A 57671-nucleotide genomic window follows, 5' to 3' on the forward strand; every position below is an offset into this window, starting at 1 on the left:
GAAAAGCACCGTCCTCCGCTTTTCGATCAGGTGAGACCCCACAGGCGAAGCCGAGGAGGCTCACCGCCCGCCCCGCGGAAAGCGAGCATCCTGGAGAGGAAAACCACCTCTTGTTCAATAGCAACAAAATTTGCGAAAACAGCCTTTTAAAAAAGAGCGCCTGGTTGCTTGTCTTATATAAGTTTGGATTGATTAGGAGGCTACTGATTCAGATATAGTAACACTGTCCTAAGTTTTCAAGTCTTCGGACGGAATGTCGCCACAGCTGCCGAATTGTCGGCTTTTTTCTTACTGAACTAACTAGGTAGAGAATAAAGGAGTATTAAATATTTTAACGAATACTTACTTATATAAATGCTTATAATAAAACTCTTTTTCTATAAAACAGTGAAAATCAAAGGAGCTGATAAGGTTGACACCGGAAACTAAAATTAAGGAACAAACTATTTTTCATCACATTGGAAATAAAATCAAAACAGAAGATAGAGAGATTAATATAATTACTAAGTTAGAAGAACCGCTAATAGTAATTTTAGGAAACGTTTTGAGCGACGAAGAATGCGATGAGCTAATTATGCTGTCCAAAGACAAAATGCAGCGTTCAAAAATTGGAACAACACGCGATGTCAATCAGATTAGAACAAGCAGTGGTATGTTTTTTCAAGAAAATGAAAACAACACTATTATGAAAATCGAAAAAAGAATATCGTCTATTATGAATATACCCGTTGAACATGGTGACGGTATTCAAATACTTAAATATACTCCTGGTCAAGAGTATAAAGCTCATTTTGATTTTTTTTCACCAATAAGTGGAGCAAGTATCAATAATAGAATTAGCACACTCGTAATCTACTTAAATGATGTGGAGCAAGGCGGAGAAACTTTTTTTCCTAAACTAAACTTTTCAGTATTCCCTCAAAAGGGTATGGCGGTATATTTTGAATACTTCTATACCGATACAGAATTAAACGAGCAAACATTACATGGTGGAGCACCAGTTATTACCGGGGAAAAATGGGTTGCAACACAGTGGATGAGGAGACAACGAGTAAGATAAACATAAAAGTTCTTTTACATTTAGCTCTGTTAATGATTGCTTAGATAACTAACGGGAGCCAGCAGGAGAATGCGTGTCGCTGTAACAGCTTGTTTTTCAGGAGACAAATAACATAATTATTGAGGTAATGAGTAGTGGGGATCCATTTTAAAATTGTTGGCAATAAAAAACGAGCAGTTGAATTTGAGGATAGAATCGACGGTTATTTACGGGGAATACATGGTGAGACAGAATTCTCCTATCTCCTACAATTGGATCCTTATGAATACAAATTGCTTACTGAGCCAGAAATCCAAAACTTATTAAAAGTTTGTGATTTCCTCATTCAAACATACAGCAAAGATGATTGGTATCATAATAGGGTTAGAAAGTTTGGCTATGGACTAAGGGATCTTTGCTTAATAGCATTGGCAAACAAAGACCATATGGAGGCTTTAGGCGACTAAGATTACTTACAAGTTTCCTTACAAGTAACGTTGCTTGTTCACTAAAGGGTGCGTTCGTATTATAGGGGGAGCCAGTTTTTACTGGCTGCTCTTTTTTCATACGATTAATCAATATTTATGGATGTTAGTCGATTTATAATGGGCTGTTTACACAGCTTTTTTTGTTTTTGATATCGAAGGTTAGTTGAAAAGGCAGGAATTAAGAGTTTTAAAGTGAATGGTGACAGGGAAATTAACAAATAAAGGATTAAAGTTGTCATCCTAGATACACCGAAATGATGGGAAATGAACAGAAAGGAAAGTAGCTATGACTGATTTGACTATGAAAGATGTGATGGCTTCCTATTCTGAAGATGCCCTAGATTTAGCAAGCCAGATGGGGATTTCTCTTGATTACTCGGAGCATAGCATAAAGATCCTAGATGAAATTTTAGAAGAATATCATCGAGGCTTACCAAGGGGAATAAAAGAACTCTTTGTTAGAAGCCCTACTGAAGAGGATATTATCCAAATGAGTAAAATTTGGGGAGGCTATTTAGGAGAAGTGATTAGACTCAATATAGGCGGGGAATGGGGGATAAGCGAGAATTTTATGGAGTCAATCTGTTTAACAATAAATGACACAGAAATTTATCCACCAGCAAAAGTAAATAAAAGAATCATTAATGGAAAAGAGGACGGAATATTTATTTACTACCAGGTTATAAAGGAAGGTAACTATGTATAGGTTATTATAGATTGGGAGGTTTTGTAACTAAACCAGCTAATAGTTTGTCAACATTTTTTCATTTAAGTAGATTTTTATAGAGGGGGTTGACGATGATTCATACATAACCTCTTTCCTCAACATCATGGACAACGGGGGTATGGTATGCCTTGTAGATTCCGGTACGAGTGGAGGTTCTGCCCCTGTTATGTTTTCTATTTTCTTTAGGAAGTAATGAAGGGACTGAAGTCCTTCCATCGTATGTGTACTTTAAAACTATTTTTATATGGGCTCTTCTTTTCTAAGAAAGCCTGAACCTGACTTTCTCCTTTCACTACATCCAGGCCAACCACTGGATTATCTCCTCCAATTATTAATTTACCGGTACCCCTAGTATCATAGGTTCGCTTGTTATACGAGATCCAGGTCCCAACCAGCCAAATTATGTTTAAACAAGTAGGGGGCCAACTGTTTAGCGGGCGGGATCAAGTCCCACGGGTGCGGACGTTCTACCCCGGCTAGTGCTATATTAAAACCATATAAAAAAGGGTCAAACAGAAATATCTGGCTGACCTTATCATACGAACGGTGCGTTATTTTAACTATGATTAGTCCGCCAGACAAGTGTCTAAGGAATGTGGCACTAGATCATCTGTAATGAGAAGAACACAGAGCAAGATGTTCTGTGTTCTTTTTACACGGTTTTGAAATTGGACCGGTAATAATATGTTATTCCGTTTGAGTCAAAAGTTTCAAAAGCGTAAGCCTATATATAATTGTCTCTAATAAAATGGTGCGTTAGTGTATAAGGCTTTTGCTGCTTCGGCAGCTTTTTTCTGCTGCTCAACTAGAGTGACAGGTTAATTTAAGAGGAAGAATGTAATACCCACTATAAATTCAAGACGGGCAATGATAATCTGATAAAAAGGAATTTATGAGGAGCCACCAAGGGTGAAAACATTAAAACAAGCCTTTATTTTTTCAATATTAATACATATTTTATTTTTGATTGGGCTTTGATTCTTACTATAAATATTTGCTTTTTAAACTTTACAAAGACACGGGTATGAACAGTTTATGGATAAGTTATGAGGGGTTTTTTTCGGATAAAATAAGGATTGAACTCTTATGTTGGCTGCCAATAACTATAATTCTATTTACGTTATTATTTATTGGTATTAAATCTTTATGGAAATTGGTAAAAAGAAAAGGTTAAACTCCATAAGATGTTCTCTTGTCACTAACAGGTATGTTAGTTCAAGAACATATAGCTGCTTAGGCATCTATTTTGTGTTGTTCTTTAAACTGGACTGGTAAGTGAAATATGGATTTGACGACTTAGGAAACGGTCCTAGGTTTATAATTAGAGGTTTAAATATTAGGGATGCGTATTGAAATTATTTATGAGTTAAAAAATTTGAAAGGAACTTGTTGGGTGATTTGATGTTGGTATTGGTTGGAGTGTATCTCACATTAATAGGTCTGGTAACGCTTGTATCCTTAATGATTTATGCATACAAAGAATTTAAGAAAGAAAAAAACAAAAAATCAAAAGCGTTATTTTAATTGTAGGCATAAGTGAAATTTTAACTCTCAGTAGTCTAAGCGGTTTTGCTTTCATGTTAACGCTTGTGGCTATTTTTGTTGGTCATATACTCATAATAGGATCATTTAGTCATTGACTTATCGGAATGCACTTAAACTATAGGTGTGAGTTGAAGAGTGGGTGATACGGCAGCCTTTTTTGTACCAAACCCTTGTTATAGACTTATCAGGTGTAGCTCTGATGATGGATATGGAGTACAGATAAGGGGCATATAATACAAAAATTATTCACTTATTGTATAATGTTCATAGTTGGAAGCTTGAAGCTTTTGGTGAGGAGTGATGGATTTTCATGGAAAATAGTAAGGATGAAAAATTGTATCGTCATATCGTTGAATCGTCCACGGAGGCAATTATTATTCAACAAGATGGGATGTTTAAGTATATAAACCCTGCAGGAGTAGATTTTTTACGGGCCGCTTCCAGTGAGGAAGTTATAGGTAAATCTGTATTCGATATTATACCTGAGGAGTATAGAGAGCTGACAGTAAGACACTCAGCATCGCTCCTTGATCAAAATAAACCAACTGGAATTATCGAAAAACAATTAAAACGGTTTGATGGGTCACTATGTGATGTAGAAACAAATTGTACTCCTGTTTTGTATGAGGGTAAAAAAGCGATTCAATCTGTTGTCAGAGATATTACAAAGCGTAAAGAAACCGAAAGAACACTTGAAAAAGTATCCAAAGAAATTAACACACTGTCAGCTCCAGTGGTCCCTATATTGGAAGGGGTCGCTGTGTTACCCCTAGTAGGTTCTATTAATTCTGAAAGAGCGAATTATATTTTAGAATATGTGCCTTTAAAAGTACAGGAACAGAATGTCCATACTTTGATTAGCGACTTTTCTGGCATCTATGAACTTGATGAAATGGTAATCCAATGTCTCTTTGAAACTAGTGCCGTACTAGGTTTGCTTGGTGTTCGTTCTATTGTAACGGGAATAAGACCCCAAATTGCCCAAAGTGTTGTACAGCTCGGAGCCGATTTATCCCTAATACAGATATTTGGAACTTTAAAACAGGCAGTACGAGAATTGGTGCTAAACGATAGCTTCGTAAGTGTTTGAATATAGGATATCCACTATATTCCGTGAGATATTGTGATCCTTCTTCACTACAGATTTGTTCTAGTGAGTAAGAGCCGTCATGAGACGGCTTTTTCTTATTCTGCTAACAGGGCAGGTAAAAATGGACAATGCCCTTCCGATTATAGAAGGGCATCTTTTTTTAAATGTTAGGGCTAGTAATTTCAACCAGGTTTGAATATTAAGTATCTTCACTGGATCATCAGGAGGTGACACCATTTTTTCAATTGGATGCTACGCTCTGGCGGTACAACAGTCACTTATGTTGCTGCTGTTTCTGTAACGGCCTTTACCATCTGAAAAGGTTGCAGTAGCCGTTTTTAAGCTGAAGTTGGAGAACCAAATTCCCACTTTCCACCTTATGGCTTCAGAACCACCTTAATGCAGTTATCGGTCCTAGTATCAAAATATTCATAGCCTTTTTCTGCCTGATCCAGCGGCAGAACATGTGTGACCACATCGCCGATATCGACTTTCCCCTGGGAAACTAGATCGTAGATAAATGGCATATATGAATGACAGGAGCTTGACCTGTTCTTAGATTCACCTTCCGCTGGAAGATATCTCCGAGCGGGAATGCATTATAACGTCCTCCATAAACACCTGTAACCTGAATCGTGCCGCCTTTTCTAACCGCCTGGCTTGCAATGACCAATGCACTCATCGTAAGCCCTGAAGCTTCAAGCCTGAACCGAAATATTCCATCGGTGTCATTTTTCCGTCCATTCCTACGGCATCAATGACAACGTCGGCTAAGCCCTTTGTTATTTCCTTTAGGTATTCTCCTGTATTTTCATGCTGTTCGAAGTTTACGATTTCAACCTTGTTCGTCCTTTTGGCGTGCTCCAGGCGATAGTTGATGTAATCCACAGCGATGACTCTTTTTGCCCCCTTGAACCAGGCCCATTTTTGCGCAAGAAGTCCAACCGGGCCGCAGCCAAGGATTACGACAGTGTCATCGGATTTTACACCTGCGTTATCCACTGACCAAAAGGCCGTTGAAGCAGCGTCAGCAAGCAGCACCAATTGTTCATCTGCAACTTCACTATTTTTCGGGATTTTAAAAGGAGTAAAATTAGCATAAGGAACCCGAAGGTATTCCGCCTGACCTCCTGGATATCCACCCGTCAGGTCAGAGTACCCGAAAAACCCTCCCATGTCACCATTATCATTTGAATTTTCGCATTGGCTCTCCAAATGATTTTGACAGTAGAAACATTCTCCGCATGCCACATTAAATGGGATGATTACGCGGTCGCCTTTTTTTAATTTGGTCACATCTGGACCGACTTCTTCGACAATCCCCATTGGCTCATGACCGATAATATAATCCTCCGGAAAATTCGAAATCATTCCATGTATTAAATGAAGATCCGAGCCGCAGATCGCTGAGGTGGAAATTTTCACAATAATATCGTCTTTTTTCTCAATCTTCGGATCCGGGACTTCTTTTACCCTGACATCCTTAATGCCTTTAAAGGTAACAGCTTTCATTTCTTTTCATCCTCCCTATTATTCATCACTATCTATTTGTGCCATCATACCAAGACGAGAGGTATCCCCAGGGAACAGATTCAAGCCGCCTATCATTAAAGCTCCCTTTATAGACTTAAGATCCATCTTGTATTGATCCTGCATGTTGTATGGATGTTTCTGGCAATTAATTGATGTATATTTTGGCAGTATGTTTATTATTTTATGAATCATTACTCAAGGAAAGACTGTATAAAATCTAATATTTATACATATTTGTTAAGTTATCCTTACTGTACTCCCATAAAAATAAAAACTGAAAAAAGGCATACAAAAATAGACCCAGAAAAACCAGTTTTTAAAAAAAGGCTGGGCCTCATAAAAGTTAGATATAAAATTGGTGGTACATGGCTTGAATTCAGACCCTTCCCATTGGAATAAAAATAAATGAAGCTGGAGCAACAACCAGAATTAGGATTAATCTTCCATGAGTGCTACCCATCAAGGGTGCGACAGTCGGTGGTACACCGTGGTCATTGGAGTCAGACTAAGGCACCATAGTTCAAAGACCTTCTTCTCCAGCACTAAACAGTATAGTCTGCACAGCCTATTTTCATTCTCTGTGGTGAATCGCAGATCTGTGCGATTCATGTATGGCTAACGGGTGCGTTAGGCGATTAAGAGGGCTGCTTCGGCAGCTTTTTAATATTATCAAAAAGTATATAAGAATTACCGAGGATCATTGATAATGGTTCTTTTTTATGGGCTTTTAATAGGGTAACAAGGATATAATGCGTAAATAAAAACAAATCATCGAAAAATATCTGTATTTTTAGTCAAACGTATTTTATAATTACTGTGATTTACATAAATAGGTAAAAAATAGGGACTTTCGGAGGGTGTTTTAGGATGTTTTGGTTCACGTGTATTTTTATTGTAGCAGGAATCATTTTTCCCATTATCGATCATTTTTGGGACAAGAAGATTAAGAAAGACTTAGCCAATCATAACAAAATGACAACTTATTCATTAGTAATGCTCTACCAATGGGGAATGGTTGGGATTATTTTTCTTACGTTCAAAATTAAAGAAATTTCATTTAAAGAACTGGGGCTTGTGTCCACATTTTCAAATATATCCAGCTTTCTTTATTTTGCAGCAGGTATACTAACAGCTACAGTAATGTTATTTGTTGTTTATCTAGCAATCCCCTTCGGAAGAAAGAAAATTATTAAGCAATTTGAAGCGATTGAGCTATTAATTCCTGTAGGAATAAAGCAACGGTTGGTGTATGCTTGTGTTGCTGTAACGGCGGGATTTTGTGAGGAAGTGATTTATAGAGGTTTTATGTTTCATTACTTCAAACAGCTTGATTTGGGTCTATCCGCAATGGCAATGGCCATTATCACCAGCATTTTTTTCGGACTGGCTCACGGTTATCAAGGATGGAAGAACGTAATCTTTACTGGTATACTTGGATTCGCTCTGGCTAGACTTTACATAAGCAATGGAAGTCTATGGGTCCCTATTATTCTCCATATCATTATTGATATCAAATTTGCTGTGTTGCCAAACATAAAGAAGATTTTTGAAAACAAAAATAAAGCTGCGGCATAAATAACACATAGAACCAAAAGACGCGAGGACCTTATTTCTCGCGTTTTTCATTGCATATATGATAAACTCATATAATTTTCAACCTCGCTTTCACGCAAAGCTCATCACTCGGAGGTTAGTATCTATTAGTGTTGCTGCAGCTTCAACCTTATTTCACTTCCATTAGCCTTAGTAAGACGTGGCTGTGGCGGTAACGGTATTGGAATATAGTGGTGAGGTAGATAAAAAATCGATACTTTCTAGTGCTTGCTCATTTGGGTCATGGTAGTAGAAGAATGTTAATTTGTTGATTTTGCAATTTCTAATCTACATAAGTATCATCTTCCTAACTGGTGATTTAGTTGAAGAAGACATTTGTAATTAATGGGTTCCAAAAAATCAATAAAAAAGAAAAATGACGTGTCAAAGCTATTGTCAGATTACAAGCCATTTTAGTATCATTTACATGAGATGCACCTCAAAACGGAACAGTTTATTAAGAATCTTACAGGTGTAATTGTTCAGTAAATGCATTCGCTTTTTTCTTATTCAAGTAATGGAGAGTTTACTTTTATAAGCAGGAAAGCTATAAATTGGAATTTAACTTTATAGTTGGTTGTAATATCTGAGGATATTGGAGTGTGTTTTTGTGGAAAAAGGAATGATTATTGTTCTAAATGGTGTATCAAGTTCAGGAAAATCAACTTTAGCAAAGGAAATAACAAAGTTACTTCCTGACTTTTTTGCTTTTAGCGTAGATGATTATGATTTGATCATAGAAAAAATGGAAGATAGAGATAACCAGCGGCTAATACCCGTTGAAACAGAATATTTTTATTATAGAAACGTGGCAATGTTCTCAGATCGAGGAATTAATTTAATTCTTGATCAAATTCTCCATGACCCCATAACTTTACAAACTTTTTATAAAACTCTTAACACTCACCCTATACTTCTTGTTGGGGTTCATTGTCCTGCTGAGGAGCTAAAACGTAGAGAACATTTCAGAGGAGACCGCCAAATTGGGCAGGCAATTTCTCAGCTCAATTTTGTACATCAGCAAGAAATTTACGATGTTGAGATTAATACATACACCCTTTCAATGATGGAATGTGCAAAAGAAATTGTGGATCGATTGCAAACACCATTATTAGGATTTAAAAAGTCGCTTGAGAAATTTGAATCTTCAAGGAGTAAAAACAAATAATAATTGTTAAATTCCTCTTATTTAAAAGTCGATTTTCTTTGTGATTGTAAAATGATTTACTAAACTATGGGTGCGTTAGGTAAATACGTATGGCTGCTTCGGCAGACATTTTAAAGATAAGTAAAACGGTTGATGTCATCCGTAAATATATTTCGATAAGGATATGGACGATTAAATAATAATTATGTCTAAACAAAGATTAATTATAGTTCACATATGGGCATTCCAGAGCAATTTAGCTTTACTAGAATTCCAAAAAATAAGTAAATATGAAATATTGGGACAATCCGTCGATGGAAAAGTAATCAAGGCTATCGAAAACCTTGCTTATACATTTATGAAAGTTAAATCCGCTGCCTACTGAGATTAGTAAAGAAATAGGTGCAAAGCTATAACATTTGCAACAGCAGCCAGCTCGAACTTTTGCTCTCCTGAGTTAGGAGAGCTTTTTTATGCCAGGCACACTCGTATAAGGATGTATTTTAACACTATCCCACCAACTGAAAAGAAAACCCTTTGCTTGGACAAGCAGAATGAACTATGAATAAAAACCTTATCACTAAGGAAATCTATAAGGAAAAGGAGGCATTTGCGATGTCAAAAGACCGACAAGAACAAAAACTAAGAGAGTCTGAACGCGTAGAATCAGATCGGGACCAAAGTATTCACTATCCAGGTGCTACAAGTCTGCAAAGCCCTGAGGAAGCACGGGACCTCAATAAAGGATAAAGAAAACAAGGCTGAATGATGTAATCAGCCTTTTTTTATGGCTCAGTAAAATTAAATAGTTGATTTTTACTGAATGTTTTATTTGGCTATAATCGTTTTATCAAAGTATTTCGAGGAGTAATTTTAGTTATAATCCGTGTTCTTATTGAGCTAACGGGTGCGTTCGTATTTTAGGGGTAACCAGTTTTTACTGGTTGCTCTTTTTTAAACATTCTTTTCCAGAACGGAAGTATTTAGTCATTAGCCCATACAATTTTCTTCGATTTACATAGTTTATAATAACAAAGTTCGAAAGGGGGAATACATGTGAGTGATGCAGGATATGGTTTTGGAGGCGGATTCGCCTTACTTGTTGTTTTGTTTATTTTACTAATTATTATCGGTGCTACTTATTGCGGCTATGGATATTAAATAATGGATTAATCATTCGTTCAAGAAAGGGGGGTTAATTATGGGCTATGGATATGGTTACGGACATGGGTGTGGCTATGGCTATGGATATGGTTCCGGCTGCGGAAAAATCTTCGCTTTAGTTGTAGTATTATTTATCCTTTTAGTTATTATTGGATGCGTATGTTGGAATTGAGTATTGGTTTACAAGGTCCTTCCGGGGACCTTTTTTTCATTTTCGAATAAAGTTAAAGCACAGAATATACTTATAGACATATTCTATTGTAAGCCGTATCATATCGTATCGCATCGCCCATACATGTATGACCTCCTGGAAGAAGTTGGGGCGCAGCCCTTCTTCTTCATACATATGTTTAGGTGTACATTTTTATGAATCATATGATATATAACAACAACTCCGTTTTATCCGCATCTAACACTGTGGATAGACTCCTAATTGCCTCTTTTTGAGAGGCAATCTTTTTTTGTATACGAGCCCTTCCCACCAGCATGGCGTGTACATATTATAAAGGAGAATGTTGGAAAAGGAGTGAATGTTATGGGCTACGAAGGAAGAGGCTACGGTGCTACATTTGCGTTAGTCGTTGTTTTATTTATCCTTTTGGTTATCATTGGAGCTGTTTATGCTTATTAGGCACTAACAGGTTCAGGATTTCGTTTGTTTATGTAATAAAGGAAACCCAGTTGAATGGTATGACATAGATCAATATAATAGGTTGTTTAAGAAGGCTTCCTTTTAAAAAGGAAGCCTTTCTTACTTTTTCTTTTAGAAGTGTAAATAACATGGGAGCATCGACTTAAACCTGCATCCTTTGTTTATTATTAAATATTCTTAAAAACCATATGATCGCTAACTCAACTAAATCCTGATGTGGTATTCTTAGTCTTTAGCGAACTTTTCAAAGTCCTCTAAAACGGTCGACAAGTCAGAGGCAATTGCTTTTGGAGATGGTGAAAATGATATTGATATGTTGGAACTTGTAGGTCTCAGTATAGCAATGGGTAACGGAAGTGAAAAATTAAAAAGTGTTGCGAATTTTGTTCCAAAAAAAATCCAGTGAATATGGTATTCATTATGCATTAAAAAAGTACGAAATTCTTTAAATACATTTAGACCAGTGTGACTTAGACGACTGATAAATTTGAGGAGAATAGTTTTCTTATTAAGCTACCATGAAAATCAAATTCTTCCACTTTAGAAAAATGGCGATACTGACGCAGCTTAGTCAGTTTTTTAAAGAACGAGAGCGTCTTATCAGCCAATTGTTTTTTTAAATACCTAGGATGCTTCCTAAATGGTTACGGTGAATCCCAGGTTCTCAAGTCTCCGGACTGAATGCCTAACAATAGAAGCCTGTCTCTGTTTGTCAAAAGTAATCTTCTCCTAGGTCAACGTACATTTCTTTTCTGTAAGAAGGTAATACGCGATTCGTAACATCGCGTGGGCGACCACAATGGCTGCACGTTTCTTACCTTTTCGACCGGCTGTCCGTCTGTAGAAGGCACCCGGGTAATTTTTCGACCCCTGACTGATTGAGCTGCTTCTGTTAATGCTGAACGAAGATACTTATTGCCTTTTTTGGCTCTCGCAGATTTCCTTTTTCCAGCACTTTCATTGTGGCCTGGTATTACTATAAAACAAGTGAAATGCTAGAGGAGGAACTAAAAGCGGCTGAAAATGAAGGAACCCGAGCAGAGGTAGTTCGTTCACTTGAAAACGATTTATTTGAATTGTATAAAGATCCAGACTTGACGATTAAACCTCCTCAGCTAGAAAAGCGTGGCGGAGCTTACTACAGCGATGCTGCCTGCAGTCTAATTTCATCTATCTACAATGACAAGTGTGATTTTCAGCCTGTAAACACGATAAACAATGGAGCTATTGACAGCATCCCAAGTGACTCCGCAGTAGAAATCAACTGTAAGATTACCAAAGATGGTCCTATCCCAATCCCTATCGGTGATCTTCCAGTATCAGTTAGGGGTGTTGTACAACAAATCAAATCTTTTGAACGTGTTGCTGCAGAAGCGGCAGTCACTGGTGATTATAATAAAGCACTCGTAGCAATGACCATTAATCCCCTGGTTCCCTCAGATGCAATAGCGAAACAAATTTTGGACGAAATGCTGGAAGCACACAAAACATATTTACCTCAATTCTTGCGTTCAGTAAACGTATAATCGAACAAAAGTTCGATCAGTGAGAACGCCGAAACCAGAAATTGGGCGGATCAGCACAATATTTGAACTTCAGATGTAGAAGGTGCCTGTGTCCTAAATGAAAACCTGTTTAGAACTAAAATCGTAATTCATTAAAAGAGAAAAGACATAACAATAACCGTTTCTTTAAGGGAAACGGCTTGGTTCAGTTCAAGTTTGTGAACTAATGTACTTAATCTAAGGGTGCGTTAGTTCAAGAAAAAAGGGCTACTGTGGCAGCCTTTTTTGTGGCTCAAAATGTAAATTCAATACAGGATTTCATTTCCTATAATTTCTAAAAGTATTTTTGGAATAAAGCTAAAATTCATACATTATACGGGTATAATTACTATTAGACACCAAGAAAAGGTGAGTGAACCATCGTGCGAACCTTACGGCAGATTAACGCAGTTTATGAACATATTATTCAGTCTAATTTAAATGAACGAATTAAGGAAATGAAATTAGCCTCGCTAATGAGGGAAATGGAGAGGGATTACCATATTCCTTTGGTTATATATGAAGATTGGAAGAAAGAAAATGAGCAAGTTATGGCTTTATATAGAAAGATAGCAAAAAGACGAGGTCTTTAACAGTTTTTTGTTAGTGGTTTTAACTTCAATACCTTCTTGTTCACCTCAAGGGTGCGTTAGTTCAAGAAACTGGTAGCTTTAGCAATTTGGGGTCTTAATAAGGAACAATCTGCTTGAATAGAAGAAAAATAATAATTAAAAAAGGAACGCTCTTGGAAGGCGTTCCTTTTACTTGGTTAATATGAATCTGTCATGTAAGGTACTAGAAGAGAAGATGGGTTGAAAGTACTAATATTTTGAAGATGGAACGGAATGTTAAATTCTTCATATAAGTTTGGGAGACCTTTTACGGCGAAAAATTGAGAGGCAATGGTCTTAAGGATACGGGAATATCAAGAGGCATTATAGAATCGCGTTGAGCTTGTTTCAAACAGTTGTACATAGCTTTACCGCCAACTGAATTAGCTGAGTGAATAGTTATACGTTTAGCGAATAGTCTTTCTTTAACCATCTTTTCTACTAACATAAAACCATTCCTGGTTTTATTTAACAAATCGTGATCTAAAGAGAGATGTTCAATATCAAAAGTTCGTAATAGGTCTATACACTCGTCAATAGTCTCGACTAACACATAACCGCCTGGTGCTTTCCGATAGTCATCCAGGAAAACGCTAATTTTGTCCATTTCTTAATCTCCTTCCCTTATACAAGGGGTGACTAAGAAAAGTCGCATAATCCCTATATAAAATAATTTTATGTCTCAAGTCTAACACAATAATGTATAGATAAATCATGTTCGACTAAACGTCTAATAAGTCGACAAACATTTAACAAATAATTAAGGTAAAGAGCTTGCTCCTATGCTAAATAATGCGAAGTAACTCAGTTCGGTGTGAAATATGTATGTTTATAGGTAAGTGGGAATCAAGTTTAAGGAGAATCGAGCTTTAGGGATTATAACGGATTAGGTCTGATTTGGTATTTATCGAAATTTGTTAAGGGGGAAGAGTAAGGCAGTTGGTTTGAGAAATTCATTATATGTCCTCTTCTGTATGTGATCAATGTTCCTACACCTTATTACCTATTCAGAAAAAAATTATTGTAATGAGGTAAAGGTGCAATTTCGTTCTTAAACTACCATGAAAATTAAATTCTGCAGTTATAGAAAAATGGTCATACTTGAATAGACGCAGCTCAGTCAGTTTTTTAAAAATGGAGAGCGTCTTATCAGTCATTTGTTTTTTTTAGGATTAGGATGCTTCCGAAATGGTGACGGTGTATCCCAGGTTCTCAAGTCTCCGAACAGAATGCCTAACAATGGAGGCTTGTCTCTGCTTGTCAAAGTAATCTTCTCCTAGGTCAACGTACATTTCTTTTCGCGTAAGCAGGTAATATGCGATTCGTAACATCGCATGTGCTACCACAATAGCTGCACGCTTCTTACCTTTTCGGCCGGCTGTCCGTCTGTAAAGTGCACCCAGGTAATTTTTCGAACCCATGACTGATTGAGCTGCTTCTGTTAAAGCTGAACGTAGATACTTATTACCTTTTTTAGCTCTAGCGGACTTTTTTTTACCAGCACTTTCATTGTGGCCCGGAACAAGGGCAGCCCAGGAACATAAGTGTGCTGCACTAGGGAACTGCGTTCCTACATCAGGTCCAATTCAGCTAGTATCTGTTCGGCCATCCTTTTAGCTATTCCAGGAATAGAATCAAGCCGTTCGATATCTTCCTGATAGAAACTCACCCTTTTTTCAATCTCACTATCCAGCGTTTCAATTTGGTCAGTAAGGAAATCAATATGCGTTAAAATGGTTTTTAACATCAGCCGTTGGTGAGGGTTACATATCCTTTGAGTGCCAGCACCAGTTCGTCTTTCTTCCGTTTCATTGTCCGTCGAGCTAAGTTTGATAGTTTTACAGGATCGTCCTCGCCATCTGCGATGGCACGAAGCATGTCCTCGCAGAAACACCCATGATATCGGAAACCACTGACCCGAGTTTAATATTCGCCCATTCAAGTACCTTTTGGATCCGGTTGTGCTGCCGAGCACGTTCCTCGATAATGCTTCGGCGATAACGAACAAGTTCCCTTAGTTCCCGCTGAGTTCGGTTGGGGATGAAGCTGGCTTTTAACAATCCATGCCTCAACAGCTGGGCTATCCATTCTGCATCCTTTACATCGGTCTTTTGACCCGGCAGGGACTTCATGTGCTGGGCATTGACGACAAGGAATTCTATCTCCTCAGCTTCCAATAGGTTAACCACAGGCTTCCAGTAAACGCTGGTGCTTTCCATCGCAACGTGGCTGCATCCATGTTCCTTAATCCAATCGATTAACTCTAGAAGAAAAACCGTTTTAGTGGAAAACGTTCGAACCTCCTTTCCTTTAGATGTCATGATGCAGGCTGTAATATTGTCTTTATGGACATCCAACCCGCAAGCTCTTTCAATGATTACATCCACTGAACTCTTCCTTTCGAGGCTAGTTAGAATGGAGGCTGGTGCAGCAACCAGAATTAGGATTAATCTACCATGAGTGCTTCCCGTAAGGGGAGCGACAGTCGGTGGTGCACCGTGGTCGTTGGGGTCAGACTAAAGGATGGGCTCTATGGCACCATAGTTGATCGACATTTCTCATCCAGCCTAGGAACAGTATGGACAGTGCGGTGACATTTTCATTCTCTGTGGTGAATCGTCGTTTTTTGCGATTCATGGATGGCTAAAGGGCACGTTAGTTGAACAAAGATGGCTGCTGCGGCACTCTTTTTGTTATTCAGCTTACGGACAGGTTAGTTGAAATATGAGCTTAGAAAACTAGAGATAAAAAGTTTATTTAGAAGATAGAAACATATAAGGGAAAATATTTGAGCCGAGTAAAAACAAAGGAGGGTTGTAATGAATGGTGACCCCATAGAATTTGTATTAACTTGGGTGGCTTACATTAGCCTTGCATTTCTTGTTTGTAGAGTGCTGTGGGAACTATTCGCTTTTATTTGGATAGTCATCTTGCAAAAAAAAGATTATGACCGCTTTCTTTTTTGGATAAAGCCAAAGTTAGAAAGAAAACTCAGGAAAAAGAAAAAAAGAAAATAGCTCAAAGGATAGTACAAACCTATATTGTATATACCAGAAAGATATCCCTTAAATTAAGTATTTTCTTAAATAATTTAACTGGAAAAGTAAAATCCTTATTCAAGTAACGGGTGCGTGTGCGGCCGAGCCTAAGTCGTATCATATAGTGGGTGGGATTCCCGTCGAGTAAGAACTAGCCATTCGCTCGTAGCGAGTCTTGGAGGGCTGAAGGTAACTTTAGCTTTTAAGCGTAGACAGTTAGGTAGCAGGCCGAAAGCCAGCTGGTTGAAGGGATAGAGCTCCATAATGTTTGTAAATCGAGAGGGCTGATGCCTTACATACAGCAGAAAGCTATATCTTTATCCTTCATTAAAGGCAAGAAGATAGAACCTCTCTGGAGTTAGAGACCTTGGCACGTTATACATTGATATGATACGGCAACGTATCCGCTGCCCCAATTTAGGTTCTTTTATTTGGGCTGGGTTGTTATTTAGATAGCCTTCTTCATATGCCCACCTAAGTCAGGATTTTATAAAACGGATACGGTAGCAAGGCTTGCCGGCTTCAAATGATCCCTAGTATTTATAAGATATTGTTTTAAATCTTCTGTGGTAAGTGTTTGTATATCAATGTCCTTGAAATATCTTATCAGCGTGTTCAATTGAACTTTGTAAGCTTTTATCGTATGGGGTGAATAACCCTCAATACATTAATCTACTTCATAATTTTCCCACACTTTGGTTAATAACATATCTTCTCCTCCTAATTATCTATCTAAAAGGGATTATCTCCAGTTAAATAACCACTTAGTACATTTCAGCCTCAATATGATCGTAAGGGAGCGGTAGTTTAACTAAGAAGAACTGCAACACCTTTTTTTTAGAATAAGAAAATTCTGGAGCTAAGAGAAGAATAATAAGGAAGTGAAATCTACACGCATCATGCTTATATATCTGCCTGCTAAGTCGTTAACCGCAGTTGTTTTTTTCTGTTATTTATAGTGATAGACAAGTGTGCTTGCAACCAATATACTTAAAGAAAAAATAGATACTTAGGAGTATTGCTCTATGGGTTTTGAAAAAGTAAATACAATTGAAGAATTCGCACATTTTTTAAGTAAGAATGCTGAATCAATAAGCAGGGAAATTGTTAATTATAGTGTGAGTAAGATAGAAATAACATTACCACAAGAAATAATAGATAAAACAATTAATACTAATGCTGAGTTTCTAAAATTTTTAGGGAGTACGCTTAAGTTTTCGAATGAAGAGGTTGAACCTATATTCATTGAATGGCTCATCAAACAGGAAACACCGGAAGATGCTCAATATATTGAGGAATTATCGAGTCTTATAAAACCCTATGCGGAAACTAGACAGCTATTAATAAAAATTTTGTCTCAATTATGCATGGACCATGAATTAACTACTGAGGAAGTTATCACTGTAACCAGTAGATTAAGTTATTTTCTGGATTTAAGTATTACCGAAACGATTCTTAAACGAGAGAGAATAACAAAAGAAACCAAAGAAAAGCAGAACCAAAAGATTACAGAACTATCTTCACCCATAATCCCTATACAAAATGGTATGGCGGTTCTCCCGATAATTGGAGATATTGATGTAGAAAAAAGTGAATTTATTATGAATAGAGTCATACCCAGAGTCACTGAGTTGAAAATTGAATGTGTTATTATTGACTTCTCAACCATTGCCTCTATCGATACCGAAATTGCGGCCCGAATCTTTACAATATATGATGTTCTTAGGTTGCTAGGGATCAATGCGGTGTTTACAGGGATTAGAACGGATTTAGTATCAAGAATTATCAACTCAGGAATCAATTTTTCGAGTATTAAAACTTACGCCACACTTCAACAAGCTTTACAAGATATTAAGTAATTGTTGTCTCTATAATGGGTAAATAAGTTAAAAAATAGTCGAAGCAGTGCGGACCATTATTATAGGTGACCCGCTTTACTCAAACAGCAAATAGAACATCAAAGGATCGCTGCGGCGGTTCTTTTCTTTTTGTGACCTTGAAGTTCAATTGTAAATTCAAATATATGGTAAAATGGCGCAAGCAATATTAGGCTAACTCTATAGGCTGTGATTTGTTTTCAAGTTTTAATAAATTGGGAATAAATCTTGGTAAGCTAACGGGTGCTCATGTGAAATATGGGATGGCTGCGGCGATCCCGTTCTATTATTGTGCAAAGGGTACAGTTTAGTTCAATAAGTTATTGATAAAATAGAAAAAAGAAATTGTGTGAGGCAGATATATTTTGAATAAAGATACTTTTTTCGGATTTTTTACTATGTATATGGTTATACATTTAACCAAAGGCTTAAATATTATGGATAGTTGTAAACGGGTTCTTAGTTTAGTAGCCCAGACAGCATTGAAGCCCTTTTTGCTGATTTACGAACAGAGGTTCAAAGAATTCGTGAGCTGGAACAAGAATAGGAGAATAATAATGCCTGTTCATGAATTTGGAATCATCGAAGATATTAAAACGTGAAATATGAGATTGGTTATGAACCATTAAGATACAAATGTATATCGGTTGATGATGATATTATTAATAGCCTAAGTGAGCATTTATCTATTATGAAAACATACTTTCATTCGCTTAAACACTCAGAGTTTGGTTTAGCTTATTGGGGAATTACAATTATTCCACCTGAGTCATTATCATTATTCTATAAAGCTGTTACATCTTCAACATTTTGTGAAGAATCCGCGGCACTTAATGAATGGGCTAAAAAAATTAATGAGGCAAACGAAGACAACAAACACATGATACATTATGGGGTTTAATTCTCTAGTACATAGGAAGCATAATAATATTAGCCCTTATTTGTTCTTCTTTAACTAAAGGGTTCGTTAGTAAAAATAAGGATAGTTGTGCTGGCAGCTTTTGACTCTTTTTTGTGCAATAAAAGTGCCATGGTTATATAACCATGGCACGGCACTTTAACAATTACAAATCATTAAAACATTACCATCTAGGTCTTTAAAGTTAAAATAGGCAAAATCACCAATTCGTTCTATTTCCCTAACAATTGTAATTCCTTTATTCCTAACAAATTCATATGCTTCATCAATATCCTTGACGAAGAAATTAAATAAAACATGTCCTGACGGGCTTAATGTAAATGCTGGATCAAAAGTATGATCGTCCAAAGTAAGTCCAGTCTCATAATTAATGGGAATGTTATATACAGGTGATGCAACGTCATCCTTATTGAATGGGAGTCCAAGTAAGTCACTGTACCATTCTGCTGATTGTTCAAGGTTACTAACATGGATGAAAACATTGTTTACCTTACAGGCGATAGGAGAAGAAATAGAATTCATAGACATTCCACCTTTATATTGTTATTCAATGTTACAAATTCGATGAAGAAGGTGAAATTCCTTTAGATGTTTTGGGGGAAATTTAATTTAGCAGTAATAAGCTCTACATATGGCCTTACTTTACTAACGGGTGTGTTATCCAGCAGGATTAACACACTTTTTATTGAATTCCTTATTAGACAAACGGGTGGTCTGCTTTAGTTTATATATTCCATTTAGCTTACAATTTGGTCATAAATCAATTTTTTTCCTAGTATCTAAAGGAGGACTTTTTTATGTCAAGAAAGGCTTTTAGTGCATCTGGTGCTGTTGCTGTGGGTCCATACTCACATGCAATTGAAGCAGGAGATTTAATATTTCTATCTGGACAAACCCCAGTAGACTCACTGACTGGAAAGCTTGTCGAAGGTGATATTGTTGAACAGACAATCCAATGTTTTAAGAATCTCTTCAATGTATTAAAAGCAGCAGGCTTAACTCCTGATCGTGTTCAAAAAGTGAATGTATTCTTAACTGATATGAATCATTTCACAGTAATGAATGAAGTTTATTCTAAACAATTTTCTGAGCCATATCCAGCTCGTACAACTATAGGTGTATCATCCCTGCCTCTTGGTGCACAGGTTGAAATCGAGATGATAGCTAGAAGATAAAATTCAAGTAAGCTTTTTCAATGTCATTGACAAAGAAATTAGAATAAGACATGGTCTGTAGGGCTTAATGTAAATCCTGGATCAAGAGTATGGTAAAGATTTGTTAAAGTTTTATGAAATAGTACAAAGCTGTGACTAGGAAACTAGATATTACAAAGATTATAGTTCCACAAAAAAATGGTGTATTCTTAGGACGGAAAATTTTTATATCACCTTGCTCGTAGCCATTATAGATCGAACAGCATTAACCGAAGTATCCGAATTTAAAGGTGGAACGTTTTTGAAAACGTGCAGTACATAAACACTGCTGCCCGTGTTACAAAGGAAAGATGATTTTAATTAATAGAACAATATTTGAAATAAAAGGAGAGTGGAACAGCTTGTTCAGAAAAAGAAGAGAAGGAGAATGATAAGAAAAACGGGGCTCATCCTAATTGGCATACTTTTCTTATGGGTCGGGTTCCATCATTGCAGGAACCTCTACGAAACCCTTAAATATCAAGCCCGGGGGAAACTCGTCCAGGTAAACGGGGAACACATGAATGTCACTCAAAAGGAAGGGGTCCACACACAATTGTATTGCTGCCGGGTTTGGGCACAACCACTCCCGTTTTGGACTTCGAACCCCTTAAGGAATCATCAAAGAATAACAAAGTGGTGGTGGTCGAGCCTTTCGGATACGGATGGAGTGATGTTTCTGGTAAACCCAGAACAGTGGAAAACATCGTCGAAGAAATTAGAGCTGCCTTGAAGAAAGCCAGTATAGAAGGACCCATTGTTTTAATGCTCACTGCTCTCCGGCGTTTATAGTATCGATGCCTTGCTGGATAGCAATATGACATATAAATTTTGCAGCAAATGAGCAGGAAGACGGAATTTATTTTACTAATAAGGGGACAAGCATTAATGCCGCAAATGCAGTACGGTATATGCTTCAAAGGCAGGAAAGGTATTGAATCGGCAAAAGGGCAGTTGGAACAGCTTTCGGCAGTCTAATGTTAGGGACATTAACTTGATATACGATATTTTCCTGGAGGGGTTTGATGAGTGATAAGGTTACTATGGCTACTTTATTAATCGCGTGGTTATATATGTTTTGCTTTTTATGTTACTTCGTTTGTTTAAAGACAGATTCAACCCTAAATGCAGTATGAACTTGAAAACTGCCTTATTAGTTACTTTTGCTCTGAGTGTACCAGTAACGATGGGAATATCCTTCTTAAAAATGAATATTGAATAAAACTTGTTGTACTAAAGGGTGCACTAGTTGAAGAAGGAGGGCTTCTACTGCAGCTTTGTCGAATCAGATATCCCTTTTAAGAAATACTAATCATTAATTAGTATCTAAGGAGCCCCGTTAGTGAAAATAATTAATACACATAGGTTTAATGCTGTAGCATTCACATGGTTATATACAGGGTTAGGTCAATTCTATAATGGTAATTATTTTAAAGGTTTATTTTTATTTTTTATTAATTCTTTAAATAATCATTTTGGACATTTGAATAGTTTATTGTTACACAGCTTTTTAAAAGGGGACTTTATTACTGCAAGAAATTTTTTAGACTATCAATGGATTCTCAATTATCCGTCCTTTTTTGCATTTGCACAGTAGGATGCTTACCGAAATGGATATATACGTGATGAACAGAAGAATCCTTCAAAGGCCCATGCTTTTCCTTTTATTTTGGCTGGTGTGTTCTCAACTGTAGGTATTATCTTTGGAAAATCGTTCTTAGAGCCTTTTTTATTAGGCTTAGCTGGATTCTTATTTGGCCTTTTTGTAGGATACTTACTTATAAGGAAAATGGAGTAGATTTAATTTACAAGGCATGTTATTTGGCTCTTTTCTAAAAGTTTGTTGTTTTTACTAAGTTTGTGAATCTATTCTATTGTTAAACAGGTTGATTGGAATGTAAGGTGCGAGACTCCTGCGGGAGTAGCGGGTATGTCCAGCTCCGGACTGACACCTTCGGTCATAAGCCAATCGCCATTAAAAGGCAAAATCGGCCTTTTACTGCCGCTAGTCTTATGCCGGTCAGGTGTCTGCTTTTCTTTTAGCGTCTTGCCTCTAATAAAAAAGATCATCATTCAGCTTTTGGATGGATCTTTTCTTGAAAAGCACCGTCCTCCGCTTTTCGATCAGGTGAGACCCCACAGGCGAAGCCGAGGAGGCTCAGCGCCCGCCCCTAAGGTCCGCGAGCATCCTGAAGTGGAAATCAACCCCCTTGTACAATAACAACAAAAGTTTGCGAAAACAGCCTTTTATTTTATTCAATATTTCCGGATGTTTTTTCTTTTTTTCACCCCACTATTAGACCCCACATTCTAGACATATCCAGTATTTCCTCGACTTTGGACAGCTAAATGTTACCTAATTCATTTCCACATATCCAGACAATACCCCTATGTTAAGAGCCATAGGGAGATTGGAATTAGTAGAAATAGAAATGCTAGTTTCCAGCTAAAGCCTGTGTTTTTTTCTTATCTAGTATTTTTCCGTTATTAAGAATTAAGAATAAATCGGTGGATTTAAAACAAACATTCAGAATAGGATCTCAAATGGTCCCTTTTTTTTATGTTTAACGGCAATTATTCAAAATATAATGCCTGAATTTTTGTTTGACATGGAACGCGTTTCATCATTTACAGTCATTTTAAATCATAGAAACGAGGGGAGATTCTTATGCTTGAATTAATTTTACTATGCTTTGTTATCTATATGGCCTCTTACTTTTGTTTAAAAACTTCTGGACAATCAATGGAAGTGAGAACTATCCAGTTCTTTGATGATTATTTCATCCAATCTAAAGATTAAATCAATAAAAACCATTCCGTATTCTAATGGCATAATAGAATACTTTATTAGTTAGGCTTACCGCGGAATAATAAATAGCATAAAAGAGTTGATATTGTAGAGGTACAAAGATTATGTTTGTATGCTCTATTAATTCTAGATAAGATGTTAGTGATGTTCACGACTTTGAAAAGGTGAGTATATGACAAATATTAAAGATCTGGCGAAGATGGCTGGAGTTTCTGTCACAACGGTTTCTCGTGTATTAAATAACCATCCGTATGTCAGCGAACAAAAAAAGAGGGCAGTATTAGAGGCTGTTACGATCAGTAATTATCAGAAAAACATCAATGCTGTTCATTTAAGCACGGGAAAAACGCAATTAATAGGGGTGGTTCTTCCTTTTTCAGATCATCCTTATTTCGCTCAGTTATTAAAGGGAATAGCAAAGCAGGCTTTGGAACATAACTATAAGCTGATCCTATTTCAAACTGACTATATGGAGACCAGAGAAATGGAAGCACTGCAAATGCTGAAATTAAAACAAATCGATTCATTAATTATTTGTTCGAGAGCTTGTGACTGGTCTGCCATTGAAGAGCATTTGCCATTTGGACCTATTGTAATATGTGAAAATACAATGGGAAAAAAGGCTTCATCTACTTTTGTGAACCACTACAAAATCTTTTTTGATGCACTGGAATATTTGTATCAAAAGGGTCATAGAAAAATTGGTTACTGCATTGGCAGGAAATCGGGGACTAACAGCCGACAGCGTGAGCTTGCATATAGAGATTTTCATGTGAAGTACAGCTTGCCATACAATCCTGACTATATTATGGATGGGTGTCTGTACTTTGAGGATGGTGCAAAAGTGGTCAATCAAAGAAGAAAATTGACTATACCGCCATCAGCAATGTTGGTTACAAGTGATCAAGTCGCAGCCGGCATGGTAGTCAGTTGTCAAAAACAGTCTATATCTATACCGAATGAACTTGCCATTATCGGATTTGATAATGAACCAATAGCAAAAATGATGAATATTACAACCATAGAAATTCCTCTTGAGGAAATGGGAAAGAACCTGTTCATACAAGCTGTAAACCGTGATTTCTCAATGGAGGAACGATCAGCTCAGTTAATTGAAAGAGGAACTGTTTGAAGCTGTAGTACCAAAGTAGATGAAATTAGGAAAATAGCTGTTCTGTTATTCACCGAAAGACTAAAACCATATAAAAAAAGGTCAACCAGAAAAATCTGGATAACCTTATAATACGATCGGGTGCGTTAGTTGAATAAACCCAAGAGCGTAAATGGATCTTGGGTTTTTCCTATTATTTTAATTACAGCAAACAGGAATATTAACTTTCAGCTTATAATAAGAAAAAGTTTGCATTACGATAAAGGCAATATTATAGGGAGGAAAAGAAATGATTAAAGGAATTGCAAATCTACAGAACAGCCCCTTCCGTCTTGCAGATTCACATTGTTAAATCCGCACATCACCTTAGAGTATTAATTCCGATTAGCTGATTAGTACATGATTCCAGTTCCTCTAAGCTTAAGGTCTGTTTTTACCTTAAAGTGAATATGTGGATAAATTTTATTCCATTTTTTAACGTTTTTTTCTGAGACTCCATGCTTAGCTTGGTACCTTAGGCCAAGGCCTAAAGGGTCTGATCCTGTTTTTTGTATGGTTTCCAACGTGCTCTTTACTCGTTTACTTATTACTTCAGATGCCAGCCTTTGATCCTCCAGCAGCTCATAGTTATGGTATATCTTTTTGTCGGAAGATTCAATATATCCATCGATCTTAATATGAACGTTGACATATGGCTTTTTATTCCTCGGAATCACGACTTTTGTCTTCGTATTAAAACTTTCTACATTTACAAAAAATTCATTTTCTCCCTGTTTAACATTGATCTGCCCTCTTCTGCCAGTGTTAAGAAGCTCATTCAAAATCCTTGTTTCATCTCTGTTTAATTCCTTGCTTAGTCTGGAGCCTTTAAATAAAACTACCTTGTTGATCACGTAAGTATCTTTTAAAGGCTGAATTACAGGCAGATATGGATCTATTCCTTCTTCTCTAAGCCGCATATAAAAGTCATTAAGTATTTCAGGTATGATGTACGGAGAGTCATTGGAAGTTTCATCAAAGGACAGAATGATAGCATTTGAGGGGAGCCGTTCCGATTTCGCTTTCACTCTGATCACCTTTTCCGCAGTTGGTTCGCCAAGTGCCATATAGGCTATTCCCTGGATATCCCTTCGACGCATGAACCAGTTCAAAACCTCAGCCTGGTGTTTTCGAAGAATCGCTTTATTAAAAACTAGTACTCTGCAGTGGCCAAAATCAAAATCTTTATCTACCTTGGATTTCATGACCCGTACCGCTTCAGCGATGGAATCTGCGTTTTCAGAAATCACCTGAAAGTTAGTTTTGCCTGGCTGAACCTGTGGGGAGGGAATCGCTAATTTTAAAGAAACATGGTATGGTTTTTGCGGGTTTTTCGAATAATCCACGCCAATGGACGTCACAAAAAAACGTTTGTCAATGTCCTTATATGCACAGCCTGTTAACAAACCCACTAGTACAGCAAAAGTACAAACGAGTGCTACTTTCCTGTTCATGCTTGTTTCCTCCTTAAGGGAAGCAAAGAAAGCGCCAATACTAGAAGAATCTCCACAGGGAGCCGCAGGTTAAACCAGATTTTTGCAGCCTCGAAATAAGATCTTTGGTTGAGGGTTTCCTGAAAATAGACAGTCAGAAATCCTACAATCCCCAGAAAGACCAGTGGAAAAAGCCGTTTCCCTGTTTTTCTATCTTCTATTCCGAAAGCTCCTTTCATAAGCTCCAGTCCCACATTCCATGTAATGATCCCAAATAGAATCGACAAGATCATAAAAATCATAACTAAAAGAAAGCTTGTTCGTTCAATAAAACCATATTCCATTCTTAATGTATCCACAGTTACCATCCAAGGGAATACAAAATCACCGATTGATTTGATTCCTAAAAATCCAAAGGGAATTAAATATGTAAAAACCAGGATTAATGTTCCTAAGACAGGAATAAGCCAGAAGTGTTTAAGTATTCTCTTGGCTTGAATATTTCTGTTCATAATGACAAGGTTAATATATCCGGTAAACATATAACTGGCAGCAGCGACAGAGCTGTAGTTAGGCATTTCCCAGCTGTATTGGAGAACTCTTTTTATATGTACTGGGTAAAAATAGTCACTCGTCAACGCTTTATAGATGATAAAAGCAATGAATGGTGAAGCTGTTAGGACGGAAAATCCTGTTTTATAAATGATAGATTGTGTCCCGCGGGTAGATCCGTATATGAGCACAAGAACAAGAAATCCTAAAATGATTTTCAAATCCATCTCGGGATTTACATAGAGCTTAACTAAATAGGCAAACGAACCAATAGCCAGACTCCCAGCAGCGATCCACATTAACGATAAAAATAGTAAAAAGGGAATCCTAATATACCCGGGCAGCAGATCCATGAATATTTCCGGCAGGCCGTTATAGGGATATTTGCTTATTGCCTTTATAAATATATAGGACAAAATGGACCCGATGACAATACTTATGGCCATTGAGGTAACTGCGCCATTGAAGCGGTGTTGAATTAAAATCAGCGGGACATTAAAAATGATGTGCACAAACATATTCAAAAAAACAATCATATAAAAATAACGCGCCAATTACCCTTTCTCCCCCTTCGGATTTTCAGTTATTTTCTCTATCCTCCTCGAGGAACCCCGATATAATCTCAAGAAAGGGGTGCCGAAGCTTCTCTTGTCAGTAAGATAACATATTAGCAGGATAAGTCCTGCTACCACACCCATCATCCCAAAAAAACTTGCGAGAAGAATTAATGGATAGCGAGCCACCCTAATGGCAAAGCTCATTGGATTAACGGGTATCGTAAAATTAGAAATGGCGACAAATGCAGTAATGATAATCATGATGGAACTGACTAGCTGAGCCTGCTGCGCCGCCTGCCCGAGTATGAGCCCGCCAACGGTAGTTGCTGTCGGTCCAATCGCTTTCGGCAGCCTAATACTGGATTCAACTAGCATCTCTACAGCCAGCATCATGAATGCTACTTCAAAAAAAGAGGGATATGGAACTCCTGCACGGCTTCCAGCAATAGTAGCCGCCAGCTGAGACCTGAGTATTTCAGGGTTATACGAAGTAAGAGCTATATACAAGGCTGGCAGAACAAGGGTAATGAGAAGACCAATATATCTAATTCCAATCATCAGCATGTTGGTCCAAAAAGTGTGTGAAGTATCATCCATCGAGGACATAAAATCGAAAAAAACAGCAGGGACAATAAGGGCAAAAGGAGTTCCATGCATGAGAATAATAACTTTTCCCTGTGAAAGATTTAACGCAATCCGGTCCGGCCGTTCCGTAATCATCATAATCGGAAACAAATGATGTTTTTTCTTGGTCATGGCGTTTTCAAGCTGGCCGATCGCCTGAATCATATCCATCTTAATTTCCGGCAGACGCTTCTTTACATCACTTAAAACATCATGATCTACCAGCTTTTTATCGTACATAAGAGCAATTGGTGTTTTAGACATCGTTCCGACGGTCTGCTGTTCCATGATTAAATGTTCAGAAGGGTAACGGTTTCTTACTAAATTAATATTAGTACTTAAGTTCTCGCTTAACGCCTTTTGGGGACCGAGAACCGCCATTTCAACAGCTGAATCCCCCGGCTGGTTATTTGTGGCTTTCTTTGCATCATACGAAAAAATAAAATCCGTAGTGATTATCAAGAGATTTCCCTTAATAAGCAGTGATAATAAATTGTCTTCGGTTTTTAGCTGTCTGCAAGGGGGGAGTGAGAGCAAATGCAATAAATATTTATCCTCTTTTTCACATAACAGCAAAGGATCAATGAGGTCTTTATTTATCTTTTTGTAGTCAATTAAACTTTCTATATAGACGAGGACAATTTTTTTGCGGAAAGAATCAATATCCTGTATTTTAAAATCGTTGCTATTGCCAAGCTGCTCCTTTAAGGTGCTGACTATTTTCTGTTGGTTTGCCATATCATCTTCACACCTCTTAGTTCATGTCATTGCTGTAGTATTTGTAAAAAATTTATGATGTATACCAATGGATAGCCGATTTGGCAATTTAGGACAAAAAAGCATAATCCTGAAACATCCAGAATTATGCCAAAGCAGTGGTCTTTTTAGATAGCGTTGTAAAGAACCAATATGAATGGCTTGGGAATGTGTTTTCAATAACCGACTTCGATCCAAAAATCCGAACATCTTCTTTAAAACTCATCTGTGATTAATCAAATTTACTGATGGCTTAATTGTCTAGCAGTTCTAGAGGAGGATGAAAATGGAGAATAAAACAAAGAGAGAGTTTCGAAGGTAAGATTGGATGCAATCACTAGGGAATTAATTGAAGAATTCGACTTGGAATCCATTGTGGGCGACTTGGCTTATATTAATGAAATTATTTTTGAGTATGGTGGTTCTAAGAACCATCATTGTATTTTAATATGGTTAACGGTAAGGGAAAAGGATAAATTAATATAAAGAAGACCCTAAGTAGGGTCTTCTTTAGTTATTTAATACCAACAAGGAATTCCTCCGTTTCAACTTTAACCTTATCCATCTGGTCAACAGTGGAAAAATGAAGATGTTCTAAGATGATGTTTTTTCTGATTAATTGCTCATAAGATGTTAATAATTGCTTAAAAGCATCTGAACAAGAAATGTATAATTCAATTCTTTTCTCGACCGGTAAATCCAGCTTACGCCGCAAATCCTGAATACTGCGTACAAATTCACGAACAGTGCCTTCCCGTTTAAGTTCTTCTGTAATATTTGTATCTAGGATCACAGTAAAATCACGATTCGATGTTTCAAAATAACCTTTTAAGGCAGCTGTTTTATGGACTTGAACGTCCTCTTGTACAAGCATCACAGTCTCTGTATGATCCAGCCTGAGAGAAAGAGAACCATTATGAAGGAATTGAAGGATATCATCATTAGTGACCTTGCTTAATTTATTATTTAATTCATTTACATATTTGCCAAACTTAGGTCCAGCAGACTTAAAGTTAAGTTTTAATTTGTACGAGATATAATCATTGGATGAATCAGCCCAGTCGATTCGTTTCAGATTTAGCTCATCTTTTATAATTTCTTCAAAACCAGATAAAGATTTTACGTCAAGATGATTTGAGACAACAACCATGTTTGAGAGCGGCTGCTTGGTTTTGATCTGATGAGCATGACGCACACTCCTGCCTAATTCTACAATCTGTAATACTGCCTCCATCTGCTTTTCTAATTCATCATCCATATACTCCGGCTGTGATTCTGGATAATCTGAAAGGTGTACACTCTTACCTTTTAATGAGTAATAGACCTCATCGGAAATAAAAGGAACGAAAGGAGAGAGCAATTTTGCTGTATCGACCAAGAGCCTGTGAAGGGTTTGAAAGGCTGCTGCTTTATCGTCAGACATCCCTTGGCTCCAGAAACGTTCTCGGTTTCTTCGTATATACCAATTACTGATCTCCTCAATAAGCTTTCCAGCTAGTCTTGCGGCATTAGTAACCTGGTAGTCATCCATTTCTTTCTTCATGAGTTTAGTTGTAGTCATTAATCGGGATAGAATCCAACGATCCATAAGTGTATATGAATCACTTTTATGAGTATCCGGGTCGAAAGAATCGATTTCGGCGTATAAGGTGTAGAAATGAAGCAGGCTCGACAAGGTGTCTACCAGTTTTGATTTAGCTTCCTGTACATTCCGTTCGGAAAACTTCTTAGGATTCCAGGGAGCACTGTCTTCGATTAGAGACCATCTCAGAGCATCAGCACCGAACGATTTAATTAAATCCATTGGGTCTAACGCATTCCCTTTGCTTTTGGACATCTTTTGTCCGTGTTCATCCAGTACATGACCTGTTGCTAATACGTTTTTATAAGGAGCCTTCCCTGTATATAACATGGAAACGGCAAACAATGAATAAAACCAGCCTCGTGTTTGGTCAATCCCTTCTACAACCACATCAGCAGGAAACTGAGTTTCAAATAGTTTCTGATTCTCGAAAGGCGTATGGTACTGGGCAAAAGGCATAGAGCCACTGTCGAACCATACATCAATCACTTCAGGAGTTCTATGCATGGTTCCCTCACAAGAAGGGCACGCGAACGTAATCTCATCAACATAGGGTTTATGAAGCTCGATATCTGTAAGGGGCTGCTCCGATTTTGATAGTAATTCATGGATGCTTTTAGGAGACATCTCGTGGTTACATGATTCACAGACCCAAACATTCAAAGGTGTGCCCCAATAACGATTTCGGCTGATGTTCCAGTCAACCAGACCTTCTAGGAAGTTTCCAAAGCGTCCGTTCTTTATATGTCCTGGATACCAATTAACCCCTTGATTTGCAGCGATAAATTGTTCTTTTAAAGCAGTGGTTTTAATAAACCAGCTTTCAGTAGCATAGTAGAGTAAAGGAGTATCACATCTCCAGCAATGCGGGTAAGAATGTTCATATCTTTCTTTATGAAATAATAAGTCTTTCTCGTGAAGCAGCTTGACTATATCAACATCGCTCTCCTTGACCAGCTGGCCGGCTAGTGGAGTTACAACATCCAGATATCTGCCTCTTTCGTCGACAAGATTGATGAAGGATAACTCCTGCTCCTGAACAAGACGGTAATCATCCTCGCCAAATGCAGGAGCGATATGGACAATACCTGTTCCACTGACATCCGTTACAAAATCTCCTTCGACGATCACATGACCGCGTTCAACCTCAACAAAGTCAAAAGGAGGCTGATAGGAAAGACCAACTATTTCTTTTCCCTTTAATGTCTCAACAATGGCATAAGGCTCTTTTAGTACATGTTCTACCAGAGACTGGGAAACGATATACACTTCATTGCCGGTTTGGGCTTTTACATAATTCATGTCAGGATTGACGGCCAGGGCTACATTGGATGGAAGAGTCCAAGGAGTGGTAGTCCATCCTAGAACGTAAACATGATCCGTGCCGACTAATTTGAATTTAACCGTGGCACTTAAATCCTTCACATCCTTATACCCTTGAGCCACTTCATGGGAGCTTAAGGAAGTCTGGCAGCTCGGGCAGTAGGGAGAAACTCTGTGCCCCTTGTATAACCATCCTTTATCATGAATCGTACCAAGGATATTCCATACAGACTCAATATAACTATTATTCATTGTCATGTAGGGGTCATCCATGTCTACCCAATATCCTAAATCCCTTGTGAAATCTCTCCATTGCTTTTCATAAGAAAACACGCTTTCCTTACATTTCTGAATGAAGGGTTCCACACCATATTTCTCAATTTCTTGTTTCCCTGATATGCCAAGAGCTTTCTCGACACCCAATTCTACCGGTAATCCGTGGGTATCCCATCCGGCTTTCCTCATTACATGCTGGCCGTTCATCGTTTGATATCTGGCAATGATGTCCTTTATCGTTCTGCCTAGAGCATGCCCAACGTGAGGCAGACCGTTAGCTGTAGGGGGACCCTCATAAAAAACAAACGTTTCCTGACCTTCTCTGTTCTTCATAGACTGCTGGAAAATATCATGTTTCTCCCAGTAATTCAGAATGTGTCGGTCACGTGTCGTTCTACTTTCTTTAGACCTGTTTAACTCCATTTTTAAAACCTCCTTATAAAATAAAAAACACCCGTCCCTATAAAAGGGACGAGTGTGTCACCCGCGTTACCACCCAAATTCTGCTGCAAATATGCAGCAGCACTTTGTCAACGTACTATCATACGTGTTCCTTTTAACGGTGGAAAGCCCGTCATGACTTACTCAGTGTTCAGCCATGCACCTCAGAGATGATTTTTCTGAATAGATTCCCTCACTGGCTCTCACCATACCCAGTTCGCTGTTGGAGTTTGTCTAAACGTACTTGTTCTCTTCATCGATTTTCTAAAAATTGGAATCAATTGTTAATAATAATAACACTATTCAGTACGAATAAATTTTGTTTTAGTTTTCTTGCGTAGTTTTTTAATTTTGTTAAAGTATTTTGTTGTTCCATCTAAGCTCCCCCTATACGATTTCTTCCGTGCGTCCTCCATAAAATTGAAATGCATTGGTTGTTCAGGGACTGCTTCGTATTGACGAACAATCACTTTCTTCTCAATCTGATAGATTTCCCTGACTTCTTTTACATAAGATCTGACAGTACTTCCCCCGACTACCAGATCGGGGTATCTCTCAAGGAGCCAATCATGAATCTGTGCACCACTCAGGTGGGGGTACTCTTCTATCCAGGCAAGTATTCAGTCTTTATAGCTGTCTAACTTCTTCTTCCTCCCATGAAATTCTTCATTGTAAGCTTTTGCTTCCTCCAATATCATATCTAAATATTTATGGACAGTTGGCCTTGAGACCTTAAGCTCCTTAGGATTTGTGCTACTTTAAATTTCCGTTTATGTAATTCCTGAATCTTTACATACAACACTAATTTCTCCTCCAAATCCTAACCTCCAGTAAAATAACATCACAAACTATTTTACTAAAGTTTTAGGCTGATAGAGTAAAAGTGTAAAATCTAATTAAGCGAAAACTGTCAATTATATTCTAGCGTTTACACGACCTTAACGAAGTAGACCAGGGTGCTGTATAAGAACCACTAAAAAATCTAATAAAGATGCAATACTAACCGATTTCTATAATACATCCCTCAATTCAGTATCTGAGTAAATCGAGATGAACACTACTGCTTTTTCGTCACCAATATTTTTCACAAAGTGTGGGACACTCGCATTCCTGCTAAAGGAATCCTCTCCTTGATCGGCATGTATTTTCCCTTCCAATACTAAATGACATTCTTCACCCTCGTGGGAATGAGGTTCTCCAATTGAGGCTCCTGGTGGGAATTCGACTATCATGGTTCTTAGTCCACCCTTAGAAGCTAAGTATTCAATCTTTAACTCATTAAAGAAAGAATTTGTTCTTGCCTCTTTCCGGACGACAAGCATATGCTGTTTCTTTTCCAAAAGCAAGTAAGGGAGAGGAACCCTATGGTAAATAGATATGAAGTAAGTGCACTAATTTTAAGGTTAATATTAGGAATAAGTTTCTTTATTCATGGATTAACAAAATTACAGGGAGGCATTGAAAACACGGTTGGATGGTTTAGTAGTATCGGGCTGCCCGGGTTTCTTGCATTTGGTGTGGCTGTATTAGAAGTGGCAGGTGAAGTTGCCTTAATGCTTGGATTATTTTCTAGTGGGTTTCTGCCTTGTTCGTTTTGCTAATGTTAATTCAATTAAAAACCTTTGTTTAATTAAGCATTACACCGATTCAGGGGTAATGCTTCTTTTTAAATAAAGAAAGGGGAAACATATGCCGATTATTCAAATCACATTACTTGAAGGAAGAGATCAAGAAACCATCGAAACTTGTATACGGAATGTAGCACGTACAATTCAGGAATTGCTTGGGGCTCCATTAACAAGTATTCGGGTCATTGTGAATGAAGTTCCCAAAAATCGTTTTGCGGTTGGAGATACACTTAAAAGTGAGATATCGGAATAAGGAGGGTATCAATGATTAACTATCGTAATATTGCCGAAGATTTAATTAAGGCTGAGGAACAAAGAAAAGCAATTTCTTGTATTTCTGATCAGCATTTAGAATTTAATCAAGAAATGGGATATAAGGTACAACAGGAACTGGTAAAGTTAAAAATTGAGTCAGGCCACAGGGTGACGGCGTACAAGATGGGGCTGACCAGTTTTGCTACATTGTCAGCCCTTTTCTTGTTTCACTAACGGGGCAGCATTCCTGTAATGAATGAAAATGAGGTTTGAATAAAAAAATAACCTCTTGGTAGAATGAGAGAGTCCTAAAGCTGCACGCGAAAAGGACGAACTCATTAAACCAGGAGGATATAAAATGAATTATAACTAAAATGAAAAGATTGCTCAAATCACTTCTCAGACTCTTATTATAGGTGATATTGCCAAGCTCAAGCATGTCGCACGTGCAGGAATATAGAATAAAGTTACCAGCACAAAGAAACGGTAATTCCAAAACATGCCTTAGTACCCGTTGGAGGAAAGAAAATAATAGCTATACGGTCAGGGTTAATTTGGGCTCTAAATGGCGTGCGAACGCCAGCCGAACGAATAAGCTGGTTGACCCTGGTGTTTTGACCCCCTGCCGCTGCCCGTTTTAACTGTCTGGCAAAATTCGCATTATTCCCAATCGCATTTAAGAGCTGCGCAATTTCTTGTGTAAGCGGTATAAACCGCCTGGCTGATGCCTGAAAATCCCGTACATCACTCGGATCCTGCGGCATAGCGAATCTGTATTGGTCATTAACATACCCCTGTTGAAGATAATTAGGCGGAACGAGCCATTCCATTTCAACCTCTCCTTTTGCTGTTGCTTTAGGCAGTATATGGGTTAGACAAGAACTGGGTTCCAGACGGGTAGCCAGTTGTTACGATTTAACTAGTTGAGTTGGTGATTAATGAATGCGGGACAGAGTAGGGGAAGGAAGAAATAGCTAAAGTAATGTCCTTCATAGGGTCGATGAAGGACAAAACTCAGGTGAGCAGCTAAAGAAATGTCCTTCAGATGGGAGCAACACTACCAGATAATGCTTCTTACGAGAAAATTATTTTTGCTGGTACAGAAACGAATTCACAGTGTAGTGGACATCTTGAAGGGGCACTTCAATCAGCTGATCAGGCAGTTTTTAAAATCATTATTTAAAATAAAAAAGCTATGAGAATGCTAAAAGTTACACCAACTTTCTCCACAATCAGATAGTAAATATTGTACTTAAAGTAGCGGGTGCTTCAATCCAAGAGGGTTTGAAGCACCTTTTTGTGGGATTCCTTTATTAAACAAACGAGGCAGTATTGTATGTGCGTTAGTTAAAAAACGTAACGTATAGCTGCTATACATTCGTGAGGTGCATATATTTACTCAGGGCAAGTCGCCTAATTGACTATATAAGTTTAGTTGTTCTCACCCGGTTTATAATAATTGGGATCATTTTTATGGCCTTTAAATTTGTTATCATCGATACTTAACTGCCCGTTTTGTGAATACGTTGCTAGCATAATCTCATCTACCTTTAATCCATGTTTCTGCAGTTTTTTATACAGCCAATCCCGATGGAGTTTAAGGTATTTTAAATTATGATTCATTATTTGACCATCCATGATGAGGGGAATAGGTATGTATGCTTCTTTAACCTTTTTGTCGAGATCTGCAGGCTGTACTGGACGGTAGTCCGATTTTGGTATTACACTAATACTTCCGGTATCCTCCATTAAAGCAATCGCTATTTGGGAAGTATCCGCGTAACCTTTGATACGCAGCTGCGCCAGTAATTCGTCCAAGGGCATCCGGACTTTTTTTAACCCCTCTCTATCGATATCACCATTCCGAATTAATACCGTAGGACTTTCATAAAGAATCCACCTTAATTGATTTTGTAAGGCCAAACGGGCAAAGATTTTATATAAAATCACTATGACTGCTGAATAGGCTAATGCTTTAAGGATATTTGTGTCCTCTAACGGCTCGCTTATGACATTGCCAAGTATTAGAATGAATAATAAGTCAAAGCTGTGTAACTGCGATACTGTTGATTTCCCACTTAATCTCAAAAGTAGATATCCAACGATAAAAATTACAACCGGCTTGTAAATATACTCCATTTATGACTCTCCCCTTACAGTTTTTCCACTATATGTTACCCAAAGAAACAATAAATAGTTGTATATTCATCATCTACTTTAAATTGTTATCGTCATTCTGTAATATCCACCATAAAGGGATAAGAAGATTACAAAGTAGTTCAGGACAAAATTGGAAACGAAATATAAACCACCTTCGAAAAGGTGGTTTAACATTGGACCTTTATATGGCTAACGGTGCGTTTAATCAGGCTGCCACAGCAGCCTGATTTGCATTTCCACTAAGAGAATAATTTTGACATCGAAGCAAAGAATACTAATAGTAATTGAAATTTGAAAGGGGACATAATCTCTTGAAAAAATATTTATTTGCTTTCATGACAGTTCTTTTGTCTTTTGGAATAGTTTCAGGCTGTAATAGCGCTGATAATAATGAGCCAGATCCATCAGAGGAACCTTCTGAACAGCATCAACAGGATAAAAATAATGATGCTGATGACAATGAACCAGATCCGACAGAAGAGCCTTCTGAACAGAAACAACAAGAAAACGAACAAAAAGAAGAGGAGAACGAATAATTTCCTCTTTTAAGATAAATAATTATATTCCCCATTCAAAAAAATCCTGCTTACTTAGAGCAGGATTTCCTGTTTATAATGGGCTTAGTTTAAGTATTATGCTGCATGATTAATGCCATTTTGTTTACCATTTGTTTTTACGCTTATCTATCATTGGCAAAATTGCACTAATGTATGCCTAACCATTCCAACAAAGGAATCCAGGCTACACATGAAGTGATAATTCCAAGAATGCTTTCGTGTTTGTTTGTATTTTCCCTTATGAAAAATATTAAGGTTACTATGTGTAAGATATTACAATTAACGGTGTCAAAGCTAACCCAATAAAATTCACTTTCAGTGATATTCCAGCACTTGATGTTATCAAAAATCAATCCCTTATTATTGTGAAGTAACAGTTAGAAAAGATCATAGGTTTGAGATTGGTTATAAAATATATTTTAATAAAACTCGAAAGAAAAGTCTGTAGACCGGGGTATACATTTGCAAATAAAAAAGAAAATTACATTTTTTATCCTAGAAATTTTAGTTTTATGATGAAATGTACTTAAACTATCGGGCGCATTAGTTGAGTAAGATACAGTTGCTTCGGCAGCCCATACTGCCCCTATGAAAGGTTTTATTATCTAAGACTTGACATTTTTTGCTGAGCCATCCCGACTAAACGATTTGTAATTTCGCCTCCAACTGTTCCGTTAGCAAGTGAAAATGTCTACCGTGGACTAGACATGAATGAATCTTCAAATACTAAACATTATTCTGGTTCAGGGGAGATGAAAGTGGAAACATTTTACCGTCCATTCTTGGTGTTTGTGGTAGGATATTTATTTTTAAGGATTACTGGAAAAAAAGCAGTAGCTGAAATGCATTCTTTTGATTTATTGTATACGTATATTCTTACCAATATCATCAGCATGCCTGTTGAGGCTGGTAATGTGGGAAAGGCTTTTACTTACGCTGGTATAATAGTCATTTTGTATAAAACTTTTATACATTTATCCACACACAATAAATTAAGGTGGATTTTATATGAGAGTCCTACGGTATTAATTCAAAACGGTGATATTAAAAAGACAGGGTTGAAAAAGGTCCGGATGCCCATCAATCAATTATTGTCACAATTAAGAGTTAAAGGATACACTGATACTCAAAGTATTGCCTTGGCAGTGATGGAGGAAACAGGCAGTATCAGTGTTATCCCAAAGTCGGAATATCGACCAATTCAACCCAAGGATTTAAAATTACCTGTAAAAAAAGAATATGTGCCTATTCCGCTGATAATGGACGGTCAAATTGTTTACCATAATTTAAAGTATCTGCAATTAGACCAAAGTTGGTTAATGAAAGAACTTAACAAAACCGGTAACGAAGTTCAGAACGTCATATTAGCCACTTATTTAGAAGATGGAAGCTTATTTATAGATAATAATGATATCCAAGACCATAAAAACGATCCATATTACTACAAGCCAGGGCGAAATAATTAAATTATCAAATCAAGGTGATATAAATTTGATTGAAAAAGGGTGAGTTTCCAGAGTGGAGGAAAGCACCTTTTTTGTTGAACAGCTGAATATGTATCAGGGGAGTTAAGGATACAGCCTGAAGAAATTTAATCTGCTCCATTTGCAGATTGAATCGATGAACATGCATATAAATTTTTTATCCGGCCACATATCAATTAAGGATTTATTGATAAACTCAGGAACGATCCGATTGTTCCTTAGACATGGGAGGTTAATCCTTTGAAGCGGAGGATCCGGATTGATTCTTAGAATCTGTATATGTAAAGGAGAAATTCTTTTAAAAAAACTTTTATCTAAAAATTTCTAACTATCTGCATTCATGTGTCGATAATAAAGATGGATATACATAATCATCACAGAAGGATGGAATGCATATGAAATTGAAGATGAAAGTAGGAACGAAAATAAGAGGAGCTTTTTTGACCCTCTTCTTATTGCTTGGCTGTGCGGCGGCACTGGCTTGGTACGAGATAGGACAGGTTGATCATACATATTCCAGTCTGTTAGATACTGAAGTAGTGAGCATGACACGGGTTAAGGAATTAAAAGCAGAGCTGAATCAGCAATCCAGCGAAGCGCGCGGCTTCCTCATTACGGGGGATGAGGCGAATATGGCGGAATATCAGGAGTCAGCCAATAAATTTGAGAAAAATGTGCTGTTGATTTTATCCCAATCAAAGGACCCGGAGTTCATTAAATTGGTCAAGAAAATTGATGAACTGCAAGGCGACTATAACATGGTGATTGAAAAGGAGGTCCAAGCCAAAAAAGCTGAGAATACCAACTTATATATGACAATCGTCAAAACTAGCGCAAAAGATGTTGGTGCAAATTTCAGAGAAGCTGTCGATAAAGCAGTGGAATATCAGATAAAAAAAGTGGATCAGGTCAGCTCAGAAGCTAATCACGCCACTAAGCAGACTCAGTGGATTGTCATCGCTATCAGTATTTTCTCATTAGCAGCAGCTCTTACGCTTTCGTATCTTGTGAATCATGCCATTACTAAACCTATTATCGCTGCTTCAAAGGCGATTAATAAAGTAGCAGACGGTGATCTGGCAGTCAATGAAATCAAAGTTAAAAATAAAGACGAAATAGGCACACTCATAGCTTCTCTGAATCATATGGTACGGAATCTGCGGACGATCGTGGGAGAGGTTAATCAATCCGCAAGCCATGTTGCCGCAAGCAGTGAGCAGCTGGCTGCAAGTTCAGAGGAAAGTACTGCCGCTGCAGAACAAATTGCCCATAACACACAAAGGGCCTCACAGGGCATGGAAATACAGCTGCAGCAGTTTGAAACTGTATCCTTATCGGTAAGTCATATGACCTCAGGCCTTGAACAGATCTCTGAAAACAGTAATGACATGCTTTCCGCTTCCGAGGAAGCAGGCGCAGTCACTAAAAAAGGTACGCAATCTATTGCGAATGTTGTGAATCAGATGGGCCTCATACATGGTTCCGTAAGCGAAGCTTCTGAGTATATTCAATCACTGGATGTCCGTTCTGCAGAAATCAGCAATATTGTCAGCTTGATTACCGGAATAGCCGACCAAACCAATCTGCTGGCATTAAATGCGGCCATTGAAGCGGCCAGGGCCGGGGAACAGGGCAGAGGATTTGCCGTTGTAGCAGATGAAGTCAGAAAGCTTGCAGAGGAATCGAAGAGATCTGCAGATCAGATAACCAACATGATTATTTTGATCCAGGATGAAATTAAACAAGCTGTACAGTCAATGGAGAAAGGAAGTCAATTAGTAAATGACGGATTAACAGAATCTGCGGAAGCCAATGCAGCTTTTGACTCCATTTCCCATTCAATAGAATCCGTAACTTCAAAAGTAAAAGAAGTATCCGCTTCTGTTCAGGAGTTGACTGCTTCCAGCGGGCAGATTACTGAAGCGGTATTGGAAGTAAGAGAAATTAATCAGACCAGTGCGGCAGCGACTTTGGAAAGCTCAGCAGCCACAGAAGAACAGCTGGCTACCATGGAAGAAGTAACAGCCTCGGCTGAAGCATTATCCAAGCTTGCAGAAGATTTGCAGTCAACCATTTCTCATTTTAAAATGTAAATAAAGCCCGGGAAGCTATAAACGCTTTCCGGGTTTTATAATCCCATCTTAAACCGGAATATATTTCTTGCGTAATTCAAAACATAAGAGAGGTTTTCTTTTACAATTTGGAGGTTGCATATGTATACATTACTGACACACAATGATTTAGATGGAGTGGGCTGTGGGATTTTAGCCAAGCTTGCATTCGGAGACAAAGTTGAAGTCCGATATAATTCAATATCCAGCTTAAACAGGCAGGTAGAGCATTTCCTCGAAAGAAATGATTTCTCACAAAACTTACTTATAACAGATTTATCCGTAAATGAAAAAAATGAAGAAGGAATTGAAGAATTTATCAGCCGAGGCGGCAAAGTAACCTTGATCGATCATCATGTTACAGCCATTCACCTCAATCAGTATGACTGGGGATATGTAGCAGTCGAGGATGAAGAAGGACGGCCTGCTTCAGCCACTTCGCTTTTATATCATTATTTAATCAGCCAGGATTTTTTAAGTCCTTCACAAGCAGCAGATGAATTCGTAGAGCTTGTCAGGCTGTACGACACATGGGAATGGGACCGCCTCTCCATACAGGATGCTAAGCGGCTGAATGATTTGTTCTTTATGTTTTCAATTGAAGAATTTGAAGAAAAAATGTCTGCAAGGATTATGAATAGTGAAAAATTCACCTTTGATGAATTGGAATTGAAGCTTTTGGACATAGAAGAAAATAAAATTGACCGATATATCCGGAGGAAAAAGCGGGAAGTATACCAAACCTTCATTGAAGGTGAATGTGCCGGAATTGTCCATGCCGAATCCTACCATTCAGAGCTTGGCAATGAATTGATGAAAGAGTTCAGCCACTTGGATTACATAGCGATTGTGATGGTTGGCGGTAAAAGAATAAGCCTTCGGACTATCCACGACCATATCGATGTATCAAAGGTAGCTGCACGCTATCATGGGGGGGGACATCAAAAAGCATCAGGCTGCAATCTGACACAAGAGGGATTTTCTTTATTTGTTGAACAGCCGTTTTTAATTGAACCTCTAAAAGCGGATGCTTTTCATAATCGATATAATATAAAAGAACCAGAAACATTCTGTTTGTTCAGCAACCATAATCAGGACACCATTTTAATCAGCAGGGAAGCCGAGAAAGAATGGCGGCTCGAAATAAATAAAGAGTTAATTGGGATTTACCCGGCATTTTCAGACGCTGAACGGGTAGTGAAAAGACAATATTCTGCCTGGCTCGTACGCGATGATTTGTATGTGGAGTTCCTAAGAAAGAAATATGTAGAGAAAAAGTGAGCCGGTCACGGGGGAGGAACAATGATTAAAAAAATCAATCATACTGATATACAAGATGCTGTGGAAATATTAAGGGTCCAGCTTCCAGCGTATAAAAGGGAAGCCGAACTTATAGGGTTTCAGGGGATTCCCCAATTAAAGGATCAGACAGAAGATATCCAAAGCAGTTCAGAAGTGTTTACCGGCTATTATGAAGGAGACATGCTATGCGGATTTATTTCTTTCGAAATCTTGGGGGAAACCATGGACATTTGCAGATTAGTCGTTGACCCCGAACATTTCCGCAAAGGAATTGCGGGGAGGCTCATCCAGTATTTATTAGAAGAAAATCCTCATCTTAAGAAGATGACAGTAAGTACAGGAACGGCGAATCTTCCGGCTGTTAATTTATACGAAAAATATGGATTTAAGCGGGCAGGTACAACTGAAATAACGAACGGAATTACTCTGACTCAATTAGTAAAGCAAATCTAATACAAACAACCAGGACCGCTGAATAAGCAAGCCTGGTTGTTTGTATGATCAGCCCCTTTTTACAAACATCGGCAAATCTGTATGACCCATTTCACGTACATAAACAAATAACGAGCCTTTATGATGAATTTCATGATCCAGCGCTACTTGCAGGAACTGTCTCGCACTCATATTCCTTCCAAACATAGCGGATACATCGATTTCTTTCTCAAAGTCGCTGTCTGAGAAAGATTCAAGAATCCGCCTGGTCTTATCTGTGTAGAGCTCTGCTAGTTTTTGCAGATCAGATTCCTCTTCGGTCTTTTCTTGAAATGCACTTGGGTTTCCTGCCTTTGCAGTCGCAGCAAACTTATAAAAGGACTCCAGCATGTGAGTGACCAGCTTACTTGCAGTCATGGAAGTTTCTGTAGGCTTATACTGGTAATGGTCTTTACTGATTTTGCCAATCAGCTCATTTGTAACATCTCTGTGAGATAAAAAATAGTGTAGAAAACGGTTTGCTTTGCTCAATTCATAACCCTCTCCCAATATAAAAGTTTCTGTATGTACGGATAAACTTATGTCCATCCACATTCATTATATTCTAATGAATGTGTGCCGAAAAGAGAACCGCCTTGTACAGAGCGGAAAAAAATAAAGGTGCCTGTCACGAATGAGACGGAAAAGGAAGACTCCCGACGAGGGACCCGTACCGGTCCGAATAGAGCAAGCCCTATTGAGTTGTCCAACTGTGCAAATCAATAGGTATTTATTTTTAAGTAAAAGGCTTTGTTAGTGCTCTTTGTTGATTTTTTCACTGTGTTGATTGGAACGGATATGCGAGACTCCTGCGGGAAGAGCGAGTCGAGGGAGACCCCACAGGCGCGTCATGCGCCGAGGAGGCTCCCGGACCGCCCGCGGAAAGCGAGTGCCTGCTAGCTGCAATCAACAGGCAACTTTAACAGAGCAAAGTATAAAAAAACCAGCTCAGGCTGAGCTGGTTAAACCATGGCTAAATCAATTAAGTCCATCTCGTTTACAATCTGATCAACTTCCCAGCCTTCAAGTGTTTCTTTTTTGAGAAGGGCATTTACAAGAGCATCAAATTGTAAGCGGTGAGTATCGATCAACATTTCAGTTTGTTCCAGGGCTTCATGGAAAAGCTCTTTCATTTTTTGTTCCTTATCCTCTTTCGTGAATGAAAGGGTAAATCCATCCTGAAGGACTCCGAGATCAACCATTTGTTCAATGATTTGTTTCGCCTGCTGGACATCTCCTCCTACACCGATGCTGTGCTCCCCGAGGAACATCCGTTCAGAGACACCGCCTGCCAGAATCATTTTGACCCGATCCATTAAGTCAGAAGCGGTGGATAAGTGCATTTCCTTTGGAATCGGAGCTACATATCCTAAAGCCTGCCCGCGTGGAATAATGGTTGCTTTTCTAACAGATCCAGGCTTGGTGAGCGAAGAAATGAGTGCATGTCCGGCTTCATGGATAGCCACTCTCCGTTTTGTTTCTTCGTTGTTCATGGTTCTTGACGTGCTTCCTAAGATCGTGCGGTCGAGTGCGAAATCTAAATCGCTTTTTGTAATCTTCTCTAGTCCATTTCTCACAGCTCTTCTGCTTGCCAACTCAAATAATGAGCTCAGCTCTGCCCCCGAAAAACCGGACGTACTTTCCGCCAGAGTATCTAAAGAGGCCGCTACATCGTCTGCAAGTCGTTTTCCTTTTACATGGATATCAATGATATCACGTCGTCCCTGCGTGTCCGGAAGAGGTACTTCAAATGAAAAATCGACACGGCCCGGACGAAGAAAAGCATCGTCTAGCATATCTTTCCGGTTTGTAGCGGATATGAATAAGATCCCTTCATTATCAAGGCCGCCGTCCAGCTGAACTAATAGCTCAGTCAGGGTCTTTTCAGATTCTTCACCGCCATGCTGCTTCCTCTTGGCTGCAAGAGCATCTACTTCATCTATAAAGATGACTGCAGGTGTCTGCTTCCGCGCTGCCTGGAACAAGCTTCGGACGCGGGAGGCACCCACCCCAACGAACATTTCGTTGAATGAAGCACCGCTGGCAGTGAAAAAGCTGGCTCCAATTTCATGAGCCATTGCCTGAGCAAGCAGGGTTTTTCCGGTTCCCGGAGGTCCATAGAGCAGAATGCCCTTTGGAGGCTTAATTCCAATACTAGCTGATCTTTCCGGTTCTTTTATGATGGAAAGAGTCTGCAGAATTTCTTCTTTCATTTCTTCAGGAAGGCCGCCAACTTCTTTAAGCGTAATATTCGGCAGAGGACGGGCCTTTGCAATGCCGGATTTTATTGTATTAGAAGCACCCACGCCGCCTTTAGATTTCTTTTGATATAAAAGTCCCCCGCCAATAATGAGGATGATTAAACCGCCCATGATCCAGCCGCCATACTGGCTGCTGCTAGAATAGGTGTAGTGTACATTATATTTCTCTACAAGTTTATCTACCATCTGGCTGTTAGGAGGGACATAAGAAACATACTTTCCTTGAGGAGTTGTAAGAATCAATTTACCATCCTGCTGTTCTTTAAGGGAAACAGGTTCACCCTTTACAGATTGGATCGTCTCGGCCATAGAAGAAAATGGAATCGTCATTTCTTTCGTTGTCCCTTTAATAATCCAAAAAACCGCACCAACAATTATCAATAAACCTGCGAGGGGCAGAACGAACTTCGACATTAATTTCGGACGTGAATTCAAAGACTCATCTCCTTCTATATGATACTTAAATTATAGAAAATTAAGATATATTATACAAAGGGAAATTGATAGAATCCATCCGGTAAATAGTGGAAGTTTCAAGCAAACAGGTTTAAAATGCTGAAAAGCGGTTTTTGTTGTAGAAAAACAAAAAAATAGTGCCTGGCCGGCACTATTTATCTTATCTTATCCCTCCAAGAAGGTTGAAAACATCCATAAATGCTTTTCAAGCGAAACAGAGATGCCAAGCAGCAAGTCGCTGGTTCCTTCATCTCCAGCCTCCTGTGCAGCTTCCATCCCTGCTGCCAGTTCTTTAATCAGCTGCTGGAAATCAGCACGCAATGTTTCTACCATCTCCATTGTATTTTCATTGCCTGAAGCTTCACTGATGGAAGCAGTCGCAAGGACGTCCTTTAAAGTCGCTACAGGGCGTCCTTTTATGGCTAATAAGCGTTCTGCCAATTCGTCTACATATTGATTGGCTTCATTGTATAATTCTTCAAATTTGGCATGAAGCGTAAAAAAGTTTTGTCCCTTAACAAACCAGTGGTAATTATGGAGCTTCGTATATAGAACGGTCCAATTTGCCACCTGCTGGTTTAATACACTGGATACATCTGACATTGCTGTTACCTCCTGAAATTGGTCTCAATGGTTATCTTTTGAAAAAAATCATGAAATATACTTTTGTTTTTTTCAATACTTTCTTTTTCCTCTAATCCTGTGAATATAAACATTAGGACCAAGCTTCTATGAAATGATACAGAGGATATCATTCACCTGGCTGCACAAAAAAGCGGGCACTTATCGGACAAGAAGGGGGGGGAAGTAAGCGAAGGAGAATCATATGTAAGGTCGGGGCATTGGCCCAGAATACAGTTCATTAAGAAACACTTTTTATATGGTTGTACCACTGCCCTTCAAAGTATCTCTCTCATAAACAATAGACAAAGAACTGTGAGAAATTAGATTACTTCTTGCCCGAATAACCCCTCCATGCATGACCGCTCCTAATCTTCCATATATATGGCTATAGACGTCGTGGAATAATACAGCGGGCGGTGATAGAATGGGCATTCGTGTTCGTCGGGACCAAAGAGTTTTTTCACTGGACGGTAAGAATAGCAGCTACATCTTCTGCATCGATAAGGATGGCTCTTTGCTGCATCTTTACTGGGGCGGGAAAATCAGCAGTCTGGATGATTTTGACCTTCCTGTGAGTAAGGGTATTTCAACCTTTGAGGCCAAGGAAGATATTATGCCGGAAGAATTCACAGCGTGGGGGCAGCTGCGATACAAAGAGCCTTCTATAAAGGCATCCTTGGGAGACGGCACCCGAGATCTACACCTGGTATATGAAGGCTTTGAGGCAGAAGATGACACATTATCCGTCATGTTAGCGGATGCTTTTTACCGGCTTAAGATCCAGCTTGTTTATAAAATATATCCAGATTTCGATATGATTGAAAGATATATACTGCTGAAGAATGAGGATAAATATGAGTTAACCATACAAAAGATTTATAGCGGGGAATGGAACTTTATGGGGACGAATTATTATATTACTAATGTCCAGGGCACTTGGGCAAACGAAGGTAACGTCTTCCGGAATAAAATAAACCCGGGTAAACATGTGCTGGAAAGTCGAAAAGGAATTACTTCCCATAATCATAGTCCATACTTTATGGTGGATGCCCATGCGGAAGAGCATAGGGGGGAGGTGTATTTTGGAATCCTTTCGCACAGCGGTAATTTTAAACTTACCCTGGAACAGCAGCCTTTCGGCCATACAAGAATCCTGCTGGGGATCAATGATTTCGATTCCGTTATTACTGTCTCCTCTGAAGAAAGCTTTAAAACGCCGTCTGTAATTTTCGGGTACACCAAGGCTGGTTTTAATGGTGCTTCTAACACTTTGAATCAATTCAGCCTTAAGTGCCTTATTCCAGAGGAACATAGAGAAACAGAAAGACCTGTACTGTATAACAGCTGGGAAGCAGTACGTTTTAATGTGAATCATGAAAATCAGGCTGAGCTGGCTGAAAAGGCGGCAGCTCTTGGAGTAGAGCTCTTCGTTGTCGACGACGGCTGGTTTAAAAACCGAAAGCATTCTTCGTCTGGCCTCGGGGATTGGTATCCGGATGAAGATAAGTTTCCAGAAGGCCTGGATCCATTAATAAAAAAAGTGAAGAACTTAAATATGCAATTCGGACTTTGGATTGAGCCGGAAATGGTAAATCCAGATAGTTATTTATTCAGAATGCATCCAGATTGGGTGTACGGCTTCGAAAACAGGGAACACAGCCTGTCCCGTAAACAGCTGATTTTGAATCTAACCAAACAGGAAGTCAGGAACTATGTATTTTATGTTCTAGATCAATTATTAACTAAACACGACATTTCCTATATTAAATGGGATATGAACAGGCCCTTTTCTGAGCCGGGAGCATTGAATCTTCCAAAAGAGAAACAGCAGGAAATCTGGATTCTTCACAATCGGCATGTTTTTGAGATTATAAAAAAATTAAGGAACAGACATCCCCATGTCCTATGGGAAGCATGTGCTTCCGGAGGCGGCAGAGTAAATTTCGAAGCGCTGCAGTACTTTGACCAATTCTGGCCGAGCGATAATACGGATGCTTTGGATCGGCTGTCCATACAGCGTGGGTTCAGCATGGCATATCCAATAAAAACGATGGCATCATGGGTGACAGACTCGCCTAATATATACTCAAAAAGGGAACTGCCCATGAAGTTCAGATGCCATACTGCCATGATGGGCACCATGGGCGTCGGCTGCAATCTGCAGTCACTTACTGCTGAAGAATTGAACATACTATCGGAAAACATTGCTTATTATAAAAAAATCAGACCTATTATCCAAGAAGGTCATTTTTACAGATTAAGCTTCATATCAGATAGCGGTTATCATGCTGTCCAATATACCAAAAACCAAAGGTCCGTCATATTTGCATTACAAAAAGGAAGGACCCGAAAAGGGAAACACCTCACACTTAAACTGAAAAATTTGAAGCCAGAGTCCCGCTATTGCATCTCTTATAACGGGAAAGTCGCTGCCATTAAATCAGGCGATTACTTGATGAATGCCGGCATCCGCCTTCACATGGAAGGCGAATATGATAGCTGTGTGTTTGAAGTTTTCCCAAAAATGGGTGAGCTCTATAAAAGTAATAAGGGAAAAATTAGTTTGTTTTAATGACTGAACGTAAGGGAACTCCATACATGCGGGTTTCTTTTTTTTTGTCTGGGGAAGGCTTTCTGGAACGAAGATGCAGTTAAATCCGTGCAAATGCAAAAAAATTAGCGGCTGCAAAGTTATATTTGTCTCAGACAGATACAAACTAAGAGTAATAGCTCTTATTGTCAGAGGCAAACATGGGAGGTGAGCAAATGCCGTTTTATCAATTTTATGCGCTAGTTGAGCCAAGGGAAGACGCTTTTTTTGTAAAGTTTCCAGACATCAAGAGCTGCTTCGCAGAGGGTAAGACACGAACGGAAGCAGTTACTCTTGCAGAAGATACGCTTGGTGCTTATCTTTCATTTTGCGAGGATGAACGGACAGAGATACCGGAACCCTCGTCAGAAAGCGATATTGAAGTTATACAGGGAACCAGTTTAGTACAGGTACAGGTAAATACCGATCAATACAAGGGGCGGACACCGTGAAGCCCCTGTTTTTTTATTTAACAAGTTTAAGACCAGAAAATAAAATTTCTGTGCGGAGAATGGGTATTATTAGAGCAAAAATCGGAACTTAAGGAACAAGAATTAGAATTTAAGAGCAATTCCTGTATTAAAAGAATTTGAGGTTTGAACAAAAAAAGCGCCTCCTGTATGCTGGGTTTTGAATGACCGACATTCATTCCCTAAAGAGGAGGACGCTTCACATGAAGTATAAGCAAAAAGACAAAAAGAATCAACGTATTCAACAAATTACTGGACAGACTCTGATCATAGGGGCGGATATTGCCAAGAAAACTCATTATGTTCGTGCAATCGATTATCGCGGTATAGAGCTTGGTAATAGATGTATCTTTAATAATGATCGCCAGGGGCTGTTATAAGAGGGAAAATCAGAATTTGTGAGGGAGAAACGGAATTTAAGATGTAAAAGTAAAATAAGAGATTATTAAGTAGTATCTGAATTTAAGTAGCGGAAATCAAAATTTAAGAGCCAAAAATGGAATTTAAGAGCGAAAATCAGAATTTAAGAGCGAAAATCAGAATTTAAGAGTGAAAATCAGAATTAAAGAGCGGAAATCAGAATTTAAGAGTGAAAACCATAATTTAAGAGTGAAACCAGAATTTAAGAGCGAAAATCAGAATTTAAGACCGAAATTCAGAATTTAAGAGTGAAAATCAGAATTTAAGAGCAGAAATCAGAATTTAAGAGTGAAAACCATAATTTAAGAGTGAAAACCAGAATTTAAGAGCGAAACCAAAATTTAAGAGTGAAAAATGGAATTAAGCGCAAGATTAGAACTTTAGAATGAGCGACGGAATTTTCAGCTGGATGCTCCCCAGCCCTGATATTTGCCTCATAGTATCTCCCAGCAATAAAGCTTATAAAAGGCTAACCACATCGTCATGATGTCCGCCGGATACCACTCACTGAGTTCACCACAACGATTACTAAAGTCACTTATCACTTCCCTTAACAAAAAAGAGTTAATCCAATCAGGATTAACTCAAGTGAAAAAACATATAATTGCTGCTTAGGAAAAAATTGAGTTATGATTTTTTATGAAGGTTGGGAGTGATTTTAACTAAAAGGCGTTCTCCAGCTTCCATTTTTTCACCGCATAAAGGGCAGTCTGGCAGATCTTCGAATGAGTAGTCTTTTCTCATCCACCCTTTGCAGTCCTCTGATTGACATTCCCAAACTTCAATTTGTTCTTTCGGTTGTGGTTCTTCCCATTTTTTACTATTATACATGTATAATCACAACTCCTTTTACTTATTGTATCATGAATCTGGCGTTTTTTATTAAACAGGGGGCTAAGAAATGTTAAAAATAGGCGTAATCGGTTTAGGTGACATTGCACAAAAAGCATACCTCCCTATTTTAAGCGGAATTTCTGGGGTGGAATTTCACTTGTTTACGAGAAATCTGGACAAATTAAGAGAAATAGGGGAGAAATATCGCTGGGAGGAGCTGCATGAAAGTCTAGATTCCCTTATTCAGTCAGGCGTCAAAGGTGCTTTTGTACATACTGCCACAGAATCACATGAAGAAATCATCAGGAATTTATTAGAGCATGGCATTCATGTTTTTGTAGATAAACCCATAACATATAACTACGAATCTTCAAAAGCGCTTGTGGAGCTGGCACAGAAAAAGAATGTGACGTTAACAGTTGGTTTTAATCGAAGATTTGCTCCTCCTTATCAGTTTTTAAATGAAATTAAAGATCGGAATATGGTCATCATGCAGAAAAACCGTAAGGACCATCCTGATGAGGTGAGACGGTTTATTTTCGATGACTTTATTCATGTCGTGGATACAATACGACATTTACATCCTTATGAAATAGAACAGACAATTATTACAGGTAAAAAAACCGTTTCAGGAAAGCTGTCTCATGTGACCCTGCAGCTTCTTTCAAAAAATGGTACCGCAATCGGCGTTATGAATCGGGACAGCGGTACATCGGAGGAAAAGGTAGAAGTTTTCGGTCCGGAAGAAAAAAGATCGGCCATCAATGTAACCGATACGGTTATTCTGAGGGATAAGACTGAATCTAAGCCTGGCGGCAATGACTGGGAGCCGACACTGAGGAAGCGCGGCTTTGAACAGATGATTCATAATTATATAGATTTCTTAAAAGGCAGCTCGCAGCCCTGCATAACACCTGAAGATGCGCTGGTTACCCATGAGCTGTGTGAAAAAATTGTGGTGCAATTAGAGAGAGAGTAATCTGCGGAGGATGGAAGGTATGAAAAATATCGAAGCAGGACCAAAAAAAGTAAAGAACATTTATTGGATCATCGGTGGAATTACCTTTCTTACCCTCCTGGCTGCAGCTGGGGTAAGGTCGGCTCCGGGTGTATTGATTGTTCCGTTCGAAGAGGAGTTTGGCTGGAATAGGGCTGAAGCGACTTTTCCTTTATCTGTTAATCTTGCATTGTATGGGCTTTGCGGTCCTTTTGCCGCGGCCTTGATGAATCGGTTTGGCATTAGAAAAGTAATGCTGACTGCATTGTCTATGCTTGTGGCTGGTACAGGCCTGTCACCCTTGATGACAGAAACTTGGCAATACACCGTTCTTTGGGGAATAACCGTGGGAATTGGCTCAGGGTTAACTTCCTCGGTACTGGGAGCGGTGGTGGCTAATAAATGGTTTAAAGAAAAAAAGGGACTGGTCATAGGTCTGTTTACGGCAAGCGGGGCGGCTGGCCAGTTGGTTTTTCTGCCTCTGTTTGCTAACCTGGTCACTTCTTTCAGCTGGATTTTGGTAACCATGGTTAATGCAGGCTCTGCTCTTATCATACTGCTCCTTGCTGCGCTCTTTATGAAAAATGATCCCAAGGATGCCGGTGTGCTTCCGTTTGGAGCGGTTGAAGAGGAAGTAGAGAGCAAAACTGAAAATCCATTTAAAGCCGTTCTGGAAGGGCTGCGGACCGGATTCCACTCTAAGGATTTTTGGCTTCTTGCCGGAAGCTTTTTTGTATGCGGCCTGTCTACAAACGGGCTGATTGGAACGCATTTAATACCAGCCTGCATGGAAATGGGTATCCCAGAAGTTACAGCCGCAGGCATGCTTGCGTTCATGGGAATATTTGATATTCTCGGAACGACGATTTCCGGCTGGCTTTCCGATCGCTGGGACAGCCGGAAGCTGCTCCTATGGTATTATGGACTACGCGGCCTCTCCCTGCTATTTTTGCCATATGCTTTGGAATCTTCAGGCGTAGCTTTAGGCATCTTCGTGGTGTTTTATGGTTTGGACTGGGTGGCAACTGTACCCCCAACAGTAAAGCTCTGCAATGATGCCTTTGGGAAAAACAGCAATGTCGTATACGGATGGGTGTTTGCTGCACATCAACTGGGAGCAGCAGCCGCGGCATTTGGTGGTGGACTTTTATTTACGATGTTCGGTACCTACACCGTCATATTTATGTCTGCCGGCGTTTTATGCGGTGCTGCCGCTGGATTTGTAACTCTCATTCAAAAGACGAATAAAACTGCTCTGAAAAACATAGCTTAATAACAAGAGTGAACTTCCTTTTACTGAAATTTTGAAGTTGTTGAAATAAAATGGTTGACATGTTTGATGGAAAGGTTTATAGTCATAATCATATTAATTGAATCGAATGGCGTTGACGAAGAGTAGTACCTTAGGCAGAATGAATTCAGAGAGCCGGTGGCTGGTGAAAACCGGATAATTTCCCTAAGCGAATGGACTTCTGAGCTTTAAACCGAACCCTTATTATTAGGCAGTAGGCTTTAACGTCTGCCCTGCGTTACAAGCGGCAGGTATTCAAGCAAAAAGCTTTGATACCGTTAAGAGGATTGCATCATGCAATCAATCAAAGGTGGTACCGCGGGTTTCCCGTCCTTATTTACAGGACAGGAAGCCCTTTTTTGCATTTACAAAACTTCATAGCATACTTCAATGAGAAAGAAGAGTAGCTAAAATAGACTGTCTAAAGAGAGTCGGTGGCAGGCTGATCATGGAAACATGTTCCGGCCGTGGTGAGAACCGATGCAGTCATTTAAGTGAATGGCCTTTCGAGAGGTCCCTTGAACTAACAGTAGAGGGACACGGCTTCCCCCGTTATAGGGATAGGATATCGGACAGAGCCAGCTTTGTCCTGTATCTGAAGAGATGGGAAATTTTTTTTCGTTTCCTAACGGGGGTGGCACCGCGGCATATTCGTCCTCCATAAGCTTCTTAGCTTATGGAGGATTTTTTTTATACTGAAAAAGAAAATCCATAAAACTGAAAGAGGGATCACCAATGTCTGTGAAAAGTATGAACATGCTGAAAATATATAAAAAAGAAATAAAAAAGGCGATTGATCCAGTTTTAGCTTATGAAGGGCTGGAAGGAACAAATAAAGTATTACTGGAATTCCCCGATCATCGCGGCGGAAGACAGACCATTATTGGGTTAAACCCATATATTCAGGTGAGATCCAGCCAAAACGAAATTGAAGTGATAAAGCAGGGGAACTTAACTCGTACTTATGGGAATCCTCTTGAAACGTTAAAAGACTTGACTGCCAAGTATGAATCCGTTCAGTCAGAGATCGCTAAGGGAATTGGGTACTTTGGCTATGATTTCATCCGCAATGTAGAAAATATCGGTCCAGCAAAGATAAATGATGTAAATACTTATGATATGAATTTTTTGTTTCACTCCCATTATGTATTGATTCAGGAAGATGGTCCGGCGCAATATTTCCTGGTGGACTATGAAGGAACTCTCGGGAAAGAGATGGCAGAGAATATTTTAACGAAGCAGATTGCCCGACTTGAGACATTTTTGCAGATGGAGAATACAGAAGATTTTAAAGTTTCTGGATTCATTTCTGATACAGGTAAAGAACATTTCGAAAATGCTGTCCGTAGGTTAAAAAATCACATTTTAGAGGGAGATATCTTTCAAGCGGTATTATCGCACAGGTTCCAAAGCAGCTTTACAGGTGATCCTTTCCAATTTTTTAAGAGACTTCGTACTTATAACAAATCCATGTATCGATACTATATGGACTTTGGAACCTATCAGATTGCAGGGAGTTCGCCGGAACGCTTAATCACCGTCCAAGAAAATAAGATCCTCTCCAATCCAATCGCCGGAACGCGGCGGAGAGGAGAAAGCCCGGCTCGGGACTTTGAGTTGGAGAAAGAACTGCTGAATGATGAAAAGGAAAGGGCAGAACATTATATGCTTGTGGATTTAGCAAGGAATGACCTTGGAAAAGTCAGCAAACCTTCGACGGTAAAAGTAACGAAATTGATGGAAATAGAGAAATATGTAAATGTCATGCATTTGGTTTCAGATGTCGAAGGAGTACTGGATGAACAGGTACATTTTTTAGATACCGTTGCCTCTAGTCTGCCGGCGGGTACGGTTTCTGGTGCACCTAAGATAAAGGCTATGCAGCTCCTTAACGGGATTGAGAAAACACGCAGAGGAATTTACGGGGGAGGCATCGGTTATTTTACACACAGTGGGAACCTTGATCTGGCACTCACAATCAGGACGATGGTTTTTACAGACAATAAAGCCTATTTGCAGGCAGGTGCAGGAATTGTACATGATTCTGTTCCTGAAAATGAATGGAACGAAACAGTATTCAAAGCCCAAGGATTAATGGAGGCGCTCAAATGATCTTACTAATTGATAATTACGATTCATTTACTTACAACTTATATCAAATGTTGAGGGAACTGGAAATAGAAACCCTCGTCAAGAGAAATGATGAAATAACCATTGAAGAAATAAGAGAGATGGACCCACAGGGGATCATTCTTTCTCCCGGTCCCGGTGCACCGGATTCCGCCGGTATCTGTCTGGAAGTGGTGAAAGAGTTTTTTACCAGCATCCCCATTTTGGGCATCTGCCTTGGCCACCAGGTGATTGGGGCAGCATTCGGAGCGGAGATCAAGAAGGCAAAGACTGTCAAACACGGAAAAACATCAAGCATTACCCACAACGGAACAGGGATTTTCAAAAACATGAATAACTCGATGACAGTTATGCGATATCATTCATTGCTCATTGATTTAGAAAGTATTCCTGATTGTTTAGAGCAAGCGGCCGTAGCGGTGGAAGACGGCGCTCTGATGGCGGTACAGCACAAGGAATACCCTGTAATCGGCTTACAATTTCATCCGGAATCGATCGCGACTCAATCTGGAATTGAATTGATCAAACGCTTTGCGCAAATTTTAAATCGGAGGGATTTACATGAAAAAGTACCTAGCTAAGCTGGTGGCAGGAGAGGAAATAGGCTTTGAAGAAATGCAGGAGGCGGCGGAAGTGCTTCTTGATCCGAATACAAATGAAAGTGAAATTGGTGCGTTCCTTATGGGATTAAACATCAAGGGAGCAACACCTGGTGAGATGGCTGCCCTTTCCCAAAGTATCCGTAACGCATCCACACATAAATTTGATATCGGGGAGGGAAGTATGGATATTTGCGGTACAGGCGGGGATGGTTCTAACAGTTTTAATATCAGTACGACTACGTCCTTTGTCCTTGCTGCCGGCGGCGTAAAAATGGTGAAGCACGGAAACAGGGGGATTACAAGTAAATCAGGATCAATGGATGTGCTCGAGAGACTCGGGATCCCCCTTTTACAGAGTGCAAAGGATACGAAACGGATGGTAGAACAGACCAATATCGCTTTCTTATTTGCCCAGCATGTACATCCACAATTAAAGAAAATTGTTAAGGTGCGGAAAGAACTTGGGATACCAACCGTCTTTAACAGCCTGGGCCCATTAACAAATCCAGTTTCCTTAACCTACCAGGTAACGGGGGTATACAGTGCCGGCCTATTAGATCCATATGCAAGCGTATTTCAAAAATTAGGACGGAAAAAAGCGATCGTAGTTCATGGTGCCGGTGGAATGGATGAAGCTTCGCTGCAGGGAGAAAACCAGCTGCGGATTGTCGAAAATGGTCAAGTTAGAACAGAGACTATTCATCCTGTGCAAGTCGGTCTCAAAGAGGCCAGCAACCTGGAAATCAGAGGGGGAGCTCCTGAGCGGAATGCTGACATATTATTATCTGTACTTGAAGGAGATGAAGGTCCTTTTACTGATACAGTTTTATTAAATGCAGGAATCGGGCTGTATGCAGCCGAGAAGGCATCCACTCTTGAAGAGGGAGTAAACCTCGCCCGCGAATTAATTTACTCTGGTACAGCTTACAGCCATTTCAAAAAGATACTGGAAGCATCAAAGGCAATCAGCATGGAGGAGGTAACAATATGAAAGATTATCTAGAACCCATATTAGAAGAAAAACGTAAAAAGCTTGCACAGCAAGGGTTTAATCATTCAACTGAACGGAAGCTCCCTGCTGCTTCATCTACACTAAAACAGGCTTTAGAACAAGGCTTCAGCATTATTGCTGAATTTAAAAGGGCTTCTCCATCTAAAGGGGCAATCAATCCTGATGCGGACCCGGAAAAGGTATCAAGACTTTATGAAGAGGCAGGGGCCGATGCAGTTTCGGTGCTGACTGAAGAAACCTTTTTTAAGGGAAGCCTGCAGGATTTGGAGGCGGTGAGAAAACAAATAAAGCTTCCGATCCTTTGTAAGGATTTCATCCTAGATAAAAGACAGATAGAAGAGGCTCGTCTCTCTGGAGCAAATATCATTCTGCTGATTGTGCGAGCGCTGACTGATTCTGAGTTAAAAGAATTATATGACTATGCAGAGCATCAGGGATTGGAAGTGCTGGTCGAGGTACATGATGAAGAAGAACTGCAGAGGGCATTGGGGATTAAAGCTGCCGTGATTGGAATTAACAACCGTAATCTCACAACCTTTGAAATTGATTTATCTGTGACAGAACAGCTGGCAAAATCGGCAAAAGACAGCGGTGCTTTTGTAATAAGCGAAAGCGGAATTACGTCTTTGGATGACTGTGAAAGGGTGTTAAGAGCAGGGGCGGATGGTATTCTCGTAGGAGAAGCATTTATGAGGCAGACTAACCCTAATGAATTAATCACTCAAATGAAGAAGCTGCGAAAGAGAAAAAGTCTATGAAAGTTAAAATATGCGGAATTATGGACAAAGAAACCGCTCATGCTGCCGTAAATTTTGGAGCGGATGCCTTAGGATTTGTATTTGCCGAAAGTAAAAGAAAGATAGATAAAGAGAGTGCTAAACAAATCATAGACAGCCTGCCGGAAGAGGTTCAAAAAGTAGGCGTTTTTGTGAATGAATCGAAGGAACATATCGAACAAATCGCCGATTACACAGGACTTACGATGATCCAGCTTCATGGTGAAGAAGAGGAGCATTTCATTCAGGCACTTTCCCTCCCGGTAATAAAAGGAATTCCTTTTCAGAATGGGATAAGCACTATCCTTCAAAAATCGAAAGCAGACAGCGTCCTGCTTGATGCCCCAAAAGGAAAATACCGGGGCGGTAACGGCCAGCGATTTGAGTGGCAGGAGGCCAGAGATCTTGGATTAGAAGTGAAAAACCTGATTTTAGCTGGCGGGCTGACTCCTGAAAATGTTGAGGAGGCCATCGGGGTCATCAGGCCTTCCATGGTAGATGTAAGCAGCGGCGTGGAAACGGAAGGAAAAAAAGATCACCAAAAAATAAAAAAATTCATTGAAAATGCAAAGACAGGAGTGGTGTCAGAATGAAGATGACAGCTTATAAAATGCCAGACCAGCATGGAAAATACGGGGCGTTTGGCGGAAAATTTGTTCCAGAAACATTAATGAATGCCATTACGGAATTAGAAGATGCGTACAATACGATTGCTTCGACAGACGAGTTTCAGGAGGAATTCACCTCCCTCCTCAAAAACTATGTCGGCCGTGAAACGCCTTTGTATTTTGCTAAAAGATTAAGCGAGAAAACTGGAGGCGCAAAAATCTATTTAAAAAGGGAAGATCTGAACCATACGGGTGCCCATAAAATAAATAATACGCTGGGCCAGGCGCTGCTGGCAAAAAGAATGGGCAAGAACAAAGTGGTAGCAGAAACAGGGGCAGGCCAGCATGGTGTAGCAACAGCCACAGTATGTGCCCTGCTTGATATGGAAGCGGTCATCTTCATGGGTGAAGAAGATATTCAGCGTCAGAAGCTTAATGTGTATAGAATGGAATTGCTCGGGGCTAAAGTAGTTTCCGTAACACAAGGAAGTCGTACACTGAAGGATGCAGTGAATGAAGCCCTCCGTTACTGGGTTACTAATATTGATGATACACATTACATCATGGGCTCCGTGCTTGGACCGCATCCGTTTCCGCAGATTGTCCGTGATTTCCAGAGTGTAATTGGAAAAGAAACAAAAGAGCAATTCTACACAGTAGAAAATAAGCTCCCCGATTATGTGGTGGCATGCATCGGGGGAGGAAGCAATGCCATGGGAATGTTCTATCCATTCATTGAAGACCAAGGTGTTTCCCTTATTGGAGTCGAGGCTGCAGGAAAGGGGATTCAGACAGGGTTCCATGCTGCTTCCTTAACCAAAGGGAAAAAAGGCATCCTTCACGGTGCTTATATGTACCTGCTTCAAAGTGAGGATGGGCAGATCCAAGAGGCACACTCCATTTCTGCGGGACTTGATTATCCTGGAGTAGGACCCGAGCATTCGTATCTAATGGAAGAAGGACGTGTCG

At 39.1% G+C, this 57671-nt stretch carries 50 protein-coding genes, 8 pseudogenes and 3 other annotated features (1 of these 61 running past the window's edge); of the genes and pseudogenes, 39 read left to right on the plus strand and 19 right to left on the minus strand.

Annotated features, from left to right (window positions below):
- The 5 genes from CUU66_RS24565 to CUU66_RS10110 all read left to right on the plus strand — a co-directional run.
- Positions 1 to 218: hypothetical protein (locus CUU66_RS24565; protein WP_101641692.1), on the plus strand; the 218-nt coding region annotated here is incomplete at its 5' end.
- A gap of 194 nt (positions 219 to 412) precedes the next feature.
- Entirely contained in the window at positions 413 to 1060 is a 648-nt protein-coding gene (locus CUU66_RS10095) for a 2OG-Fe(II) oxygenase (RefSeq protein ID WP_374702986.1), read from the plus strand.
- 134 nt (positions 1061 to 1194) lie between these two features.
- A complete protein-coding gene (locus CUU66_RS10100) occupies positions 1195 to 1506 on the plus strand; it encodes a hypothetical protein (protein WP_101641695.1) in 312 nt (103 codons plus the stop codon).
- 307 nt (positions 1507 to 1813) lie between these two features.
- Entirely contained in the window at positions 1814 to 2233 is a 420-nt protein-coding gene (locus CUU66_RS10105; RefSeq protein WP_101641697.1) for a hypothetical protein, read from the plus strand.
- Between the two features lie 1876 nt (positions 2234 to 4109).
- Positions 4110 to 4889, plus strand: coding sequence for a PAS domain S-box protein (locus tag CUU66_RS10110; protein WP_101641699.1), 780 nt, complete (start codon positions 4110 to 4112; stop codon positions 4887 to 4889).
- A gap of 377 nt (positions 4890 to 5266) precedes the next feature.
- Here the strand turns inward: CUU66_RS10110 and CUU66_RS10115 are convergent.
- Positions 5267 to 6401: pseudogene (locus CUU66_RS10115) on the minus strand (zinc-dependent alcohol dehydrogenase).
- 888 nt (positions 6402 to 7289) lie between these two features.
- On the opposite strand from CUU66_RS10115, the gene CUU66_RS10125 reads away from it, so the two are divergent.
- From CUU66_RS10125 to CUU66_RS10160, 7 genes and pseudogenes are all read left to right on the plus strand, one after another.
- Positions 7290 to 7997, plus strand: coding sequence for a CPBP family intramembrane glutamic endopeptidase (locus tag CUU66_RS10125; RefSeq protein WP_101641702.1), 708 nt, complete (start codon positions 7290 to 7292; stop codon positions 7995 to 7997).
- 628 nt (positions 7998 to 8625) lie between these two features.
- Positions 8626 to 9183: a chloramphenicol phosphotransferase CPT family protein gene (locus tag CUU66_RS10130; protein ID WP_101641704.1), complete on the plus strand. Its 558-nt coding sequence runs from the start codon at positions 8626 to 8628 to the stop codon at positions 9181 to 9183.
- Positions 9184 to 9777: 594 nt separating this feature from the next.
- Positions 9778 to 9912, plus strand: a complete 135-nt coding sequence (locus CUU66_RS10140) for a YpzI family protein (RefSeq protein WP_101641894.1) — start codon at positions 9778 to 9780, stop codon at positions 9910 to 9912.
- A gap of 306 nt (positions 9913 to 10218) precedes the next feature.
- Positions 10219 to 10323 carry a YjcZ family sporulation protein gene (locus tag CUU66_RS10145; protein WP_101645265.1) on the plus strand — a complete coding sequence of 35 codons (105 nt, stop codon included), beginning with the start codon at positions 10219 to 10221 and terminating at the stop codon, positions 10321 to 10323.
- Positions 10324 to 10363: 40 nt separating this feature from the next.
- A complete protein-coding gene (gene yjcZ / locus CUU66_RS10150) occupies positions 10364 to 10498 on the plus strand; it encodes a sporulation protein YjcZ (protein ID WP_101641710.1) in 135 nt (44 codons plus the stop codon).
- Between the two features lie 363 nt (positions 10499 to 10861).
- A complete protein-coding gene (locus CUU66_RS10155) occupies positions 10862 to 10957 on the plus strand; it encodes a YjcZ family sporulation protein (protein ID WP_101641712.1) in 96 nt (31 codons plus the stop codon).
- Between the two features lie 283 nt (positions 10958 to 11240).
- Positions 11241 to 11427 (plus strand): annotated as a pseudogene (locus CUU66_RS10160) (HAD hydrolase family protein); the annotation flags it as partial.
- A 285-nt stretch (positions 11428 to 11712) separates the two neighbouring features.
- Here CUU66_RS10160 and CUU66_RS25385 read toward each other — a convergent pair.
- A complete protein-coding gene (locus CUU66_RS25385; protein ID WP_180955248.1) occupies positions 11713 to 11958 on the minus strand; it encodes a transposase in 246 nt (81 codons plus the stop codon).
- Here CUU66_RS25385 and CUU66_RS10170 point away from each other — a divergent pair.
- Positions 11950 to 12504: pseudogene (locus CUU66_RS10170) on the plus strand (6-phospho-beta-glucosidase); the annotation flags it as partial. The gene CUU66_RS25385 and the pseudogene CUU66_RS10170 overlap by 9 nt on opposite strands.
- A 401-nt stretch (positions 12505 to 12905) precedes the next feature.
- Positions 12906 to 13115, plus strand: coding sequence for a hypothetical protein (locus tag CUU66_RS10175; protein WP_101641714.1), 210 nt, complete (start codon positions 12906 to 12908; stop codon positions 13113 to 13115).
- A 286-nt stretch (positions 13116 to 13401) separates the two neighbouring features.
- On the opposite strand, the gene CUU66_RS10180 is transcribed toward CUU66_RS10175, so the two are convergent.
- Positions 13402 to 13740: a cyclic-phosphate processing receiver domain-containing protein gene (locus tag CUU66_RS10180; protein ID WP_101641716.1), complete on the minus strand. Its 339-nt coding sequence runs from the start codon at positions 13738 to 13740 to the stop codon at positions 13402 to 13404.
- Between the two features lie 565 nt (positions 13741 to 14305).
- Positions 14306 to 15520, minus strand: a pseudogene (locus CUU66_RS25210) (IS110 family transposase).
- A 432-nt stretch (positions 15521 to 15952) separates the two neighbouring features.
- Between CUU66_RS25210 and CUU66_RS10190 the strand changes: the two are divergent.
- Entirely contained in the window at positions 15953 to 16150 is a 198-nt protein-coding gene (locus CUU66_RS10190) for a hypothetical protein (RefSeq protein ID WP_101641718.1), read from the plus strand.
- A gap of 508 nt (positions 16151 to 16658) precedes the next feature.
- Here CUU66_RS10190 and CUU66_RS25390 read toward each other — a convergent pair.
- The gene (locus CUU66_RS25390) at positions 16659 to 16835 is read right to left on the minus strand and encodes a site-specific integrase (protein ID WP_101641720.1); all 177 of its coding nucleotides are present in this window, start codon (positions 16833 to 16835) and stop codon (positions 16659 to 16661) included.
- Between the two features lie 361 nt (positions 16836 to 17196).
- On the opposite strand from CUU66_RS25390, the gene CUU66_RS10200 reads away from it, so the two are divergent.
- Both CUU66_RS10200 and CUU66_RS10205 read left to right on the plus strand, forming a co-directional pair.
- Positions 17197 to 18030 carry an STAS domain-containing protein gene (locus CUU66_RS10200; protein ID WP_101641722.1) on the plus strand — a complete coding sequence of 278 codons (834 nt, stop codon included), beginning with the start codon at positions 17197 to 17199 and terminating at the stop codon, positions 18028 to 18030.
- Between the two features lie 569 nt (positions 18031 to 18599).
- Positions 18600 to 18949: pseudogene (locus tag CUU66_RS10205) on the plus strand (short-chain dehydrogenase).
- A gap of 156 nt (positions 18950 to 19105) precedes the next feature.
- Here CUU66_RS10205 and CUU66_RS10210 read toward each other — a convergent pair.
- The gene (locus CUU66_RS10210) at positions 19106 to 19489 is read right to left on the minus strand and encodes a VOC family protein (RefSeq protein WP_101641724.1); all 384 of its coding nucleotides are present in this window, start codon (positions 19487 to 19489) and stop codon (positions 19106 to 19108) included.
- Between the two features lie 275 nt (positions 19490 to 19764).
- Between CUU66_RS10210 and CUU66_RS10215 the strand changes: the two genes are divergently transcribed.
- Both CUU66_RS10215 and CUU66_RS10235 read left to right on the plus strand, forming a co-directional pair.
- Complete coding sequence (locus CUU66_RS10215; RefSeq protein WP_101641726.1) at positions 19765 to 20142, plus strand: RidA family protein; 378 nt, start codon at positions 19765 to 19767, stop codon at positions 20140 to 20142.
- 2999 nt (positions 20143 to 23141) lie between these two features.
- Positions 23142 to 24101 carry a LacI family DNA-binding transcriptional regulator gene (locus CUU66_RS10235; RefSeq protein ID WP_101641733.1) on the plus strand — a complete coding sequence of 320 codons (960 nt, stop codon included), beginning with the start codon at positions 23142 to 23144 and terminating at the stop codon, positions 24099 to 24101.
- A 371-nt stretch (positions 24102 to 24472) separates the two neighbouring features.
- Here the strand turns inward: CUU66_RS10235 and CUU66_RS10240 are convergent, their stop codons facing one another.
- From CUU66_RS10240 to CUU66_RS10250, 3 genes are read right to left on the minus strand one after another with little or no spacing between them, the layout of a single operon-like run.
- Positions 24473 to 25573 carry a Ger(x)C family spore germination protein gene (locus tag CUU66_RS10240; protein ID WP_101641735.1) on the minus strand — a complete coding sequence of 367 codons (1101 nt, stop codon included), beginning with the start codon at positions 25571 to 25573 and terminating at the stop codon, positions 24473 to 24475.
- Positions 25570 to 26658 carry a GerAB/ArcD/ProY family transporter gene (locus CUU66_RS10245; protein WP_101641737.1) on the minus strand — a complete coding sequence of 363 codons (1089 nt, stop codon included), beginning with the start codon at positions 26656 to 26658 and terminating at the stop codon, positions 25570 to 25572. Before CUU66_RS10245 ends, CUU66_RS10240 begins: the two co-directional genes overlap by 4 nt.
- Positions 26659 to 28023, minus strand: a complete 1365-nt coding sequence (locus tag CUU66_RS10250) for a spore germination protein (protein ID WP_101641739.1) — start codon at positions 28021 to 28023, stop codon at positions 26659 to 26661.
- Positions 28024 to 28365: 342 nt separating this feature from the next.
- On the opposite strand from CUU66_RS10250, the gene CUU66_RS24140 reads away from it, so the two are divergent.
- Positions 28366 to 28527, plus strand: a complete 162-nt coding sequence (locus tag CUU66_RS24140; RefSeq protein WP_180955238.1) for a hypothetical protein — start codon at positions 28366 to 28368, stop codon at positions 28525 to 28527.
- Positions 28528 to 28555: 28 nt separating this feature from the next.
- Here CUU66_RS24140 and ileS read toward each other — a convergent pair whose 3' ends face one another.
- The 3 genes and pseudogenes from ileS to CUU66_RS25215 form a co-directional block, all read right to left on the minus strand.
- The gene (gene ileS / locus CUU66_RS10255) at positions 28556 to 31645 is read right to left on the minus strand and encodes an isoleucine--tRNA ligase (protein ID WP_101641741.1); all 3090 of its coding nucleotides are present in this window, start codon (positions 31643 to 31645) and stop codon (positions 28556 to 28558) included.
- Positions 31646 to 31686: 41 nt separating this feature from the next.
- Positions 31687 to 31929: a binding site (T-box leader), on the minus strand.
- 162 nt (positions 31930 to 32091) lie between these two features.
- Positions 32092 to 32465: pseudogene (locus CUU66_RS10260) on the minus strand (IS21 family transposase); the annotation flags it as partial.
- 208 nt (positions 32466 to 32673) lie between these two features.
- The gene (locus tag CUU66_RS25215) at positions 32674 to 32895 is read right to left on the minus strand and encodes a cupin domain-containing protein (protein WP_308302477.1); all 222 of its coding nucleotides are present in this window, start codon (positions 32893 to 32895) and stop codon (positions 32674 to 32676) included.
- Between the two features lie 132 nt (positions 32896 to 33027).
- Between CUU66_RS25215 and CUU66_RS10270 the strand changes: the two genes are divergently transcribed.
- From CUU66_RS10270 to CUU66_RS10280, 3 genes are all read left to right on the plus strand, one after another.
- On the plus strand, positions 33028 to 33264 hold the full coding sequence (locus CUU66_RS10270; protein ID WP_101641743.1) for a DoxX family protein: 237 nt from the start codon (positions 33028 to 33030) through the stop codon (positions 33262 to 33264).
- 88 nt (positions 33265 to 33352) lie between these two features.
- Positions 33353 to 33544 carry a 2-hydroxymuconate tautomerase gene (locus tag CUU66_RS10275; protein WP_101641745.1) on the plus strand — a complete coding sequence of 64 codons (192 nt, stop codon included), beginning with the start codon at positions 33353 to 33355 and terminating at the stop codon, positions 33542 to 33544.
- Positions 33545 to 33555: 11 nt separating this feature from the next.
- Complete coding sequence (locus CUU66_RS10280; protein ID WP_101641747.1) at positions 33556 to 33780, plus strand: hypothetical protein; 225 nt, start codon at positions 33556 to 33558, stop codon at positions 33778 to 33780.
- A 233-nt stretch (positions 33781 to 34013) separates the two neighbouring features.
- Here CUU66_RS10280 and CUU66_RS10285 read toward each other — a convergent pair whose 3' ends face one another.
- Positions 34014 to 34376, minus strand: coding sequence for a hypothetical protein (locus CUU66_RS10285; RefSeq protein ID WP_101641749.1), 363 nt, complete (start codon positions 34374 to 34376; stop codon positions 34014 to 34016).
- 601 nt (positions 34377 to 34977) lie between these two features.
- On the minus strand, positions 34978 to 35685 hold the full coding sequence (locus CUU66_RS10290) for a DUF421 domain-containing protein (protein WP_101641751.1): 708 nt from the start codon (positions 35683 to 35685) through the stop codon (positions 34978 to 34980).
- A gap of 332 nt (positions 35686 to 36017) precedes the next feature.
- Between CUU66_RS10290 and CUU66_RS10295 the strand changes: the two genes are divergently transcribed.
- Entirely contained in the window at positions 36018 to 36242 is a 225-nt protein-coding gene (locus tag CUU66_RS10295; protein ID WP_374702987.1) for a hypothetical protein, read from the plus strand.
- 622 nt (positions 36243 to 36864) lie between these two features.
- Here CUU66_RS10295 and CUU66_RS25395 read toward each other — a convergent pair.
- Positions 36865 to 36939 (minus strand): annotated as a pseudogene (locus CUU66_RS25395) (hypothetical protein); the annotation flags it as partial.
- Between the two features lie 82 nt (positions 36940 to 37021).
- On the opposite strand from CUU66_RS25395, the gene CUU66_RS10305 reads away from it, so the two are divergent.
- The 4 genes from CUU66_RS10305 (at position 37022) to CUU66_RS10320 (ending at position 41613) form a co-directional block, all read left to right on the plus strand.
- Entirely contained in the window at positions 37022 to 37729 is a 708-nt protein-coding gene (locus CUU66_RS10305) for a DUF421 domain-containing protein (RefSeq protein WP_180955239.1), read from the plus strand.
- Positions 37730 to 38142: 413 nt separating this feature from the next.
- Positions 38143 to 39840, plus strand: a complete 1698-nt coding sequence (locus tag CUU66_RS10310) for a methyl-accepting chemotaxis protein (protein WP_180955240.1) — start codon at positions 38143 to 38145, stop codon at positions 39838 to 39840.
- Between the two features lie 120 nt (positions 39841 to 39960).
- On the plus strand, positions 39961 to 41139 hold the full coding sequence (locus CUU66_RS10315) for a DHH family phosphoesterase (protein ID WP_101641758.1): 1179 nt from the start codon (positions 39961 to 39963) through the stop codon (positions 41137 to 41139).
- A 21-nt stretch (positions 41140 to 41160) separates the two neighbouring features.
- Positions 41161 to 41613, plus strand: coding sequence for a GNAT family N-acetyltransferase (locus CUU66_RS10320; protein ID WP_101641759.1), 453 nt, complete (start codon positions 41161 to 41163; stop codon positions 41611 to 41613).
- 48 nt (positions 41614 to 41661) lie between these two features.
- On the opposite strand, the gene CUU66_RS10325 is transcribed toward CUU66_RS10320, so the two are convergent.
- From CUU66_RS10325 to CUU66_RS10335, 3 genes are all read right to left on the minus strand, one after another.
- Positions 41662 to 42123, minus strand: coding sequence for a DinB family protein (locus tag CUU66_RS10325; RefSeq protein ID WP_101641761.1), 462 nt, complete (start codon positions 42121 to 42123; stop codon positions 41662 to 41664).
- Between the two features lie 470 nt (positions 42124 to 42593).
- Positions 42594 to 44327, minus strand: a complete 1734-nt coding sequence (locus CUU66_RS10330; protein WP_101641762.1) for an AAA family ATPase — start codon at positions 44325 to 44327, stop codon at positions 42594 to 42596.
- 186 nt (positions 44328 to 44513) lie between these two features.
- Positions 44514 to 44951: a Dps family protein gene (locus tag CUU66_RS10335; RefSeq protein ID WP_101641764.1), complete on the minus strand. Its 438-nt coding sequence runs from the start codon at positions 44949 to 44951 to the stop codon at positions 44514 to 44516.
- A 445-nt stretch (positions 44952 to 45396) separates the two neighbouring features.
- Here CUU66_RS10335 and CUU66_RS10340 point away from each other — a divergent pair, with 445 nt between their 5' ends.
- The 3 genes and pseudogenes from CUU66_RS10340 to CUU66_RS10350 all read left to right on the plus strand — a co-directional run.
- Complete coding sequence (locus tag CUU66_RS10340) at positions 45397 to 47544, plus strand: alpha-galactosidase (protein WP_101641767.1); 2148 nt, start codon at positions 45397 to 45399, stop codon at positions 47542 to 47544.
- A 194-nt stretch (positions 47545 to 47738) separates the two neighbouring features.
- Positions 47739 to 48014: a type II toxin-antitoxin system HicB family antitoxin gene (locus CUU66_RS10345; RefSeq protein ID WP_180955241.1), complete on the plus strand. Its 276-nt coding sequence runs from the start codon at positions 47739 to 47741 to the stop codon at positions 48012 to 48014.
- Between the two features lie 221 nt (positions 48015 to 48235).
- Positions 48236 to 48406: pseudogene (locus tag CUU66_RS10350) on the plus strand (IS110 family transposase); the annotation flags it as partial.
- 673 nt (positions 48407 to 49079) lie between these two features.
- Here CUU66_RS10350 and CUU66_RS10355 read toward each other — a convergent pair.
- Positions 49080 to 49283, minus strand: a complete 204-nt coding sequence (locus CUU66_RS10355; protein WP_101641771.1) for a cold-shock protein — start codon at positions 49281 to 49283, stop codon at positions 49080 to 49082.
- 70 nt (positions 49284 to 49353) lie between these two features.
- On the opposite strand from CUU66_RS10355, the gene CUU66_RS10360 reads away from it, so the two are divergent.
- The 8 genes from CUU66_RS10360 to trpB all read left to right on the plus strand — a co-directional run.
- On the plus strand, positions 49354 to 50265 hold the full coding sequence (locus CUU66_RS10360) for a Gfo/Idh/MocA family protein (RefSeq protein ID WP_101641774.1): 912 nt from the start codon (positions 49354 to 49356) through the stop codon (positions 50263 to 50265).
- Positions 50266 to 50284: 19 nt separating this feature from the next.
- Positions 50285 to 51556: an MFS transporter gene (locus CUU66_RS10365; RefSeq protein ID WP_101641777.1), complete on the plus strand. Its 1272-nt coding sequence runs from the start codon at positions 50285 to 50287 to the stop codon at positions 51554 to 51556.
- 103 nt (positions 51557 to 51659) lie between these two features.
- Positions 51660 to 51912: a binding site (T-box leader), on the plus strand.
- 43 nt (positions 51913 to 51955) lie between these two features.
- Positions 51956 to 52236 (plus strand) — a binding site (T-box leader).
- Positions 52237 to 52309: 73 nt separating this feature from the next.
- Positions 52310 to 53686, plus strand: coding sequence for an anthranilate synthase component I family protein (locus CUU66_RS10375; RefSeq protein ID WP_101641780.1), 1377 nt, complete (start codon positions 52310 to 52312; stop codon positions 53684 to 53686).
- On the plus strand, positions 53683 to 54285 hold the full coding sequence (locus tag CUU66_RS10380; RefSeq protein WP_101641782.1) for an anthranilate synthase component II: 603 nt from the start codon (positions 53683 to 53685) through the stop codon (positions 54283 to 54285). Before CUU66_RS10375 ends, CUU66_RS10380 begins: the two co-directional genes overlap by 4 nt.
- A complete protein-coding gene (gene trpD, locus CUU66_RS10385; protein WP_101641784.1) occupies positions 54266 to 55297 on the plus strand; it encodes an anthranilate phosphoribosyltransferase in 1032 nt (343 codons plus the stop codon). The genes CUU66_RS10380 and trpD overlap by 20 nt, the downstream gene beginning before the upstream one ends.
- The gene (gene trpC, locus CUU66_RS10390; RefSeq protein WP_101641786.1) at positions 55294 to 56076 is read left to right on the plus strand and encodes an indole-3-glycerol phosphate synthase TrpC; all 783 of its coding nucleotides are present in this window, start codon (positions 55294 to 55296) and stop codon (positions 56074 to 56076) included. Before trpD ends, trpC begins: the two co-directional genes overlap by 4 nt.
- Positions 56073 to 56687 carry a phosphoribosylanthranilate isomerase gene (locus tag CUU66_RS10395; protein ID WP_101641790.1) on the plus strand — a complete coding sequence of 205 codons (615 nt, stop codon included), beginning with the start codon at positions 56073 to 56075 and terminating at the stop codon, positions 56685 to 56687. The genes trpC and CUU66_RS10395 overlap by 4 nt, the downstream gene beginning before the upstream one ends.
- 2 nt (positions 56688 to 56689) lie before the next feature.
- Positions 56690 to 57671 carry the 5' portion of a tryptophan synthase subunit beta gene (gene trpB / locus CUU66_RS10400; protein WP_101641904.1) on the plus strand. Its footprint extends 224 nt past the window's final position, so 982 of the gene's 1206 nt are visible here — the first part of the coding sequence; its start codon is at positions 56690 to 56692; its stop codon lies beyond the right edge, outside the window.

Source organism: Peribacillus deserti, from assembly GCF_002863585.1.
GTDB classification, from domain to species: Bacteria; Bacillota; Bacilli; order Bacillales; family DSM-1321; genus Paraperibacillus; species Paraperibacillus deserti_A.

Excerpts from the sequence above, each read along its gene's own strand:
- CUU66_RS10270 (WP_101641743.1), top strand. The coding sequence starts at position 33,028 with ATGGTAAATAGATATGAAGTAAGTGCACTAATTTTAAGGTTAATATTA.
- CUU66_RS10310 (WP_180955240.1), top strand. The coding sequence starts at position 38,143 with ATGAAATTGAAGATGAAAGTAGGAACGAAAATAAGAGGAGCTTTTTTG.
- CUU66_RS10275 (WP_101641745.1), top strand. The coding sequence starts at position 33,353 with ATGCCGATTATTCAAATCACATTACTTGAAGGAAGAGATCAAGAAACC.
- CUU66_RS10315 (WP_101641758.1), top strand. The coding sequence starts at position 39,961 with ATGTATACATTACTGACACACAATGATTTAGATGGAGTGGGCTGTGGG.
- CUU66_RS10380 (WP_101641782.1), top strand. The coding sequence starts at position 53,683 with ATGATCTTACTAATTGATAATTACGATTCATTTACTTACAACTTATAT.
- CUU66_RS10235 (WP_101641733.1), top strand. The coding sequence starts at position 23,142 with ATGACAAATATTAAAGATCTGGCGAAGATGGCTGGAGTTTCTGTCACA.
- CUU66_RS10355 (WP_101641771.1), bottom strand. The coding sequence starts at position 49,283 with ATGTATAATAGTAAAAAATGGGAAGAACCACAACCGAAAGAACAAATT.
- CUU66_RS25215 (WP_308302477.1), bottom strand. The coding sequence starts at position 32,895 with ATGATAGTCGAATTCCCACCAGGAGCCTCAATTGGAGAACCTCATTCC.
- CUU66_RS10320 (WP_101641759.1), top strand. The coding sequence starts at position 41,161 with ATGATTAAAAAAATCAATCATACTGATATACAAGATGCTGTGGAAATA.
- CUU66_RS10240 (WP_101641735.1), bottom strand. The coding sequence starts at position 25,573 with ATGAACAGGAAAGTAGCACTCGTTTGTACTTTTGCTGTACTAGTGGGT.
- CUU66_RS10200 (WP_101641722.1), top strand. The coding sequence starts at position 17,197 with ATGGGTTTTGAAAAAGTAAATACAATTGAAGAATTCGCACATTTTTTA.
- CUU66_RS10345 (WP_180955241.1), top strand. The coding sequence starts at position 47,739 with ATGCCGTTTTATCAATTTTATGCGCTAGTTGAGCCAAGGGAAGACGCT.
- ileS (WP_101641741.1), bottom strand. The coding sequence starts at position 31,645 with ATGGAGTTAAACAGGTCTAAAGAAAGTAGAACGACACGTGACCGACAC.
- CUU66_RS10365 (WP_101641777.1), top strand. The coding sequence starts at position 50,285 with ATGAAAAATATCGAAGCAGGACCAAAAAAAGTAAAGAACATTTATTGG.
- CUU66_RS10285 (WP_101641749.1), bottom strand. The coding sequence starts at position 34,376 with ATGGAATGGCTCGTTCCGCCTAATTATCTTCAACAGGGGTATGTTAAT.
- CUU66_RS10210 (WP_101641724.1), bottom strand. The coding sequence starts at position 19,489 with ATGAATTCTATTTCTTCTCCTATCGCCTGTAAGGTAAACAATGTTTTC.
- CUU66_RS10250 (WP_101641739.1), bottom strand. The coding sequence starts at position 28,023 with ATGGCAAACCAACAGAAAATAGTCAGCACCTTAAAGGAGCAGCTTGGC.
- CUU66_RS10140 (WP_101641894.1), top strand. The coding sequence starts at position 9,778 with ATGTCAAAAGACCGACAAGAACAAAAACTAAGAGAGTCTGAACGCGTA.
- CUU66_RS10375 (WP_101641780.1), top strand. The coding sequence starts at position 52,310 with ATGTCTGTGAAAAGTATGAACATGCTGAAAATATATAAAAAAGAAATA.
- CUU66_RS10290 (WP_101641751.1), bottom strand. The coding sequence starts at position 35,685 with ATGGAGTATATTTACAAGCCGGTTGTAATTTTTATCGTTGGATATCTA.
- CUU66_RS10105 (WP_101641697.1), top strand. The coding sequence starts at position 1,814 with ATGACTGATTTGACTATGAAAGATGTGATGGCTTCCTATTCTGAAGAT.
- CUU66_RS10110 (WP_101641699.1), top strand. The coding sequence starts at position 4,110 with ATGGAAAATAGTAAGGATGAAAAATTGTATCGTCATATCGTTGAATCG.
- trpD (WP_101641784.1), top strand. The coding sequence starts at position 54,266 with ATGAAAAAGTACCTAGCTAAGCTGGTGGCAGGAGAGGAAATAGGCTTT.
- CUU66_RS10215 (WP_101641726.1), top strand. The coding sequence starts at position 19,765 with ATGTCAAGAAAGGCTTTTAGTGCATCTGGTGCTGTTGCTGTGGGTCCA.
- CUU66_RS10280 (WP_101641747.1), top strand. The coding sequence starts at position 33,556 with ATGATTAACTATCGTAATATTGCCGAAGATTTAATTAAGGCTGAGGAA.
- CUU66_RS10125 (WP_101641702.1), top strand. The coding sequence starts at position 7,290 with ATGTTTTGGTTCACGTGTATTTTTATTGTAGCAGGAATCATTTTTCCC.
- CUU66_RS10180 (WP_101641716.1), bottom strand. The coding sequence starts at position 13,740 with ATGGACAAAATTAGCGTTTTCCTGGATGACTATCGGAAAGCACCAGGC.
- yjcZ (WP_101641710.1), top strand. The coding sequence starts at position 10,364 with ATGGGCTATGGATATGGTTACGGACATGGGTGTGGCTATGGCTATGGA.
- CUU66_RS10335 (WP_101641764.1), bottom strand. The coding sequence starts at position 44,951 with ATGTCAGATGTATCCAGTGTATTAAACCAGCAGGTGGCAAATTGGACC.
- CUU66_RS10340 (WP_101641767.1), top strand. The coding sequence starts at position 45,397 with ATGGGCATTCGTGTTCGTCGGGACCAAAGAGTTTTTTCACTGGACGGT.
- CUU66_RS10190 (WP_101641718.1), top strand. The coding sequence starts at position 15,953 with ATGAATGGTGACCCCATAGAATTTGTATTAACTTGGGTGGCTTACATT.
- CUU66_RS10360 (WP_101641774.1), top strand. The coding sequence starts at position 49,354 with ATGTTAAAAATAGGCGTAATCGGTTTAGGTGACATTGCACAAAAAGCA.
- CUU66_RS10395 (WP_101641790.1), top strand. The coding sequence starts at position 56,073 with ATGAAAGTTAAAATATGCGGAATTATGGACAAAGAAACCGCTCATGCT.
- trpC (WP_101641786.1), top strand. The coding sequence starts at position 55,294 with ATGAAAGATTATCTAGAACCCATATTAGAAGAAAAACGTAAAAAGCTT.
- CUU66_RS10155 (WP_101641712.1), top strand. The coding sequence starts at position 10,862 with ATGGGCTACGAAGGAAGAGGCTACGGTGCTACATTTGCGTTAGTCGTT.